This is a genomic window from Sphingomonas sp. IBVSS2 (assembly GCF_002127225.1).
Taxonomy (GTDB): Bacteria; Pseudomonadota; Alphaproteobacteria; order Sphingomonadales; family Sphingomonadaceae; genus Sphingomonas.
Window position 1 is genome coordinate 164,278 of the sequence record NZ_NFUR01000005.1, and the last position, 56,290, is coordinate 220,567.

General features: G+C 68.3%; 52 protein-coding genes (2 of these 52 running past the window's edge). 22 read left to right on the forward strand and 30 right to left on the reverse strand.

Annotated features, from left to right (window positions below; translation table 11 throughout):
• The 3 genes from CAP40_RS16305 to CAP40_RS20225 form a co-directional block, all read left to right on the forward strand.
• Positions 1-1,134, forward strand: partial view of a short-chain fatty acyl-CoA regulator family protein gene (locus tag CAP40_RS16305; protein ID WP_086130609.1) — the 3' portion only. The gene continues 240 nt to the left of window position 1, outside the view; only the last 1,134 of its 1,374 coding nucleotides appear in the window; its start codon lies beyond the left edge, outside the window; the stop codon is at positions 1,132-1,134.
• Between the two features lie 275 nt (positions 1,135-1,409).
• Positions 1,410-1,913 carry a hypothetical protein gene (locus CAP40_RS20220; RefSeq protein ID WP_179188292.1) on the forward strand — a complete coding sequence of 168 codons (504 nt, stop codon included), beginning with the start codon at positions 1,410-1,412 and terminating at the stop codon, positions 1,911-1,913.
• Positions 1,910-2,383 (forward strand): hypothetical protein, encoded by a 474-nt coding sequence (locus CAP40_RS20225; RefSeq protein ID WP_144034398.1) that lies wholly within the window; start codon positions 1,910-1,912, stop codon positions 2,381-2,383. The genes CAP40_RS20220 and CAP40_RS20225 overlap by 4 nt, the downstream gene beginning before the upstream one ends.
• 47 nt (positions 2,384-2,430) lie before the next feature.
• Here the strand turns inward: CAP40_RS20225 and CAP40_RS16310 are convergent, their stop codons facing one another.
• The 3 genes from CAP40_RS16310 to CAP40_RS16320 all read right to left on the reverse strand — a co-directional run bounded on the left by CAP40_RS16310 (position 2,431) and on the right by CAP40_RS16320 (position 5,327).
• The gene (locus CAP40_RS16310; protein WP_086130610.1) at positions 2,431-3,444 is read right to left on the reverse strand and encodes an inorganic phosphate transporter; all 1,014 of its coding nucleotides are present in this window, start codon (positions 3,442-3,444) and stop codon (positions 2,431-2,433) included.
• A 9-nt stretch (positions 3,445-3,453) separates the two neighbouring features.
• Positions 3,454-4,572 (reverse strand): DUF47 family protein, encoded by a 1,119-nt coding sequence (locus tag CAP40_RS16315; RefSeq protein WP_179188327.1) that lies wholly within the window; start codon positions 4,570-4,572, stop codon positions 3,454-3,456.
• Between the two features lie 68 nt (positions 4,573-4,640).
• Positions 4,641-5,327, reverse strand: coding sequence for a YafY family protein (locus CAP40_RS16320; protein ID WP_086130611.1), 687 nt, complete (start codon positions 5,325-5,327; stop codon positions 4,641-4,643).
• Positions 5,328-5,437: 110 nt separating this feature from the next.
• On the opposite strand from CAP40_RS16320, the gene CAP40_RS16325 reads away from it, so the two are divergent.
• The gene (locus CAP40_RS16325) at positions 5,438-5,845 is read left to right on the forward strand and encodes a GFA family protein (protein ID WP_086130612.1); all 408 of its coding nucleotides are present in this window, start codon (positions 5,438-5,440) and stop codon (positions 5,843-5,845) included.
• Positions 5,846-5,967: 122 nt separating this feature from the next.
• Here CAP40_RS16325 and CAP40_RS16330 read toward each other — a convergent pair whose 3' ends face one another.
• Positions 5,968-8,337, reverse strand: coding sequence for a TonB-dependent receptor (locus CAP40_RS16330; RefSeq protein WP_256924289.1), 2,370 nt, complete (start codon positions 8,335-8,337; stop codon positions 5,968-5,970).
• A 174-nt stretch (positions 8,338-8,511) separates the two neighbouring features.
• Between CAP40_RS16330 and CAP40_RS16335 the strand changes: the two genes are divergently transcribed.
• Positions 8,512-9,657, forward strand: a complete 1,146-nt coding sequence (locus CAP40_RS16335; protein WP_086130613.1) for a serine hydrolase — start codon at positions 8,512-8,514, stop codon at positions 9,655-9,657.
• A 6-nt stretch (positions 9,658-9,663) separates the two neighbouring features.
• Here CAP40_RS16335 and CAP40_RS16340 read toward each other — a convergent pair whose 3' ends face one another.
• Positions 9,664-10,434: a nuclear transport factor 2 family protein gene (locus tag CAP40_RS16340; RefSeq protein ID WP_179188294.1), complete on the reverse strand. Its 771-nt coding sequence runs from the start codon at positions 10,432-10,434 to the stop codon at positions 9,664-9,666.
• An 87-nt stretch (positions 10,435-10,521) separates the two neighbouring features.
• On the opposite strand from CAP40_RS16340, the gene CAP40_RS16345 reads away from it, so the two are divergent.
• Positions 10,522-11,364: a LysR family transcriptional regulator gene (locus CAP40_RS16345; protein WP_179188296.1), complete on the forward strand. Its 843-nt coding sequence runs from the start codon at positions 10,522-10,524 to the stop codon at positions 11,362-11,364.
• On the opposite strand, the gene CAP40_RS16350 is transcribed toward CAP40_RS16345, so the two are convergent.
• From CAP40_RS16350 to CAP40_RS16355, 3 genes are read right to left on the reverse strand one after another with little or no spacing between them, the layout of a single operon-like run.
• Positions 11,365-12,312 (reverse strand): aldo/keto reductase, encoded by a 948-nt coding sequence (locus CAP40_RS16350; protein WP_086130616.1) that lies wholly within the window; start codon positions 12,310-12,312, stop codon positions 11,365-11,367. It lies immediately after the preceding gene.
• Complete coding sequence (locus CAP40_RS20530) at positions 12,309-12,473, reverse strand: hypothetical protein (RefSeq protein ID WP_179188298.1); 165 nt, start codon at positions 12,471-12,473, stop codon at positions 12,309-12,311. Before CAP40_RS20530 ends, CAP40_RS16350 begins: the two co-directional genes overlap by 4 nt.
• Positions 12,474-12,476: 3 nt before the next feature.
• Positions 12,477-12,731, reverse strand: a complete 255-nt coding sequence (locus CAP40_RS16355) for a hypothetical protein (RefSeq protein WP_086130617.1) — start codon at positions 12,729-12,731, stop codon at positions 12,477-12,479.
• A 118-nt stretch (positions 12,732-12,849) separates the two neighbouring features.
• Here CAP40_RS16355 and CAP40_RS16360 point away from each other — a divergent pair, with 118 nt between their 5' ends.
• The 5 genes from CAP40_RS16360 (at position 12,850) to metH (ending at position 19,065) form a co-directional block, all read left to right on the forward strand.
• On the forward strand, positions 12,850-13,803 hold the full coding sequence (locus CAP40_RS16360) for a metalloregulator ArsR/SmtB family transcription factor (RefSeq protein WP_086130618.1): 954 nt from the start codon (positions 12,850-12,852) through the stop codon (positions 13,801-13,803).
• Positions 13,800-14,714 carry a methylenetetrahydrofolate reductase gene (metF, locus tag CAP40_RS16365; protein WP_256924292.1) on the forward strand — a complete coding sequence of 305 codons (915 nt, stop codon included), beginning with the start codon at positions 13,800-13,802 and terminating at the stop codon, positions 14,712-14,714. Before CAP40_RS16360 ends, metF begins: the two co-directional genes overlap by 4 nt.
• Before the next feature lie 152 nt (positions 14,715-14,866).
• Entirely contained in the window at positions 14,867-15,913 is a 1,047-nt protein-coding gene (locus CAP40_RS16370) for a homocysteine S-methyltransferase family protein (RefSeq protein WP_086130802.1), read from the forward strand.
• Positions 15,914-15,915: 2 nt separating this feature from the next.
• Positions 15,916-16,440 (forward strand): GNAT family N-acetyltransferase, encoded by a 525-nt coding sequence (locus CAP40_RS16375; RefSeq protein ID WP_086130619.1) that lies wholly within the window; start codon positions 15,916-15,918, stop codon positions 16,438-16,440.
• Between the two features lie 21 nt (positions 16,441-16,461).
• The gene (gene metH, locus CAP40_RS16380) at positions 16,462-19,065 is read left to right on the forward strand and encodes a methionine synthase (protein WP_086130620.1); all 2,604 of its coding nucleotides are present in this window, start codon (positions 16,462-16,464) and stop codon (positions 19,063-19,065) included.
• Positions 19,066-19,084: 19 nt separating this feature from the next.
• Here metH and CAP40_RS16385 read toward each other — a convergent pair whose 3' ends face one another.
• On the reverse strand, positions 19,085-19,387 hold the full coding sequence (locus CAP40_RS16385) for a fucose-binding lectin protein (RefSeq protein WP_144034399.1): 303 nt from the start codon (positions 19,385-19,387) through the stop codon (positions 19,085-19,087).
• A 183-nt stretch (positions 19,388-19,570) separates the two neighbouring features.
• On the opposite strand from CAP40_RS16385, the gene CAP40_RS16390 reads away from it, so the two are divergent.
• The 3 genes from CAP40_RS16390 (at position 19,571) to CAP40_RS16400 (ending at position 23,566) form a co-directional block, all read left to right on the forward strand.
• Positions 19,571-20,833, forward strand: a complete 1,263-nt coding sequence (locus CAP40_RS16390) for an NRAMP family divalent metal transporter (RefSeq protein ID WP_086130621.1) — start codon at positions 19,571-19,573, stop codon at positions 20,831-20,833.
• Positions 20,834-20,908: 75 nt separating this feature from the next.
• Positions 20,909-22,486 carry an MFS transporter gene (locus tag CAP40_RS16395; protein WP_086130622.1) on the forward strand — a complete coding sequence of 526 codons (1,578 nt, stop codon included), beginning with the start codon at positions 20,909-20,911 and terminating at the stop codon, positions 22,484-22,486.
• A 63-nt stretch (positions 22,487-22,549) separates the two neighbouring features.
• Positions 22,550-23,566 carry an alanine racemase gene (locus tag CAP40_RS16400; protein WP_086130623.1) on the forward strand — a complete coding sequence of 339 codons (1,017 nt, stop codon included), beginning with the start codon at positions 22,550-22,552 and terminating at the stop codon, positions 23,564-23,566.
• Between the two features lie 51 nt (positions 23,567-23,617).
• On the opposite strand, the gene CAP40_RS16405 is transcribed toward CAP40_RS16400, so the two are convergent.
• The 3 genes from CAP40_RS16405 to CAP40_RS16415 form a co-directional block, all read right to left on the reverse strand.
• Complete coding sequence (locus tag CAP40_RS16405) at positions 23,618-26,845, reverse strand: TonB-dependent receptor domain-containing protein (protein WP_086130624.1); 3,228 nt, start codon at positions 26,843-26,845, stop codon at positions 23,618-23,620.
• 242 nt (positions 26,846-27,087) lie between these two features.
• Positions 27,088-28,269: an acetyl-CoA C-acetyltransferase gene (locus CAP40_RS16410; protein ID WP_086130625.1), complete on the reverse strand. Its 1,182-nt coding sequence runs from the start codon at positions 28,267-28,269 to the stop codon at positions 27,088-27,090.
• Between the two features lie 35 nt (positions 28,270-28,304).
• The gene (locus CAP40_RS16415) at positions 28,305-29,300 is read right to left on the reverse strand and encodes an alpha/beta fold hydrolase (protein WP_256924319.1); all 996 of its coding nucleotides are present in this window, start codon (positions 29,298-29,300) and stop codon (positions 28,305-28,307) included.
• Positions 29,301-29,388: 88 nt separating this feature from the next.
• Here CAP40_RS16415 and phaR point away from each other — a divergent pair, with 88 nt between their 5' ends.
• Complete coding sequence (phaR, locus tag CAP40_RS16420) at positions 29,389-29,985, forward strand: polyhydroxyalkanoate synthesis repressor PhaR (RefSeq protein WP_086130627.1); 597 nt, start codon at positions 29,389-29,391, stop codon at positions 29,983-29,985.
• 40 nt (positions 29,986-30,025) lie between these two features.
• Here the strand turns inward: phaR and CAP40_RS16425 are convergent, their stop codons facing one another.
• The gene (locus CAP40_RS16425; RefSeq protein ID WP_086130628.1) at positions 30,026-31,081 is read right to left on the reverse strand and encodes a methyl-accepting chemotaxis protein; all 1,056 of its coding nucleotides are present in this window, start codon (positions 31,079-31,081) and stop codon (positions 30,026-30,028) included.
• A gap of 49 nt (positions 31,082-31,130) precedes the next feature.
• Complete coding sequence (locus CAP40_RS16430) at positions 31,131-31,952, reverse strand: class I SAM-dependent methyltransferase (RefSeq protein WP_086130629.1); 822 nt, start codon at positions 31,950-31,952, stop codon at positions 31,131-31,133.
• Between the two features lie 30 nt (positions 31,953-31,982).
• On the opposite strand from CAP40_RS16430, the gene CAP40_RS16435 reads away from it, so the two are divergent.
• Positions 31,983-32,192, forward strand: coding sequence for a hypothetical protein (locus CAP40_RS16435; protein WP_256924293.1), 210 nt, complete (start codon positions 31,983-31,985; stop codon positions 32,190-32,192).
• An 8-nt stretch (positions 32,193-32,200) separates the two neighbouring features.
• Here the strand turns inward: CAP40_RS16435 and CAP40_RS16440 are convergent, their stop codons facing one another.
• The 5 genes from CAP40_RS16440 to CAP40_RS16460 form a co-directional block, all read right to left on the reverse strand.
• Positions 32,201-33,106 (reverse strand): retropepsin-like aspartic protease, encoded by a 906-nt coding sequence (locus CAP40_RS16440; RefSeq protein WP_256924294.1) that lies wholly within the window; start codon positions 33,104-33,106, stop codon positions 32,201-32,203.
• Positions 33,107-33,189: 83 nt separating this feature from the next.
• Positions 33,190-34,344 carry an aspartyl protease family protein gene (locus tag CAP40_RS16445; protein WP_086130630.1) on the reverse strand — a complete coding sequence of 385 codons (1,155 nt, stop codon included), beginning with the start codon at positions 34,342-34,344 and terminating at the stop codon, positions 33,190-33,192.
• Positions 34,345-34,369: 25 nt separating this feature from the next.
• The gene (locus tag CAP40_RS16450; RefSeq protein WP_086130631.1) at positions 34,370-35,929 is read right to left on the reverse strand and encodes a CpaF family protein; all 1,560 of its coding nucleotides are present in this window, start codon (positions 35,927-35,929) and stop codon (positions 34,370-34,372) included.
• A 56-nt stretch (positions 35,930-35,985) separates the two neighbouring features.
• Positions 35,986-37,461, reverse strand: a complete 1,476-nt coding sequence (locus CAP40_RS16455; protein ID WP_086130632.1) for a hypothetical protein — start codon at positions 37,459-37,461, stop codon at positions 35,986-35,988.
• Positions 37,462-37,530: 69 nt separating this feature from the next.
• A complete protein-coding gene (locus CAP40_RS16460) occupies positions 37,531-38,238 on the reverse strand; it encodes a helix-turn-helix domain-containing protein (RefSeq protein WP_086130633.1) in 708 nt (235 codons plus the stop codon).
• 84 nt (positions 38,239-38,322) lie between these two features.
• On the opposite strand from CAP40_RS16460, the gene CAP40_RS16465 reads away from it, so the two are divergent.
• On the forward strand, positions 38,323-38,766 hold the full coding sequence (locus tag CAP40_RS16465) for a DUF6265 family protein (protein ID WP_086130634.1): 444 nt from the start codon (positions 38,323-38,325) through the stop codon (positions 38,764-38,766).
• 117 nt (positions 38,767-38,883) lie between these two features.
• Here CAP40_RS16465 and CAP40_RS16470 read toward each other — a convergent pair whose 3' ends face one another.
• From CAP40_RS16470 to CAP40_RS16495, 6 genes are all read right to left on the reverse strand, one after another.
• On the reverse strand, positions 38,884-39,141 hold the full coding sequence (locus CAP40_RS16470; RefSeq protein ID WP_086130635.1) for an ATP synthase F1 subunit epsilon: 258 nt from the start codon (positions 39,139-39,141) through the stop codon (positions 38,884-38,886).
• A gap of 126 nt (positions 39,142-39,267) precedes the next feature.
• Positions 39,268-40,794, reverse strand: coding sequence for a F0F1 ATP synthase subunit beta (atpD, locus tag CAP40_RS16475; RefSeq protein ID WP_256924295.1), 1,527 nt, complete (start codon positions 40,792-40,794; stop codon positions 39,268-39,270).
• 24 nt (positions 40,795-40,818) lie between these two features.
• The gene (locus tag CAP40_RS16480; protein ID WP_086130636.1) at positions 40,819-41,700 is read right to left on the reverse strand and encodes a F0F1 ATP synthase subunit gamma; all 882 of its coding nucleotides are present in this window, start codon (positions 41,698-41,700) and stop codon (positions 40,819-40,821) included.
• Positions 41,701-42,318, reverse strand: coding sequence for a LysE family translocator (locus CAP40_RS16485; RefSeq protein WP_086130637.1), 618 nt, complete (start codon positions 42,316-42,318; stop codon positions 41,701-41,703).
• Positions 42,319-42,328: 10 nt separating this feature from the next.
• The gene (gene atpA / locus CAP40_RS16490) at positions 42,329-43,858 is read right to left on the reverse strand and encodes a F0F1 ATP synthase subunit alpha (RefSeq protein WP_086130638.1); all 1,530 of its coding nucleotides are present in this window, start codon (positions 43,856-43,858) and stop codon (positions 42,329-42,331) included.
• A gap of 10 nt (positions 43,859-43,868) precedes the next feature.
• Positions 43,869-44,423, reverse strand: coding sequence for a F0F1 ATP synthase subunit delta (locus CAP40_RS16495; RefSeq protein ID WP_086130639.1), 555 nt, complete (start codon positions 44,421-44,423; stop codon positions 43,869-43,871).
• Positions 44,424-44,690: 267 nt separating this feature from the next.
• Here CAP40_RS16495 and CAP40_RS16500 point away from each other — a divergent pair, with 267 nt between their 5' ends.
• Positions 44,691-45,605 carry a tetratricopeptide repeat protein gene (locus tag CAP40_RS16500; protein ID WP_086130640.1) on the forward strand — a complete coding sequence of 305 codons (915 nt, stop codon included), beginning with the start codon at positions 44,691-44,693 and terminating at the stop codon, positions 45,603-45,605.
• 68 nt (positions 45,606-45,673) lie between these two features.
• On the forward strand, positions 45,674-46,618 hold the full coding sequence (locus CAP40_RS16505; RefSeq protein WP_086130641.1) for an alpha/beta hydrolase: 945 nt from the start codon (positions 45,674-45,676) through the stop codon (positions 46,616-46,618).
• On the opposite strand, the gene CAP40_RS16510 is transcribed toward CAP40_RS16505, so the two are convergent.
• Positions 46,615-48,117 carry a DEAD/DEAH box helicase gene (locus CAP40_RS16510; RefSeq protein WP_086130642.1) on the reverse strand — a complete coding sequence of 501 codons (1,503 nt, stop codon included), beginning with the start codon at positions 48,115-48,117 and terminating at the stop codon, positions 46,615-46,617. The two genes, CAP40_RS16505 and CAP40_RS16510, sit on opposite strands and share 4 nt — an antisense overlap.
• Positions 48,118-48,591: 474 nt before the next feature.
• Positions 48,592-50,010 carry a hypothetical protein gene (locus tag CAP40_RS16515; RefSeq protein WP_144034400.1) on the reverse strand — a complete coding sequence of 473 codons (1,419 nt, stop codon included), beginning with the start codon at positions 50,008-50,010 and terminating at the stop codon, positions 48,592-48,594.
• Positions 50,011-50,223: 213 nt separating this feature from the next.
• Here CAP40_RS16515 and CAP40_RS16520 point away from each other — a divergent pair, with 213 nt between their 5' ends.
• On the forward strand, positions 50,224-50,658 hold the full coding sequence (locus tag CAP40_RS16520; protein ID WP_179188309.1) for a PilZ domain-containing protein: 435 nt from the start codon (positions 50,224-50,226) through the stop codon (positions 50,656-50,658).
• Here CAP40_RS16520 and CAP40_RS16525 read toward each other — a convergent pair.
• Both CAP40_RS16525 and CAP40_RS16530 read right to left on the reverse strand, forming a co-directional pair.
• Positions 50,633-52,252: a glycoside hydrolase family 43 protein gene (locus CAP40_RS16525; RefSeq protein WP_086130645.1), complete on the reverse strand. Its 1,620-nt coding sequence runs from the start codon at positions 52,250-52,252 to the stop codon at positions 50,633-50,635. The two genes, CAP40_RS16520 and CAP40_RS16525, sit on opposite strands and share 26 nt — an antisense overlap.
• Entirely contained in the window at positions 52,249-53,499 is a 1,251-nt protein-coding gene (locus tag CAP40_RS16530; RefSeq protein ID WP_086130646.1) for an MFS transporter, read from the reverse strand. The genes CAP40_RS16525 and CAP40_RS16530 overlap by 4 nt, the downstream gene beginning before the upstream one ends.
• 289 nt (positions 53,500-53,788) lie before the next feature.
• Here CAP40_RS16530 and ada point away from each other — a divergent pair, with 289 nt between their 5' ends.
• Positions 53,789-54,829 (forward strand): bifunctional DNA-binding transcriptional regulator/O6-methylguanine-DNA methyltransferase Ada, encoded by a 1,041-nt coding sequence (gene ada, locus CAP40_RS16535; protein ID WP_086130807.1) that lies wholly within the window; start codon positions 53,789-53,791, stop codon positions 54,827-54,829.
• A complete protein-coding gene (locus CAP40_RS16540; protein WP_179188311.1) occupies positions 54,826-55,293 on the forward strand; it encodes a DUF1203 domain-containing protein in 468 nt (155 codons plus the stop codon). The genes ada and CAP40_RS16540 overlap by 4 nt, the downstream gene beginning before the upstream one ends.
• Before the next feature lie 151 nt (positions 55,294-55,444).
• Here the strand turns inward: CAP40_RS16540 and CAP40_RS16545 are convergent, their stop codons facing one another.
• Positions 55,445-56,290, reverse strand: the 3' portion of a protein-coding gene (locus CAP40_RS16545; RefSeq protein ID WP_086130809.1) for a S1C family serine protease. The gene runs 675 nt beyond the window's last position; only the last 846 of its 1,521 coding nucleotides appear in the window; its start codon lies off the right edge, out of view; the stop codon is at positions 55,445-55,447.

Below are 56,290 nucleotides of genomic sequence, written 5' to 3' on the forward strand. Positions count from 1 at the left end.
CGGCTCGCCGATCCGCTGTTCGCCGATCTCGAGATCGACCGGCAGCAGATGGAGGAATGGCTGGCCGGCGCGCCGGGCGGGGCCGAGGCGTTCGCGCGGGCCTATGATCGGATCGGGGCCGGTGCGGCGCCGGACCAGGGCGCGGGCGACCCGGGGCGGCAGGTGCGCCGCGAGATCGAGCGCTGGCGCGGCCATTTCGCCGATCTCGATGCCGCGGCCGAAGCGCTGGCCGACGAACTGCGCCAGGCGGCGGGCGATCCCTATGGCGCGATGGCCGAGCGGTTGCGGGTGAAGCATCAGCTGTCGGTCCGCATCCTGCCGGCGGACGTGATGCCGGGGCTGCTCAAGCGGCTCGACCTGCATGCGCGCCAGGTGCAGCTTTCCGAACTGCTCGACATGCCGGGCCGCACTTTCGCGCTGGCCGAGCGGTTGTCGCAGGAGGCGCGCGGCGAGATCGATGCGCTGGTGCGCGGCGCCGGGCTCGATCGCATCGGCGAGCGGCTCTATCAGCGCCACCTGGTCGGCTATTTCGCGGCGGCGGTGATGATGCCCTATGGCCGGTTCCTGCGGGCCTGCGAACAGACCGGCTATGACCTGGACGTGCTCCGGCGGCGCTTTGGCGCGAGCTTCGAGCAGGTGGCGCACCGGCTGACTACGTTGCAGCGCGTGGGCGCGCGGGGGCTCGCCTTCTTCCTGATGCGGGTGGACCGGGCGGGGCAGGTCTCGAAGCGCTTCGCGGGGGCGAGCGGGGCGCCGCTGGTCGAGGGGCCGGGGCTGTGCCCGTTATGGAACCTGACCGAAGCCTTTGGCCGGGCCGACGAGACGCTGGGCCAGCTGATCGAGACCGAGGATGGCGGACGCTGGTTCACGCTGTCGCGGGCGCGGACGCCGCAGGGCGCGCAGGGCGCGCGGGCGCGATTCGCCCTGGGGATAGGGCTTGCCGCGGCCGAGGCGCGGGCGCTGTCGGCGGCGCGCGGCGTCGACCTTGCGGGCGAAGCGGTGCCGGTGGGGCTGGGCTGCCGCGCCTGCACCCGGCCGGACTGCGCGCAGCGCTCCGCCCCGCCGGCCGGGCGCGCCGCACTGGCCAATGAGCGCGAGAGCGGCGTCACGCCGTTCGGGTTCGTGGGGGACTAGGTTGTGGTGGGATTGGCTGGAAAGCGACCGGCTTGACGGCATCGTGAGCTTGTTAGATTCTTATACGGACGAAGGGAAATTGTGTGGAGCATATACGGATAGAACCGGATCCGTTGCTTGCTGGGTTTTATAGCCCGGGCGATGCTGCGCGCCTTCTTGGTGTCACAAGTAGTGCTAAGCTTAGAGGTTGGCTTAATGGCTGGCCGAATAGCGACAGTGGGCCTATTGTAGATCGGGATTTCAAGGATTCTCGGACTATTAGTTTTTTGGACTTGATGGAGATGCGCTTCATTGAAGCCTTTCGCCGTCAAGGTGTTTCGATGCAGACGCTCCGAAAAGCGGCAATCAAAGCGCGCGCCGATTGGTCGACGGGCCATCCGTTTGCGCTATCGAAGGCCAAATATCTTACGGATCGCCGGAAAGTGTTTGCGCAAATCGCCGAACAGGAAAAAGATCGCGTCACCTGGGATATGGCTTCCGGCCAGCATGAGATGTGGGATGTTATCGAAGCTACGATAGCCAAAGGTGTTGAGTTTGATCCGGCATCTGACTTGGCGCTTCGTTGGGCGCCGCTTCCCGACGAGTTTCCGAACGTTTGGCTCAACCCCGCTATTGCATTTGGCAAGCCCGCTCTTGCGGATGAAGGAATTCCAACATCAGCAGTCTATCGGATGTGGCGAGCGGAACGCGGAAACGTAGCTAGAGTGGCAAACGCATTTGAGATCACGGAAGATGCTGTTCGATCTGCCGTGGATTACGAGATCAAGACCGCGTCTTGAAAATTCGAGCTGACGAGCATGTCGCGCAAGCGATAATTCGGGCGATAAACGACATCGCTCTGTCAGACGGATTTGAACTGAGTTCTGTGGTTGGTTCGGGACAGCGGGGATCCAGCGATGTTCACTGGATAACGGCATTTGTCCAAGATGGTGGTGAAGCCATCCTGACCGCGGATACCGATTTTATCAAGGAGCCGCCCCAGGTTCTCGCCATCCAGAAAACTGGAGTCCGGGTGATTCACCTCCCTTCGGGCTGGGCCAATGCAGCATTGGCTATGCAAGCGGCCCATCTGTTGATGTGGTGGCGGCGCATCGAGAACCAGCTCGCAGCGATGAAGCCCCGAGAGTGCTATTCGCCTTCATATTCGTTGAATGAAGATGCGGCGTTGAGGAAGGTCTCGTTGGATTTTCAGGCTGCAGCCAAAAAGCAGAAAAAAGCCGAGCGTCATAACCGAGGCGCTAGCCAGTAATGGGCTAGGAATATGCTCGCTGAACTCTCTCTTTCTCTGCTCCCGCCTCAGAACAATGTCGTCAGCAGGTAGAACAGCGCGCCCACCGCCGCGGAGGCGGGGATGGTGATCACCCAGGCGGCGATGACGTTGCCGGCGACGCCCCAGCGGACCGCCGAGGCGCGGCGCGCCGTGCCCGCGCCGATCACCGCGCCGGTGATCGTGTGGGTGGTCGAGACCGGGATGCCGAGCGCCGAGGCCGTGAACAGCACGATCGAGCCCGCCAGCGAGGCACTGAACCCCTGGTGCTGCGAGAGCTTGGTGATGCGCGAGCCCATCGTCTCGATGATCTTCCAGCCGCCGCTGAGCGTGCCGAGCGCGATCGCGATGTAGCAGGCGATCGCCACCCAGTGCGGCACCTCGAACTTCCCGTGCAGATAGCCGGTCGAATAGAGGAGCACGGTGATGATCCCCATCGTCTTCTGCGCATCGTTGAGGCCGTGGCTGAGCGAATAGGCGCCCGACGAGACGAGGTGCAGCATGCGGAAGCTGCGCTCGGCGGTGCGCGAGCTGGCGCGCATGAACATCCAGGAAGTGACCAGCATCACCAGCATGGCCAGGATCATGCCGATCGTCGGCGAGAGGACGATGGCGATCAGCGTCTTGTTGAGGCCGGTCCATTTCACGCCGGTGAGCCCGGCATGCGCCACGCCCGAGCCGATCATCCCGCCGACCAGCGCATGGCTGGACGAGGAGGGAATGCCCTTGAGCCAGGTTACCACGTTCCAGAACATCGCCCCGATCAGCGCGCCGAACACCACGGCGGGCGTGATCAGGTTCTTGTCGATCAGCCCCTGGCCGATCGTGTCCGCCACCTTGTGCAGGCTGGGGAAGGCGATCGTCAGGAAATAGGCCGCGAAGTTGAACGCCGCCGCAAAGGCCACGGCATGGACCGGCTTCAGCAGCCGGGTGGCGACGACGGTGGCGATCGAGTTCGCCGCGTCGTGCAGGCCGTTCAGGAAATCGAACGCCAGCGCGACGAGGATCAGGCCGACCAGCAGGGGAAAGGCAAGCTCGTACATCGGGCGGCGTCAGGAATGGTCGATCACGATGCCGTCGATCTCGTTCGCGACATCCTCGAACGCGTCGACGATTCGCTCGAGATGCTTGAACAGCTCGCGATGGACGGCGAAGCCCAGCGGGTCGCCGGGGCCGAGCTCCTTGAAGGCGCGCTTGAGGCCGGCGGCGTGGATCTCGTCGGCATGGCTTTCCATGCGCACCAGCCGCTCGGTCAGCTCGTGCAGGCGCGGGCCGTTGCGGCCGACGTCGCGCAGCAGCGGCATCGCTTCCATGGTGAGGCGGGCCGCATCGACGATGATCGCCGCCATATCCTTCATCTCCTGGTCGAAGCTGGTGACTTCGTAGAGGTCGATCGCCTGGACGGCGGCCTGCATCTCGTCGATCGCATCGTCCATCGCGCCGATCAGCGACGTGATCGCGCCGCGGTCGAAGGGGGTGAGGAACGTCTCGCGCACCGTGCGCAGCATCTCGCGGATGATCTCGTCGGCATCATGCTCGCGCTCGATCACTTCGCGGATGTGATCGCGGTTGCCGTCCGCGAGCAGCCGGGCGAGCGCGTCCGCACCGGCGACGATGGTGAGCGCGTGCTGCTCGAACATCTCGAAGAAATTGCCCGTCTTGGGGAGCAGGCGCTGGAACCAGGCGAACATGTGATGCACTTTCGATTTGCGGGCGACGGCGGTGAGCAGGCCGTTGCGCTGCGCCGCCGCCCTGAACTCGGCCGGGCCGAACGACCGGATGAGATCGCTGAGATCGGGCTCGTCGACGGCGGCCGCGGCTTCGGCGAGGCTGAACCAGCGGCGTTCGCGCTGGCCCTGTTCCTTCCAGGCGACCAGCTCCTGGCTGACCGACAGGGGGAAGACGTCGACGTCGATCATCAGCGAGGCGCCGTTGCCGCGCTTCTTGCGGTAGCGATAGGAGCCCAGCGGCAGCGGGCAGACGGGGCCGCGCACGCCGGCTTCCTCTTCCGCCTCGATCGCCGCGGCGGTGTGGGCGGGCATGCCGGCTTCGGGGTTGCCCTTGGGGATCACCCAGCGTCCGCTCTCGCGCGACGTGACCAGCAGCACGCGCACCGGCGCATCGACGGCATTGCCTTCGGTGCGATAGGGCAGGGCGGCGATCTGGCGGATGGCGCGGACTCCGGAGCGCCGGGATGGCGGGTGCCGCGTTTGTTACAATTTGGTGTCAGGTGCAAGCCTCAGCCGTGTTCCCGGACCTCCTTGAGCCAGCGGGCGCGGAGTTGCGACGGGCTGCCGGGGATCGCGGCGTCGAGGAATTCCGCGCCGACGATGCGATCGAGGCGGAAGGTGCGAAAGCCGGCGCGCAGCTCGCACCAGGCGACGAGGACGCGAGTCGCGTCGTTATAGCCGATCATCAGCGGCCAGACCGTGCGCCGGGTGGCACGGCCCTGCTCGTCGGCATAGTCGAGGTGAAGTTTGCGGCCGGCGCGGATCCAACTGCGCAGCTGGGGGACGTCGATGCCGTCCCGGGGCCGGTTCCAGGCGGGAACGGCGCGCGCGGCGGGGTTGCCCAGGAACGGACGCATCTCCTCGGGCAGGACCGCGGCGATCTTGGCGAGCAGATCCTCGGCGGCGCGGGCCAGGCCCTCGTCGGCATGGCCCGCGACCCAGGTGGCGCCGAGCGCGACGGCATCGATCTCGTCGGTGGTGAGCATCAGCGGCGGCAGGTCGAACCCGCTTTCGAGCACATAACCGACGCCCGCCTCGCCGCGGATCGGCACGCGCTGGCCGATCAGCGCCGCAATGTCGCGATAGACCGAGCGCTTGGACGTCTCGAGCTCGGCCGCGATCGCGTCGGCGGTAACCGGGCGCGGGGTGCGCCGGAGGATCTGGACGATCTGGAAGAGGCGATCTGCCTTGCGCATTTTGTTTTCCCTGGGCCGGTACTGCCATGCCTACTGCCATGCTGCTGACACCATGCTGGCAGCAGCATGGCAGTAGGTCGAGCCCCGTGAGTTCAAACGGGAGCCAGGAAATGACGACGAAGACCTATCATGGCAGCTGCCACTGCGGCGCGGTGACGTTCGAGGCCGACATCGATCTCGCGGCGGGCACGGGCAAGTGCAACTGCACCTATTGCCGCAAGCGCCGCAACTGGGGCGCGCTGCTCAAGCCCGACCAGTTCCGCCTGCTCTCGGGCGAGGAAGCGCTGGGCGAATATCAGTTCGGCACCAAGAGCGGGCACCATCGCTTCTGCAAGACCTGCGGCATCGCGCCGTTCGGCTCCGGCTATGTCGAGGAGATCGGCGGGGCCTTTGTCTCGGTGCAGGTGCTCTGCCTCGACGACGTGCCGCTCGAGGAGCTGGAGGCGGCGCCGGTCAACTATGCCGACGGGCTGCACAATGCCTGGTGGCAGGAGCCGGCGGAAAAGGCGATCCTTTAGGCTCGGGCCAGAGACGAGCCCAATTCCCGTCGTCCCCGCCTTCGCGGGGATGATGGGGGAGCGAGGAAGAAAGGCCGGGGCGCGCGCGAACCCCGGCCTTTCTTCCTGCGGCGCGCGCCGGCTCAGAAGCCGGCGCTGAGCGTGACGAACGCCTGGCGCGGGGCCGAGGAGTGGAACACCAGCACGGTGCCCGCCGCATCGTCCGGCGCGAAGACGCTGCTGTCGAAGTTCGACGCGTAGCGCTTGTTGGTCAGGTTGGTCACGTTCAGAGACAGCTTGAGGTCCTTCACATAGGCGAAGGAGCCATAGTCGTAGCTGACGCCCAGATCGAAGGTGGTGTAGCCGCCGAAGCTCTGGTCGTTGGTGTAGGTATAGTAGCGGCGGCCGGTATATTTGCCCTGCAGCGAGGCCGAGAGGCCGCCCTGTTTCACGGTCAGCACGCTGGCGAGCATCGTCTTCGGCGTATCGACCTGCTGCTTGCCGGCGGTGAGCTTGACCACGCAGGTGGTGGTGCACCAGTTGAGATTCTCGTCATAGGTCGACTTGTTGAACGAGGCCGAATTGTACCAGCTCAGCCACGGCGTCGGCTTCCATAGCACGCCGAGCTCGGCACCCTTGCTGGTGACGCTGCCGGCATTGTGGAAGCTGTTGCCGCAGCCCGGGTTCTGCTGCTGGTTGGTCGGGCACGGGTTGTACTGGAGCAGGCGGTTGTCGAACTTGACGTAATAGCCGCTCAGCGCGACCTGCAGCGGGCCGCTGACATAGCGGTAGCCGCCCTCGACGCTCTTCGACGTCTCGGGCTTCAGATACTTGCCCTGCGCGTCCCACACGGCCTGCGAGACCGACTGGGGCCCGAGCTTGAAGCCGCCCTGGAACATGGCCATGTTCTCGGCATAGCTGGCGAACAGCTCGTGGCCGGGCGCGACCTGCCAGTGCACGCCGACTTCCGGCAGGAAATTGTCCTTGGCCACCAGCGTGCCGCTGGCGAACTGGCTGGAGGCGGGCGGCGCCGCGACGGCGATGCCGCGGATCGCCCGGGCGTCCGACTTGGAATAGGTGCTCTTGAAGCCGAAATCGATGCTCAGCGCGTCGTCGAACAGGCGCACCGTGTCCTGCACGTAGAACTGGTGCGTCTTCCAGTGCGTCTCCTGCACCCATTGCGAGGTGTTGGGCTGGCCGACCAGATACTGGGCCAGGCTGAACGGGCCGGTGACGTTGGTCCAGATGTAGCGCGCGGCGCTGCTGGTGTTGTCCTCCACCCACAGGCCGGCCTGGAACTCGTTGAAGGCGACCTTCCAGTTGACGCTCGCCAGCACGCCGGTGCGGTCGATCGTGTAGCGCGTGTCGCGGATCTGGACCGGCACGTCGTCCGCGGTGGTCGTGGTGCCCTGGTTGGACAGGCCGGTGATGAAGTTGTTGCCGGCGCCCTTGTCGTTGTGATGATAGACCTGGGTGTGGACGCTCAGGTTCTTGGCCAGCTCGAAGTCGCCGGCCAGGTAGAAGAGATTGTCGTTGCGCAGGATCTGGCCGTTGGTGAAGGTGACGTCGGCATTCTTCTGCGGCGCCGGGGCCGCGGCGCACTTGTACGGCGTGGTGGTCACCGTGCAGGCGGCGACGCCGACATAGGCCTGCCAGTTCGGCGCATAGCCGCCCCAGTCCCAGCCGAGGCGGTTCAGCATGTCCTTCGACAGATAGGCGTCGTCGGCCTGGTTGGTGCGCGAGACGTCGGCAAAGGCAGTGATCCGGATGCCGTCGGCCCGGTATTGCAGCTTGGCGTTGAGCTGCTTGCCGGTGGACTTGTTGTAGGCCGGCTGGTTCACGAACAGGTCCTGCTCGACATATTGGCCGGAGACATAGGCGGAGAAGCCGCCATGCTCGCCGGTGTCGAGCCGCACGAAGGTGCGCACGCTGTTCTCGCTGCCCACGGTCTGGCTGACCGCCAGCGCTGCGTCCTTGCTCGGATCGCGGCTGACATAGGTGAGCGCGCCGCCCAGGTTGCTGGTCGAGGGAATGGCGAGGCCGGCGATGCCCGTCGCGAGGTCGGCCCGGCCGAGATTCTCCGAGATCAGCGCGCGGCTGATCGTGAGGCCGTTATAGTTGTTGTAGGCGCCGTCGCCGAGCGGCATGCCGTCCAGCGTGTAGCCGAGATGAGTGGTGTTGAAGCCGCGGACCTGGAGCGACAGCGACTGTTCGTTGACGCCCAGCGCGTCGATCGACTGCGCCATCACGCCCGGCAGGAAGTTCAGCGCCTTCTGCACGCTGGTGCCGGGCGGCAGCAGGTCGAGATTCTGCGGCACCAGGGTCGAGACCGAGCGGGTCTGGCCGCTGCCGATGACGACGATCTCGTCGCCGCCATCGCCGTCATTGGCGTCGACGACGGCGGTGGCGCTGTCCTGTGCATGCGCGGCCGGCGCGAGTGCGACAAGGGCGGCCGAGGCCATCAGAAATGCGTAGGCGTGGCCGTGGCGCAGCCGGCGCGAAAAATCGGTCATGATCATTCCCATCCCAGCGACCGGAGGGCCGCTCCCATGGGAGCCGCTAGGCAGGGTTCGCGTCGGTACCGTTACGACTGTGCGACGTTTCAGTGACGATCCGCGAAGCTCGGTTTGTGTTGCCGATCGGCAACGATCGTGCAGGATGCCGGCGTGGAACAGGGAGGAAGCGGGATGCGTCGTGCGGTACGATATGGGCTGGCCGGCCTGCTGGCGCTCGGTGGCGCGGCACCGGGGGCGGCGGATGCGCCGCCGGCGGATCTGGAGCCGGCGGTTCGCGCGGCGATGGCCGAGACCGGCGCCAAGGGGGTGGCGATCGCGCAGATCGCGGACGGCAAGGTGGTCCTGGTGCGGGCCTATGGCGCCCGCAACGCGAAGGGCGACCCGCTGACCGCCGACACCATAATGTACGGTGCGTCGCTGACCAAGGCGGTGTTCGGCTATCTGGTGACCGAACTCGCGGCGGAGGGGAGGCTCGACCTCGATGCGCCGATCGCGGCGATGCTGCCCAAGCCGCTGCCCGACTATGGCAATCTGGATGCCTATGGGCGCTGGGGCGATCTGGCCGGCGATGAACGCTGGCGGCGGGTGACGCCGCGCCACGCGCTCAACCACGCGACCGGCTTCGCCAATTTCGCGTTCCTCGAGCCGGACGGGAAGCTGCGCTTCCACTTCGATCCGGGCAGCAATTACGGCTATTCGGGCGAGGGCATCTCGCTGCTCCAATTCGGTATCGAGAAGGGGCTTGGGCTGAGCGTGGAGGCGGAGCTGCAGCGCCGTTTCTTCCGGCCGCTCGGCATGACGCGGACGAGCCTGATCTGGCAGGACGGCTTCGGGACCAATCTGGCGGATGGCTGGGACGCGCAGGGCAAGCCCGAGCCGCATGACGACCGCAGCCGGGTGCGCGCGGCCGGATCGATGGACACGACGATCCACGACCTCGCCGAGATGACGGCGGCGATGGTGCGCGGCCATGGCCTGCCGAAGCGGTGGCGGGTGGCATATGCGCGGGGCACCCAGGCGATTGCCAGCAGGACGCAGTTCCCGACCCTGAACAACCCGGCCGGGCCGGGCGAGGGGACCGATGCGAAGGCGGCGCTGGGTGTGGTCGCCTTCACCGGGCCGCAGGGGCCGGGCTGGTTCAAGGGCGGCCATAACGACGTGACCGCCAACACGATGGTCTGCCTCGAGCGCGGCCGGCGTTGCGTGCTGATCCTGGGCAACGACGTGCGGATCGAGAAGGCGTTTCCGAAGCTGGTCCGCGCCGCGCTGGGCGAGACCGGCGTGCCCTATCGCTGGGAATATGGGTTCGGGGAATAGGGCCCGCTAGTTCGCGCCCGGCGCTTCCCTGGCAAAGGCCAGCGCGGCCATGCGCCAGCCCCGCGGCGTCCGGATCATCAGCGCGCGATCGGTCCATTCGCTGCCGTCGGTGCCGCGGAACGACCATCGCGCCGTGCCGATGCCGCCGCGTGCATCGACGACCATCGATGTCGGCGTGGCGGGGCTGCCGGCGGAGGCGGCTCTTCGGGCGACGTAGCGCGCCTGCCATTCCCCAAGCGTCGCCGCGACGAATTCGCCGCCGTCGACCGTCATCACCAATGCCCTGGCGTCGATGCTCTCCGCGAGGCGCTTGTCGTCCCAGGCGCGATCCGCGGCGAGCTTGGTGTCGACGACCTGTCGCACGCCCGCATCGCCGGCCTTGTCCGGGCGGGCGCCCGCCTCGCAGACCTTGCCGACGATGCGCCAGCCCTCCGCAAGCCGGGCAAGCAGGAGATAGTCGACATATTCCCTGTCGCCACGCACCGAGATCGTGCGCGCCACCGACGTGGTGGCGCCGCTGTCGATCCAGGCGATCCTGGTGGAGATCGGGCCGGCGGGTGCCCCGGCGGTGCGCATGCGCTGCTTCCATTCCCCCTGGCTGGTCGCGCGGATCGCCGCGCCGTCGGTGCAATACATGATCGCGCTCGGCTGGAACGCGGCCGCCAGCTGCGCCGGGTCGTTCGCCGCGACCGCGGCGCCATAGGCTGCGACCGCGGCATCCGGCGTCGCGAAGCCCGGTGCCGGCATGGCCGCGAACGCCGCAATCATCGTCAACATCGCGCACTCTCCTTTGCCCGCTGGTGTAGCGATTCTTCGATTGTTCCGATATTCGTAAGTTAGGATATGATCATTCGGGAAAGCGGAATGAAGATCGACCTGCGCCGTGCCGCTGCCTTTCATGCCGTCGCCCGCGCGGGCGGGATCAACGCGGCGGCGCGGAGCGAGGGCAGGTCGCCGCCGTCGATCCATGCCGATTTCCGGCGCTTCGAGCGGGACGCGGGCGTGCCGCTCGCCGAACGCGTCGGTCGCCGGCTGCGCCTCACCCCCGAGGGGCGGGCCCTGTACGAAGCGATCGACCGGGCGCTCGCCGAGGTCGCGCATGCCGCCGAGCAGGTCCGCAGCGAGGCTCCGGCGGCCGTGCCGCTGCGCATCGGCTGCGTCACCGGCTTCGGCCGCTATCGCCTGGCCCCCAGGGTCTTTCGCGACGCCGAGCGGACGCGCCGCATCGTCTTCCGCACGGGCTCGCACGATCAGATCCTCGACTGGCTGGGCGCCGGCGTGATCGACCTGGGGGTCACCTATCGCGGCGTGGTGGCCGCCCCGATCGAAAGCGTCCCGGTGGCCGAGGAAACGCTCTGGCTGGTCGGGGCGCCGGACGGCCCGCCGACCTGCGAGGGCCTCTCCCGGGCGCCGTGCATCGCCTATGACGAATATGAATATGTGTTCGGGCACTGGTTCGACCAGGTGCTGGCGGCGCAGCCCCCCGGCCTGGCGGTCCGCGATCACTGCAACGAGCTGGAGGAGGCGCTGATCAGCGCGCGCGCGGGGCGGGGCTTCACCATCGCGCCCGAGGACGCCGCCCGCGCCTTCGGCTTCGCGCCCTGCGGGCCGGTGGCGCGCAATACCCTTATCCTATGCGGCATCGGCAACCGCCTGGCCTCGGAAGATGCCCGCTGGATCGCCGGGCTGGCCGGCGCCTCCGGCTGACTAGGCTCCCGCCGCCGTCAGCCGGTCGAGCTGCGCGCGGCTGAGCGCCACGTCCCAGCTCCCCGCCAGCTCCTCGACCTGGGCGAGCGAAGTCGCGCTGGCGATGGGCGCCGTCACCCCCGGTTGCGCCGCGACCCAGGCCAGGGCGATCCGGGCGAGCGTGGCGCCGGTCTCCGCCGCGATCTCGTCCATCGCGGCCAGGACGGCGGGGCCCTTGCCCTGCATGAACGCCGTCATCCGCCCGCCGCGCACGCTCTTCCCGAGATCCGCTTCGGAGCGATACTTGCCGGTGAGATAGCCCGAGGCGAGCCCGTAATAGGGCACGCAGCCGATATTATATTCGACGCACAGATCCTGCAGTTCGCCTTCGAACTTGTGGCGGCTGACCAGGTTGTACTCGTTCTGCAGCGCCCGATAGTGCGGCAGGCCGTCGCGCACGGCGATGTCGAGCGCGGATTTGAGGCGGGCGGCGTGGAAGTTGGACGCGCCGATCGCCCGGACCTTGCCGGCCCGGATCAGCCGGTCAAAGGCAGCGAGCACGTCTTCCTGCGGCACGGCGTCATCGTCCTGATGCGCGAAATACAGGTCGATCGTCTCGACGCCGAGGCGCTTGAGCGACGCGTCGCAGGCGGCGGCGATGCGCGCGGGCGCCAGCTTCGAACCGCCTTCGCCGTCAAGCATGCCGACCTTGGTCGCGACCTTCACCTTGCCATGCTTGCCCGAGGTGCGGAGCCATTCGCCGATGATCGCCTCGGATTCGCCGCCGCGATGCCCGGGGACCCAGGCCGAATAGACATCGGCGGTGTCGATCAGCGTACCGCCGGCTTCGGCGAAGCGATCGAGCACGGCGAAGCTTGTCGCCTTGTCGGCGGTCCAGCCGAAGACGTTGCCGCCCAGGATCAGCGCCGGCGTCTCGATGCCGCTCGTGCCCAGTTCCCGCCGGATCATTCCGCTGCTCCGTTCGATTGGCTCGCATTCACGTCGATCGCGGCCGCCGCCGCATCGAGCTGGCGGGACTCGCCGGCGCTCAGGCCGCCCTGCGCGTCATCGGATCCGCTGTGGCCGCAGGCGGCGAGGGCGAGCAAGAGGAGGAGAGGGGCGAGCTGCATGGATCAGTCGGTGATCTCGTCGCCCGAGCCCTCGCCGGCCGTATTGCCGACCGGCACGGCCTGGTCATAATTGCTCTCGGCGGCGCCGAACGCCGCATTCTCGGCGGCGTTCACGTCGCTCACCGCCTCGCCCATCGTGTTGCTGTCGCCCGTGACCGCTTCATTGGCCTCGGCCGCTTCGTTCTTCGCCTTGTTGCCGCAGGCCGAAAGCCCGAGCAGCGCGACGGCCGCGAGCGGGAGGATGAGCGCCTTGCGCATGGATGCGTCCCCTTTGCCGGAATGGTTCGGGCAAGGGCTAACCGAGGGAGTGACTCGCGCGCAAGGCGCATGCGATGCGTTGACCGCATATAAAGATATCTTTATATCTCTAATCGCCGTGCAGAACGCCCTCGCCATCTTCCGTGCCCTTGCCGATTCGACGCGGCTGCGCATCCTCGCGCTGGTCCGCTCGATGGAGCTGAGCGTCGGCGAGCTGGCCCAGGTGCTGGGGCAGAGCCAGCCGCGCGTCTCGCGCCACGTGAAGATATTGTGCGACGCCGGGCTGCTCGAGCGGCGCAAGGAGGGCAGCTGGGTGTTCGTCGGCCTGGGCGCCCCGGCCCGGGTGGAGCCGATGCTCGCCGCGCTCGATGCCTGGAACGAAGTCGATCACTGGATGGTCGCCGACGAGGCGCGGCTCGCCGCGGTGCGCGCGGACCGGGCGAGCGCGGCGGCGGACTGGTTCGAGAGCAATGCCGGCGAATGGGATGCGATCCGCTCGCTCCATGTCGCCGAGAGCGAAGTCGAGGCGGCGATGGCCGCGGCGCTGGGCGAGGCGTCGGTCGGCTATCTCATCGACATCGGTACCGGCACCGGGCGCATGCTCGAGCTGTTCGCGCCGCGCGCCGAGCGCGCGCTGGGGATCGACCGGTCGAGCGAGATGCTGCGCCTTGCGCGCGCCAAGCTTTCCGAGCAGGGGCTGGCCAATGCCGAGCTGCGGCAGGCGGACCTTTATGCGCTGCCGCTGCAGGACGGCGGGGCGGACCTCGCGATCCTGCACCATGTGCTCCACTTCGCGCAGCAGCCGGGCGCTGCGATCGGCGAGGCGGCGCGGGTGCTGGCGCCGGGCGGGCGGCTGCTCATCGCCGATTTCGCTCCGCACGAGCGCGAGGAGCTGCGGCAGAAGGACGCGCACACGCGGCTGGGCTTCTCCGACGAGCAGGTGCTCGGCTGGTTCGAGGCGCATGGGCTCGCGCCGGTGAAGGTGGAGACGCTGGAGGGCGGCGAGCTGACGGTGAAATTATGGCTCGGTCGCAAGACGGGCGAAGAGAAGCAAGGGGTGAAGGCCGCATGACTATTCTGGACCCGCTGGCGGCGCCGCTGTTCGCGGACGTGGCGGGCGATATCGATGTGAGCTTCGAATTCTTCCCGCCCAAGACGGAGAAGATGGAGGAGACTTTGTGGGAATCGATCGAGACGCTGCGCCCGCTGGGGCCGCGCTTCGTCTCGGTGACCTATGGTGCCGGCGGCTCGACTCGCGAGCGGACGCACAACACGGTGGCGCGGATCGCGCGCGAGACCGCGATCCCGGCGGCGGCCCATCTCACCTGCGTCGAGGCGACCCGGGAGGAGATCGACCAGGTCGCGCGCGAATATTGGGCGGCCGGTGTGCGCCACATCGTCGCGCTGCGCGGCGATCCCCCCCGGGCGGGCGAGAAGTACAGCACCCATCCCGGCGGCTATGCGAATGCCGCCGACCTGGTGGCGGGGCTGCGCCGGCTCCATCCCTTCGAGATCTCGGTCGCGGCCTATCCCGAATGCCATCCGGATTCGCCGAGCCAGACGGCGGACCTCGACAATCTGAAGCGCAAGATCGATGCGGGCGCTACCCGGGCGATCACCCAGTTCTTCTTCGAGCCCGAGACGTTTCTGCGCTTCCGCGACGATGCGGCCAAGGCGGGGATCGACGCGGAGATCGTGCCGGGAATCATGCCGGTGATGAGCTTCGCCAGCGTGGTGCGCATGTCGGGCATGTGCGGCACCCAGGTGCCGGGCTGGATGGAGCGGCTGTTCGAGGGGCTGGACGACCATCCCGCCGCCCGCCAGCTCGTGGCGGCGACGCTGGCGGCGGAGCTGTGCCGCAAGCTCTATGCCGGCGGCGTGCGCCAGTTCCACTTCTACACGCTCAACCGGGCCGAACTGAGCTACGCGATCTGCCATCTGCTGGGCGTGCGGCCGAAGGTGGCGGCGCTGGTCGGGGCGTAGATTTCGTTCCTCCCCGGCACGGGGAGGGGGATCGCGACGCGCAGCGGCGTGGTGGAGGGGGCCCTCCACCAGCGGAAAGCCAGGCGGAGGGCCCCCTCCACCAGCCTGCGGCTGGTCCCCCTCCCCGTGCCGGGGAGGAACTAGGAATGAATATGACTGCACGCGAGAAACTGCTGGCCGAAGCTGCCAAGCGCATCCTGATCACCGACGGGGCGTTCGGCACCGAGATCCAGAACTGGAAGCTCGACGAGGCCGCCTATGCCGGCGATCTGGGGCTGAGCCACGACCAGAAGGGCAATAACGACATTCTCGCGCTGACCATGCCCGAGGTGCCGGCATCGATCCACCGCGCCTATTTCGAGGCGGGGGCGGACATCGCCGAGACCAATACCTTCTCGGCCAACCGCATCAGCCAGGCCGATTACGGCGCCGAGCATCTGGTGCGCGAGATCAATGTGGAGAGTGCCCGGCTGGCCCGCTCGATCGCCGACGAGTTCGAGGCCAGGGACGGGCGGCCGCGCTTCGTGGCGGGCGCGCTGGGGCCGACCAACAAGACGCTGTCGCTGAGCCCCGACGTGAACGATCCCGGCTATCGCGAGATCGACTTCGACTATCTGAAGGACGTGTATCGCGAGCAGATCGACGCGCTGGTCGAAGGCGGGATCGACTTCGTGCTGATCGAGACGGTGTTCGACACGCTCAACGCCAAGGCCGGCATCATGGCCGCGATCGAGGCGGGCGAGGCGCTGGGCCGCGACTTGCCGATCATGCTGTCGATGACGTTGACCGATCTGAGCGGGCGCAACCTTTCCGGCCATACGGTGGAGGCCTTCTGGCATGCGGTGCGCCATGCGCGGCCGGTGACGATCGGGCTCAACTGCTCGTTCGGCGCCGAGCAGCTGCGCCCGCACGTGAAGACGCTGTCGGCGCTCTGCGACACGCTGATCATGGTCTATCCGAACGCCGGCCTGCCCAACGAGCTGGGCGCCTATGACGAGCTGCCCGAGACGACGGCGGGGCTGGTCAAGGAATGGGCCGATGCGGGGCAGGTGAACATCCTGGGCGGCTGCTGCGGATCGACGCCCGCGCATATCGGCGCAATCGCGAAGGCCGTGGAGGGGCTGCCGGCCCGGCCGCTCCCCACGCCGGAGGTGCGGACGCGGCTGGCCGGGCTCGAGCCCTTCACCATGGGGGCATGAGCATGGCCGAACCGCAGGCATGGCGGGTCCGCGAGGCGGGTGCGGGCGACATCGCCGCGCTCTCGCTCGTGGCGAGCGCCACGTTCCTCGAGACCTTTGCCGGCGTGCTGCCCGGCGATGCGATCGTCGCGCATTGCGCCAACGCCTATGCGCCCGAGCGCTTCGCCGACTATCTCGCCGGAGGCAGCCGGGCCTGGATCCTGGAGGCGGCCCCGGGCGGCGCGCCGGTCGGCTTCGCGCAGCTCACCGCGCCCGCGCTGCCCGGCGCCGGGCAGGACGATATCGAGCTCAAGCGCATCTATCTGCTTTCCCGCTTCCACGGCTCGGGCGCGGGCGCGGCGCTGATGGCGGCGGCGGTGGCCGGCGCGGCCGGGCATGCGCGGCTGCTGCTCGGCGTCTATGCGCACAATGCCCGCGCGCTCGGCTTCTACCGGAAACAGGGCTTCGTGCCGGTGGGCGAGCGCCGCTTCGACGTGGGCGGCCAGCTTTTCGACGACGTGGTGCTGGCGCGCCCGCTCGCAGCCTGAACCTTTGAACAGAAACGAGAAATGACCAACACCTCCTCCTCCACCAGCTTCGTCAATGTCGGCGAGCGCACCAACGTCACCGGCTCGGCGGCGTTCAAGAAGCTCATCATGGCCGGCGACTATGCCAGGGCCGTGGAGGTCGCGCGCCAGCAGGTCGAGAACGGCGCGCAGGTGATCGACGTCAACATGGACGAGGGCCTGCTCGACGCGCACGAGGCGATGACCACCTTCCTCAAGCTCATCGCCGCCGAGCCCGACATCGCGCGCGTGCCGGTGATGATCGACTCGTCGAAATGGGACGTGATCGAGGCGGGGCTGAAATGCGTCTCGGGCAAGCCGATCGTCAACTCGATCAGCATGAAGGAAGGCGTCGACCAGTTCCTCGAGCATGCGCGCAAGTGCATGGCATACGGCGCCGCCGTGGTCGTCATGGCGTTCGACGAGACCGGCCAGGCCGACACCCAGGCGCGCAAGATCGAGATCTGCGAGCGCGCCTACAAGCTGCTGGTCGGCATCGGCTTCCCGCCCGAGGACATCATCTTCGATCCCAATGTCTTCGCGGTGGCGACGGGCATCGAGGAGCACAACAACTACGGCGTCGACTTCATCGAGGCGACGCGCGAGATCAAGAAGCGCTGCCCGCATTGCCATATCTCGGGCGGCCTCTCGAACCTGAGCTTCTCGTTCCGCGGCAACGAGCCGGTGCGCAAGGCGATGCACTCGGTGTTCCTCTATTATGCCATCCCGGCGGGCATGGACATGGCGATCGTCAATGCCGGCCAGCTCGACGTCTATGACCAGATCGAGCCGGAGCTGCGCCAGGCCTGCGAGGACGTGATCCTCAACAAGGACCCCGAGGCCGGCGACCGGCTCGTCGCGCTCGCCGAGAAGTTCAAGGGCACCGACGCGGTGGCCGAGAAGCAGGCGGCGGAATGGCGCGGCTGGGACGTGAAGAAGCGGCTCGAGCATGCGCTGGTCAAGGGCATCGACATGTATGTCGTCGAGGATACCGAGGAGTGCCGCCTCGCCTTCGCCCGGCCGATCGAAGTGATCGAGGGGCCGTTGATGGACGGGATGAACGTGGTCGGCGACCTGTTCGGTTCCGGCAAGATGTTCCTGCCGCAGGTGGTGAAGTCCGCGCGCGTGATGAAGAAGGCGGTGGCGCATCTGCTGCCCTTCATCGAGGCGGCGAAGGAGCCCGGCGCCAAGGGCAAGGGCAAGGTGGTGATGGCCACCGTGAAGGGCGACGTCCACGATATCGGCAAGAACATCGTCGGCGTGGTGCTGCAGTGCAACGGCTTCGACGTGGTCGATCTGGGCGTGATGGTGCCCTGGTCGAAGATCCTCGAGGCGGCCAACGAGAATGACGCGGACATGATCGGCCTGTCCGGCCTGATCACGCCGTCGCTCGACGAGATGGTCACCGTCGCCGAGGAGATGCAGCGCGCGCAGATGACGATGCCGCTGCTGATCGGCGGCGCGACGACCAGCCGGGTCCACACCGCGCTGCGGATCGAGCCGGCCTATACCGGGCCGGTGGTGCACGTGCTGGATGCCAGCCGCGCGGTGGGCGTGGCGACCGCGCTCGTCTCCGATACCCAGCGCGACGACTATGTCGCCAAGGTCGCGGCGGAATATGAGCAGGTCCGCCAGGCGCGCGCCGGGCGCGGGCAGAGCGAGCTGCTGCCGCTCGACAAGGCCCGCGACAATGCGTTCGAGGCGGACATGCGCCTCAAGCCGGGCAAGCCGCGCATGCCGGGCGTGCACGAATTTCCCGACTGGGACCTGAAGGACCTCCGCGGCTATATCGACTGGACGCCCTTCTTCCGCGCCTGGGAGCTGGCGGGCAATTATCCGGCGATCCTGGAGGACAAGGTGGTCGGCGAGAGCGCGACCAGCCTGTTCGCCGATGCGCAGAAGATGCTCGACCGGATCGTCGAGGAGAAATGGCTGACCGCGCGCGGCGTCGCCGGGCTGTGGCCGTGCCGCCGCAAGGACGACGACATCATCGTCCATGTCGGCGACGAGGATCACGTCACGCTGCCGATGCTGCGCCAGCAGATCGCCAAGCGGGAAGGCCGGGCGAACATGTGCCTGGCCGATTTCATCGATACCCAGGGCGACTGGATCGGCGGCTTCGCGGTGGGCATCCACGGCATCGAGCCGCATCTTGCGCGCTTCAAGAACGCGATCGACGATTATAGCGACATCCTGCTCAAGGCCCTGGCCGATCGCCTGGCCGAGGCGTTTGCCGAGCGGCTCCACCAGTTCGTCCGCACGTCGATCTGGGGCTATGCCGAGGGCGAGCAGCTGACCAACGAAGCGCTGATCAAGGAAGATTATCGCGGCATCCGCCCGGCGCCGGGCTATCCGGCCTGCCCCGAGCACAGCCTGAAGCCGATCCTGTTCAAGATGCTCGACGCGCACAAGCGCACCGGCATCTCGCTGACCGAGAGCTTCGCGATGCTACCCACCGCCGCGGTCTCGGGCTTCTATTTCGGGCATCCCCAGGCCGAATATTTCGGCGTGGCCCGGATCGGGCAGGACCAGCTCGCGGATTATGCCGCCCGGCGCGGCGTCGACCTGGAACAGGCGACGCGCTGGCTGCGGCCGAACCTCGACTGAGGCCCGGCCGCGGCCCGGTTCAGGGCTGGGTATAGCCGCCCTTGGTCCAGCCCGGGGTGCCCGCATCGTTGCAATATTCGGTCGTGACGTCCGCATTGGTCACATAGAGGCGGATATGCTCGCCCTGCGAATCCTGCCAGACCGTCACCGAGGCCTGCGAGCCGGGAAAGCTGGCGCCGGCGGTCCAGCCATTGCCGTCGTTGCAGCGCTCGCTGATCGTATAGCCGTCGCTCGAATAGACGCGGATGTGCAGTGCGTGCGCGCTGTCGAACCAGCTCGCGGCGCAGGTGCCGATCGGAAAGCTCGGATTGTCTCCAGACATGGGATCTCCCCTTTTGCGGCTCGCGTCCCCTGAGGCGAACCGCGGGGAAGCTCCCGCGTAAGCGGCGCCCGCGCAATCGGCATTCGGTCCGGATCGGTGCGGCCCGGGCGCATCGATCTGGGTTGGTTCGGGATCGCGCGCTATCTGGTAGCATCGTGCATTCGTCACGATGCCGGAGCCTGCATGACCGCCAGCAGACAGGAAGAAACCTCGGTTGCGAAGAAGCTCGGCCCGGGCCTGATCACCGGCGCGGCGGACGACGATCCCAGCGGCATCGCCACCTATTCCCAGGCCGGCGCGCAGTTCGGCTATGGGCTGATGTGGACGATGGTGCTCACCTATCCGCTGATGACGGCGGTGCAGCTGGTGAGCGCGCATATCGGCCGGGTGACCGGGCGCGGACTGGCCCGCAACATGCGCGAGGTGCTGCCGGGCTGGCTGCTCACCCTGCTCGTCGCGATCCTGTTCGTCGCCAACACGATCAATATCGGCGCCGACATCGCCGCGATGGGCGACGCGGCGCAGCTGGTCCTGGGCTGGGGCGACCATGGATTCACGATCTTCTTCGCGCTGCTCTGCCTGATGCTCCAGGCCTTCATCTCCTATCACCGCTACGCCCATGTGCTGAAATGGCTGACGCTGTCGCTGTTCGCCTATGTCGCGGTGATGCTGGTGGTGCATGTCGACTGGGCCGCCGCCGCGAAGGGGCTGGTGGTGCCCCGGATCGACGGCCCCCAGGCGATCGCCACCGTGGTGGCGATCTTCGGCACCACGATCAGCCCCTATCTCTTCTTCTGGCAGGCCGCGCAGGAAGTGGAGGAAGTCGAGGATCATGACGGAGCCCGGCCGCTCACCGAGGCACCCGAGCAGGCGCCCGGCGAGATCCGGCGGATGCGGATCGACACTTTCATCGGCATGGCCTTCTCCAACCTGATCGCGCTGGCGATCATCGTGGCGACCGCCGCGACGCTGCACGTGCAGGGCGTGACCAGGATCGACACCGCCGCCGACGCCGCCGAGGCGCTGAAGCCGGTGGCGGGCAATTTCGCCTTCGCGCTGTTCGCGATCGGCATCATCGGCACCGGGCTGCTCGCGGTGCCCGTGCTGGCCGGATCCGCGGCCTTTGCGGTGGGCGACGCGCGCGGCTGGCGCAGCGGGCTGGAATATCGGGTGCGCGACGCGCCGGGCTTCTACGGCGTGATCGCGCTGGCGACGCTGCTCGGCATCGGGCTCGACTGGTCGGGTATCCCGCCGATCCAGGCGCTGTTCTGGAGCGCCGTGGTCAATGGCTTCGCGGCGGTGCCGATCATGGCGGTGATGATGGTGATCGCAACGCGCCGCCGCGTGATGGGCGCCTTTCGCATCCATGGGCCGCTGCTCTGGTTCGGCTGGGCGGCGACGGTGGTGATGGGCGCGGCGGCGGTGGCGATGCTGGTGTGGCGGTGAGGCGGGGCCCGGCCCCGTCTTGTCGCCCATCCCGAAGCCGCTAAGCTCGCGCGCGGATCACGGGAGGGGGACCCAATGGCGGAGCCGACGGGCAAGGACATCAAATTGGTGATCGGCGCATCGTCGCTGGGCACCATCTTCGAATGGTATGATTTCTTCATCTGGGGCACGCTGACCGCCACCGGCATCCTGCAGCACACTTTCTTCCCCGCGGGCAACGACGTGCTGGCGAGCCTGCTCGCCTGGGCGGCGTTCGCGGTCGGCTTCGGGTTCCGGCCGCTGGGCGCGGTGCTGTTCGGCTATCTGGGCGACAGGATGGGGCGGAAATACACTTTCCTCGTCACCATCACCGTGATGGGCCTGGCCACCGCCGGCATCGGCCTGGTGCCGAGCTATGCCGCGATCGGCATCGCGGCGCCGCTGCTGATCCTGCTGATGCGCGTGGCGCAGGGGCTGGCGCTGGGCGGCGAATATGGCGGCGCGGCGATCTATGTCGCCGAGCATTCGCCGGGCGGGCGCGCCGGCTTCCATACCAGCTTCATCCAGGCGAGCGTGGTCGGCGGCTTCATCCTGAGTCTCGCGGTCGTGCTCGCCTTCAAGGCGCCGATGCCGGTCGCGACCTGGGAGGCATGGGGCTGGCGCCTGCCCTTCCTCTTCTCGATCCTGCTGCTCGCCGTGTCGCTGTGGATGCGCCTGAAGCTTTCCGAAAGCCCGGTGTTCCAGGCGATCAAGGAGGCCGGCGAGACGGCGAGCAACCCGTTCGTCGAGAGCTTCACCTATCCGGGCAACCTGTCCCGGCTCTTCGTCGCGCTGTTCGGCATCGCGGCGGGGCTGACGGTGATCTGGTACACCTCGATGTTCTCGGTGCTTTCCTTCCTCACCGGGCCGATGCGGATGGACCCGACCACCGCGCAGCTGATCTGCGGCGGATCGGCGCTCGCCGGATGCGGCTTCTTCATCCTGTTCGGCCATTTGTCCGATCGGATCGGGCGCAAGAAGCCGATCGTGATCGGCTATGCGTTGACGCTGGTGCTGCTGTTCCCGCTGTTCTGGGCGATCGGCGGCGCGGCCAATCCAGGGCTGGCGGAAGCGGCGAAGCGTGCGCCGGTGGTCGTGCGGGGCCCCGACTGCACCTATGATCCCTTCGCCGCCAAGCAAGTGGACGCCTGTGGCCGGATCCTCGACCAGCTCTCGAAGAAGGGCATCGCCTACAAGACCGACCGGGCCGAAGCGGTGGTGGTGACGATCGGCGGCGTGCCGGTGGCGGATGCCGGCCCCGCCGGGCTCGACGCGGCGCTCGCCGCGGCCGGCTACGAGCTCGAACGCACCGTGCCCCCGGCGGGCAATATCGCGGTGATCGTGCTGGCGATGCTGGGGCTGATGGCGCTGGCCGGCGCGACCTATGGCCCGGTCGCGGCCCTGCTCAGCGAGATGTTCCCGAGCCGGATCCGCTATTCTTCGATGTCGATCCCCTATCATCTGGGCACCGGCTATTTCGGCGGCTTCCTGCCCTTCATCAGCCAGTATATCGTCGCGCGCACCGGCGATCCCTATGCGGGGCTGTGGTACACCATCGCCGTGGTGGCGATGGCGCTGGTGGTGACGCTGCTGGGCCTGCAGGAGACGGTGGCGCCGCGCCGGGCGAGGCACTGAGGGCATACCCATCCCCCGCAACGGCCATTGCGGGGACCGGGCGCACCCCCTAACCGCTGCGGGATGACTGCTCCCCTGCGCCTGCGGCTCGACGGTGCCGCGCTCGTTTCGAACTGGCGGCACCTGGCCAAGCTCAGCGGCACCGCTTCGTGCGGCGCGGCGATCAAGGCCAATGGCTATGGGCTCGGCGCGCGCGACGTGGCGGTCCGCCTGGCCGAGGCGGGATGCCGCGACTTCTTCGTGGCGACCTGGGCCGAGGCAGCGGCGCTCGCGGATCTGGGCGTCCCGGTATCGGTGCTGCACGGCGTGCGTGCCGAGGACCCGCTCGACGCACCCCATGCCCGGCCGGTGCTGAGCACGGCGGCGCAGGTGCTGCGCTGGAAACCGACGGGGCGGCCCTGCGACGTGATGGTCGATACCGGCATGAACCGGCTCGGCGTCTCGGCCGAGGAGATCGGCACGGGCCTGCTCGACGGGCTGGCGATCGAGACGCTGATGAGCCATCTCGTCTCGGCCGACGAGGACGTGCCGCTCAACGCCCGGCAGCTCGCCGCCTTTGGCGCGCTCAAAGGGCGGACGCGGGCGAAGCGCCTGAGCCTGGCCAATTCGGCGGGGATCGCGCTCGGGGCCGACTATGCCTTCGATCTCACCCGGCCGGGCATCGCGCTCTATGGCGGCCGGCAGCGGCCCGGGCACGACGCGATCCGCCAGGTCGCGACGCCGGAGGCGCAGATTCTCCAGCGCCGCCGGGTTCGTGCCGGCGAGAGCGTGGGGTACAATGCGACCTGGATCGCGCCGGCCGACACCGAAGTGGCGATCCTCAACCTCGGCTATGCGGACGGCTATCTGCGCTGCTTCTCCGGCAAGGGGTCGGCGATGGTGGCGGGCGTCGCGCTGCCGGTGATCGGTCGCGTCTCGATGGACCTTGCCGCGATCGACCTGACGGCGCTCCCCGACCTTTGCGAGGGCGACTGGGTCGCGATGTCCTATGGCCTGCCCGAAACGGCGGTGCTGAGCGGCCTCTCGCAATATGAGTTGCTGACCGGGCTCGGCGGGCGTTTCGACCGGATCTGGGCATAAGAAAAGGGCCGCCCTTTCGAGCGGCCCTTTCCGGTTTTCAGGAGCGAAGGATCAGAAGCGAACCTGGGCGCCCGCATAGAAGAAGCGGCCCGTGTTCGGGTAGATCGCATCATTGCCCGTGCCGGTCGCATCGTACGGCGGCAGTTCATTGGTGAGATTGTCCACGCCGGCGTACAGGCGATAGTCCTTGGTCACGTTCACGCCGACCCGCACGCTCTGGTAGATGATCGGATCATAATAGATGAACGGACGCGCATCCGGGTTGGTGGCCGAACGGCCCTGCGACGGGAAGAAGGTCTCGTAGGTGAGCCCGGAGACGATCTGCTTGCCGACATAGCGCGCATTGTAGTTCACATCGACGTTGCCCAGCTTGACGTTCGCCGTGAACTGGCCCTGCCACTTCGGATCGCCCAGCGTGCTGTCGATACGGTCGTAGCGGTTCGGCTCGGTGATGTAGCTGTAGGACAGGCGGTCCATCACATAGCTGACGATCGCACGCAGGTTGATCGCGAAATCGTCATTGAACTTGTGGTCATAGGCCACGTCGATGTCGATGCCGCGCGTCGCCAGCTTGGCGAAGTTGTAGGGCTGGTTGATGAAGCTGTTGCCGTTGCCGGCAAGCGCCAGGTTGAAGGTCGACTGGTCGATCTGACGATTCGACTGGCCGTTGAAGGTGTAGTTCTCCACGGCGTTGGAGCTGCTGCGACGGAAGACGGCGGCGCAGAAGATGTTGTTGATGCCGCTGGGATCGTCATAGCAGCGATTGATGATCGCCTGGCCGGTGAGGCCCGAGATGACGTTCTTCACGCGGACATTGTAGTAGTCGACCGAGATGCTGAAGCCCGGAACGAATTTGGGCGTGAACACCGTGCCGACCGTGAAGCTGTAGCCGCTTTCCGGCAGCAGGTTCGGGTTGCCCGAGTTGATGCCCGCCAGGCCGGCCGTCGTCTGGTTGGTCCAGGGACGGGTCACCACATTGCCCGAGACCGGATCGGTGAAGGTGATCGTGGTCGGGATACCGGCCGCGGCGCAGTTCTTCACGCGATTCGGGTTGGTCGTGATGTTGTTCGACGCGTTGGTGCCGCCGGCCTGATCGCACGGATCGGTGAAGCCGTTCTGGAAGGTGGTCGCCGCCGTCGCATAGAGGTTGCTCAGGTTGGGCGCGCGGACCGACTTCGAGAAGGTGCCGCGGAAGCGCAGGTCGCGATGCGGAGCCCAGATGACGCCGCCGTTCCACGCCCAGACCGAACCCGTGGTGCCGCCATAATCGGAGACGCGCGCGGCGCCTTCGAAGGTCAGCTCGCGGATGAGCGGCAGGTTGGCGAGCAGCGGGATGCGCAGTTCGCCATAGGCTTCCTTCACCTTCACCGCGGGCGGATCGAAGGTCGCCGCCGGGTTGAGGAAGGTCTGGCCCGACGCGGTGATCGGATCCTGGCCCGAGAAGGCGTCCTCACGGCGATACTCGCCGCCGATCGCGAAGCCGACCGGGCCGCCCGGCAGGCTGAACAATCCGCTCGAATCGCCCGACACGAAGGCCGTGAAATCGAGCTGCTCGGCCCATTGATTGCGAGTCGAGGTATGCAGGATGTAGTTCAGCGCGCGCTGATCGTAGCGCTTCTCGCCGAACAGGTTGATCGGGTAGCAGGCCGCATCGTCATTGGTCGTGCTGGCGTCGGCATTGACGCCGCAGACCACCTTCTGGCCCGCATCGTTGAGCACGAAGTTCGAGCCCGTATAGCCGGCGGGCGCAAGCACCGCGTTCGCCGCGCGGTTGAACTGGGTGACCAGCACGTTGCCGCCGGTGCGATAGGTGTTCTCGGTGCGGCCATAGTTGGCGGCGACTTCGTACCGCAGGTTGCCGGTGTCGCTGAGATCGCCGCCGACGCCGATGACGCCGCGATAGGTCTTGCGATTGTGGAACTCGGCGCGGGTGCCGAGGTCGTTGTTGAAGCGGTTGAGCGTGAAGCTCGTCGCCCCCGGCGCCAGGATCGTCGTCAGCGTGTTGCGCGCGGACGTCGTCAGGAACGGGTTGTTGACGCTGAAGGTCGAGCTCAGCGTGCCGCCGGTGAAGCTCGGCTGCACCGACTGCTGGTGCACCTTGACCTGCGAATAGGTCAGCTCGACGAACGGCCGGAAGGCGCGCGAGAAGTCGCCGTTGATCAGCAGGTTGCCGACGATGCGGTCCTGGCTCGGCATGAGCATGGCGCCTTCGACGCCCGAAGCCGACTTGCCGAACAGGATGCCGCCGCCGATCGCGCGATTGTCGGTCATGCCCGTGGTGGAGGGCGAGTCCTTGATCAGCGAGCCATCGGGCTCGAACATGTAGTTATAGGCGATCGGGCTGCCGGTCGGCGAATTCTGGCCGGTGCAGATCGCCGCGCGCTGTGCCGCATTGGCCGCGGTCGCGGTCGACGGGCAGGCGGTGATGACGGTGCCGCCGATCGAGCGGTTGCCGAACACGACGCCGCGCGGAACGAAGGCGGTGTTCGGGATGCCGTCGAAATTGCGGTTCGGCGCGGTGGTGATCTGCGAGGTGATGAAGCCCGGCGTGCCGCCATAGGCACCCAGATAGTCGCGATCGGCATAATAGAGCTCGTTCGCATGGGTGTATTCGGCCGAGGCGGTGATGTTCAGGCGGCCGTCCATCAGGTTCTTGCCGGCGAGCGCGCTGACCAGATAGGTGCCGCGGTCGCCATAGGTGCTGATGCCGCTCTGCGCGCGGACGCGCACGCCGTCATAGTCGCGGCGCAGGATGAAGTTGGCGACGCCCGCGATGGCGTCCGAACCGTAGATGGCCGACTGGCCGCCGGTCACGGTCTCGATGCGGTCGACGAGGTCGTAGGGAATGGTGCTGACGTCGGGCGTGTAGCTGCCCGGCACGGCCGAGACGACGCGGCGGCCGTTGATCAGGGTCAGCGTGCGCGAGGTGCCGAGGCCGCGCAGATCGAGCAGGCTGAGGCCGGCGGTGCCGATCGAGCCGGTCGAGTTCGCCTGGCTGAAGGTCGAGCGGAACTGCGGCAGCTGGTTGAGCGCGTCGCCGAGCGACACGTCGCCACGGGTGCCCAGCAGCTGCGTTGCCGTGATCGTCTGCACCGGCACGGCGGCGTCGATCGTGTTGCGGATGCGGATGCGCGAACCGGTGACGACGATTTCCTCGTCCTGGGCCTTTTCGGTCTGGTTCGTGGCCGGTGCCTGTTGCGAATCCTGGGCGAAGGCGGCCGGCGTTGCCAATAGCGACCCGGCGAGCGCCGTCGCGCTCAGCAAGTGAGATATTTTCATTGGTTCTTTTGCCCCTCGAGCGGAATGCCCGAAGGGGGGAATGAGCCGGACGTGTTTCTGCACCGCAAGGGCCGGACATATTGCCCGGCGCAATTGTGTCGGCGGTGTTGCAAAAAAGAGACTATGACGCGCGCCAAATTTCAAACTGGCGCGGGTTAATGTAACATTCAGAATGTGCCTTAGCGTTTCAACACGCTAAGGCCCCATTCGTCAGAAACATTTCGTAATGCGACGAAAGCCGCTCAGCGCTCGACGCACATGGCGATTCCCATGCCCCCGCCGATGCAGAGCGTGGCCAGGCCCTTCTTCGCATCGCGCTTCGCCATCTCGTAGATCAGGGTGGTGAGCACGCGGGCGCCCGAAGCGCCGATCGGATGGCCGATGGCGATCGCGCCGCCATTGACGTTCACCTTGCTCGCGTCCCAGCCCAGTTCCTTGCCCACCGACAGCGCCTGCGCGGCAAAGGCTTCGTTCGCTTCGATCAGGTCGAGGTCGGCGATGGTCCAGCCGGCCTTTTCCAGCGCCTTCCGCGACGCGGGAACCGGGCCGATGCCCATGATCGACGGGTCGACGCCGGCAGTGGCCCAGCTGCGGATCGTCGCGAGGATCGGCGCGCCGCGCTTCTCGGCCTCGGCGCGCGACATCACCACCAGCGCGGCGGCGCCGTCGTTGAGGCCCGATGCGTTGGCGGCAGTGACGGTGCCGTCCTTCTTGAAGGCCGGGCGCAGGCCCGCGACGCTCTCCACCGTGGCGCCGGCGCGGATATATTCGTCGTCGGCGACGATGGTGTCGCCCTTGCGGCCCTTGATCGTGACCGGGGCGATCTCGTCCTTGAAGCGGCCGGCGGCGCGGGCGGCTTCGGCCTTGTTCTGGCTGGCGACGGCGAATTCGTCCTGCTCGGCGCGGGTGACCTGATATTGCTCGGCCAGGTTCTCGGCGGTGATGCCCATGTGATAGCCGTTGAACACGTCGGTCAGGCCGTCCTTGATCATCGTGTCGACCAGGGCGACATCGCCCATCTTGGCGCCGGCACGCAGCGCCTGGGCGTGGTTGGCGAGCGACATGCTCTCCTGGCCGCCGGCGACGATGATGGTCGAATCGCCGGTCTGGATCGCCTGGGCGGCGAGCGCCACGGCGCGCAGGCCCGAGCCGCAGACCTGCTGCACGCTCCATGCGGGCACTTCCTTGGGCACGCCCGCGGCCATCGAGGCCTGGCGGGCGGGGTTCTGGCCCTGCGCGGCGGTGAGCACCTGGCCAAGGATGACTTCGCTGACTTCCTCGCCCTTCACGCCGGCCTGTTCCAGCGCCGCCTCGATCGCGATGCGGCCCAGCTCGTGCGCGGGGGTGCTGCCGAAAGCGCCGAGGAAGCTGCCCACGGGGGTGCGCTTGGCGGCGGTGATGACGACGTCGGTCGGGTTGGCCATGGGAAACGACTCCTGCGGTCTCTGATAGTCGCGGGCTATCTAGTGTGCGCTGCGGCAAGAAGCCAGTCGCGCAGCGGCTCCCACACCATTGCGCGCGCCCGGCCCCCGACGATCATGCCGACATGGCCGAGGGCGAGGCTCCGCCGCTCGGCCAGGCCGGCGGCGGTGGCGGCGGGGACGATGCGGTCGGTGGTGGAGAGCAGCTCCAGCGCCGGGCAGGCGAGCCGCGACGGGAGGATGCGCGTGCCCTTCACCCACCAGCGGCCGGCGCCCGGCCGGTCGGCGCGGAAGAGGCGCTCGAACATCTCCTGCCCCGCGGCATGGGTGAGCGGCGCGCCGGCATTGGCCCAGTCCTCGAGCGCGACAAAGGCGCGGGCCTGGTCGCTGTCCGGCGCCAGTCGGGCGAATCGCTCGAACTTGGCGATCGTCCGGGCGGGATCGAGCTGCCAGAAGCCGGCCTGGAGCACTTCCATCGGCACCAGGCCGAGCTGGGCGCAGGACGGTTGCGCGGCCTCCCATTGCGCCGCAATGGCTGCGCGCGCGAAATCGCCATAGCGCCGGAAGCGCCAGGGAGCGGCAATGGTGACGAGCCCGCGCGCCGGCCGCAGCATCGCCGCCGCCATGGCCAGCGTGCCGCCCAGGCAATAGCCGGCGAGCAGCGGCGGTTCGCGCAGCGCGTCGAGCAGGGGCAGCAGCAATTCGGCGATATGATGGTCGATGCCCTGGCCCCGATCCTCCGGCCTGGGCGAGCCCCAATCGACGAGCAGCGGCCGAAGCCCTTGAGTCGCCAGCCATTCGAGCAGCGAATTGCCCGGTGCGAGATCGAGGATGAAGGGCGGGTTGATCAACGACGGCACGAAGACGACCGGCGGGCCGCTGCCGCCATAGTCGCGCAGCGCGGCGCGCCCGGCGGTGGCGATTGCAGGCGGCAATATGCGTTCCGGCGGCCTTTCCGCCGCCTGATAGGCCTTCAGCCCGGCGAGCGCGGCGGCCCGGCGCTCGGGCGATGCTGCGGTCTCGCTGCGCAACAGCGAAAGGAACAGCGGCAGCGGGCGCGGTCCGTGTTGCGCCGCAGAATGAAACGATGATAGATATGTTTCACTCACCTGGGGGCCTTAGATGAAGAAGAGCGCTGCTGGCACCGGTCCGGTCATCATCAAGAAGTACGCGAACCGGCGACTCTACAACACCGAAACCTCGTCCTACATCACGCTGGACCATCTGGCCGCGATGACGCGCGAGGGGCGCGATTTCAAGGTCGTCGATGCCAAGACCGAGGAGGACATCACCCATAATGTCCTCACCCAGATCATCATGGAGGAAGAGCAGCGCGGCCAGACCATGCTGCCGGTGAACTTCCTGCGCCAGCTGATCGCGCTGTACGGCGATTCGATGCAGGCGATGGTGCCCGGCTATCTCGAGGCTTCGATGGAGAGCTTCCGCCGCAACCAGCAGCAGTTCAAGTCGGCGGTGGAAGGCGCCTTCGCCAATTCGCCCTTTGCCGAAATGGCCAAGCGCAACATGGAGATCTTCGAAGCCGCGACCCAGGCGTTCAAGCCCGGGACGGCGCCGGGCGCCCCGGGGGCACCCGCGGCTACCCCGGCTCCGGCTCCGGCTCCGGCTCCGGCTCCGGCGGCGAGCGGCGAAGACGATGTCGCGGCGCTCAAGGCGGAACTCGCCCGGCTGCAGGACAAGATCGAGAAGCTGGGGAAGTAATCCCGACTCCCCTCCCTGGAAGGGAGGGGCTTAGGAAGAGCTATGACCGCCCCCGCAGCACGCCCAGCGCCGCACGGATTTCCTCCAGCGTAGGCATCTTCTGCTCGATCACGCAGCGCAGGCCCAGCCCGCCGAATCCGTGATAATCGGTGGCGCTGGCAAAGGCGATCGTGTTGTCGCCGCGCACTTCGGCGCCGCGCACCGCATTGGGCGGCAGCATGACGTGCTCGCCGTGGCGCTTGCCCGCCGATGTGGCGACGATCCGATCCTGCTGGTCGACGATCGAGATGCTGGTCCGCCCCCAGTCGCGCTCGCTGAAGAGCGACCGGTCGGAGATGATCGCGGGGATGTGCCCCTCCCAGTCGAACTCGAGATAGAAGGCGCCGAGCGGCCGTCCGTCGCGGCCGCGCGGGCGCACGCCGGTGACGAAGACGAGCACCGCGCGATGGTCCGAATAGGGGTTGAGCCACACTTCGTCGGTGAACCATTCGTCGCGCCGGTGGCTGCGGATCGCGTTCAGATATTGCGGTGCGCTCGACAGGTCGACGCCGCGCACGCGCGCATGCGGATCGGACGCAGCGATCACCTTGCCCGCGTCGTCGGCAAGGAAGGCGTTGACGTAATAGGGAGAAATCCCGGTGAGCAGTGCCAGCCGGGCATCGGCCGCGGCGATCGTCTCGGGGCTCGGATCCTCGAGCGCGGCGATCACTTCGGCATCGGTCGCCATCACGCGCAGGTCGATGCTGCGGCCATAAAGGTGGCGGGAGACGTTCTGGATCAGCGCCTGGGCGAGCTCGACCAGGCGGGTGCCCTCGATCTCGCTCACCATCTCGTCGGCGATGCCCGCGCCCATGGCGAGGCGCTCGCGCACTTCGGAGCGGAACTCGATCGAGGCGCCGCGCGCCTGCTGCGCCAGCGCCTTCACTTCCTGCGCCACCACCGAGAAGCCGCGCCCGGCCTCGCCCGAGCGCGCGGCTTCGATCGCCGCGTTCAGCGCGAGCAGGTTGGTACGCGCGGCGATTTCCTCGCTGGTCGCGGCATAGCTGTCTACTTCCTCGCGGAGGACCGACAGAAGGGTTCGAATTCGGCGTGGCACATGTCAGTGATAAGACGAGACGGTTAATGCCTCGTTTAGCACGAAAAAATCAGGGTTTCCTGAACTTTAGCGTCATCCGGTCGCTCTCGCCGATCGCGGCGTACTTCGCGCGGTCGACGTCCTTGAGGGTATAGGTGGGGGGCAGCGTCCATACGCCCTTGGGCCAGTCGGCGGTGTCGCGCGGGTTGGCGTTGACCTCGGACGCGGCGACGAAGACGAAGCCGGCCTGCTCGGCCAGGCGGCGGACGGTGGACACCTTCAGATAGCCGCTGGTCTTCTCGCGCGCGTCGCTCGCGCCCTCGGGCAGGCGATGATCCTCGATGCCGAGCGTGCCGCCCTTTTTGAGCATCGCGAACATCTGCTTGAACGCCTCGGGCGCATAGTCCTGGTCGCCGCGCTTGTAGCCCATCCGCCAGTTATGGACGTTGCGGAAGGTGAGGACGATATCGGCGGTGCCGTCGGCCACCTTGGGCTGGCCGGCTTCGGCGGGGAAGGCGACGAGCTTGGCATGGCCGTAGAGCGCCGGGTCCTTGGCCTTCAGCGTCTCGACCGCCTTTCCGCCATTCGGGAAATCGGGGCCGACCGCGGCATAATATTGGCCCTTGGCGCGGGTGAGCGGCGCGAGGATCTCGGTATACCAGCCGCCGCCCGGCCAGATCTCGACCACGGTGTTGCCGGGCTTCACGCCGAAGAAGTTGAGCGTGTCGACCGGATGGCGATAGGGATCGCGCGCGACATTGGCCGGCGAGCGGCTGGGCGAGGCGACCGCCTCGGCAATGGCCGAGCGCTGGGTGCGCGGCGCCCCGGTGGCGACGCTGGCCACGGCGACGGCAGTGGTGAGCACGGCAAGAACGGTCAGGGTCTGGCGCACGCGAATTCCCTCCCTAGATGTCGTCCGCGCATGTGGGGGTTCTTCGGTTCGATGCAACAACAATTATGGTTCGGTGCGGCAGGCGCGGCGGCGATTGCGGTGGTCAGCGCGCTGGGCGAGCATCGCCGCCGCCGGCGCACGCGGATCGACGATGTCGGCTATGTGCCCTGGCAGTTCCTTCAGGTGATGGCGATGCTGGGCGCGGTGATCCTGGCCAGCGTGGCGCTGAACATGCGGTAAGGCGTGGCCTAGCGATCCTTTGCCGGGCAGAGCGCGACGCTGGAGGAACGCTGGTCGATGAGCAGCGCGAAATGCTGCAGGGCATGGGCCCCCACCAGGAGTTCGGGATAGCTGTCGGAGATCCGCACGGTCATATCGGAAAGCGTCGCCGCGCCGATGCGGAACGGGCCGTGGAGCTTCGCGCTGCCGGTCTTCACGGTCGTGTTGGTCAGCTTGCCATCGCCCGCCGCCTCGATCGCGCCGCCGCCGACCTGGTCGAAGAGCGGTCGGGGGAGGACGAAGGCGACATTGGCGCCGGTATCGAGATTGCCTTGGGCCACGACCCCGCCGATCGTCACCGGCACCCGGAAGGCGCGTTCATAGCCGAGCACCCCCGGCGCGCCCGGCGCCAGTCCAGCGCCGGGGGTGAAGCTGAGCCTTTGCTTCGGATAATCGATCACCAGCAACCCGTCGGCAAAGAAGGCGCGGCCCAGGATTCCGGCGAACGCCGCCTCGGGCGCCATCTTGCCGCTATAGTCGCGGGTCATCACTTCCAGATCGCGGCGAACCAGCCCGCCGAGCGCGACCGACGCCAGGCGGACGGTATCGACCCGCGCCGATGCCACGGCATCCGAGGTCTCGGCGGCACCGCTGATCGGCGGCTTCAGTTTCGCGACCAGGCTGGCATCGGCGCGGCCCATTCCGCTCGCGCCCGTATCTACGGCGAAGCGGTACGGTCCGTCGCCATTGACCCGCACATCAACATAGATGCGGCCGTCGATGATGCGGAACGGCACGTTCAGCAGGGCATCGGCAGACGCTTTCTCCACCAGCGCGCAAATCGCCGGCCGGTCCGGGTCGGCCATGGCGGGGCTGGACCCGATCCCGGCCAGCGCGATCGAAGCGGCGAGATTGCGCGCGATTTTCCAGCCCATGATCGTGTCCCCGGCCAAGTGTATTACTTGAATAATGCACTATATCCGCGATGCGTCAATGGCGGCGGCCCGCGGCGCCTGCCCTAATAGAATTTCCGCAGCGTCAGCCGGCGTTCGGTGCCGTCGCACATGCCGAGAGCCACCACACGCCCCGGCGCGCCCGCGCTCCATTCGATCGGCCGCCCGGCTACTGGCAAGCCGTCGGCGCTGCAGATCGCCTCGCCTTCGCGCCAGCCCGATTCGGCGGCGGGCGAGCCGCGCATGACGTGGAGGACGCGCAGATGCGTGCCCCCGGCGCCGAGCAGCAGCCCGCTGGTCGAGCGCAGTACCGGTGGCGCGGGGTTGGGGGCGGGCTGGAGCACCATGCGCCCGGCACGCGGATCGAGCAGCACGCGGTAGCGCAGCAGCAGCCCGGTGCCGATCCGGCCGGCGGCGCCGGCGGCGGTGGAATAGCCGCCTTCGCCTTCGATGCGGACCTCGGTCTCGGACAGGATGTTGCCGCCCAGGGTGAAGCCGGTGATCACCGCCGCCTCGCTGACCAGCGCGCCGCCGATGCCCCAGCCGAGCGTGGTGGTGAGGGTGGCGCCGCGATAGTTCGCGCTGGTCCAGGCGGCCTTGCTCAGCGTCACCGAAGCGCCGTCGCCGGTATCGACGATCATCGGGCGCAACCGCGTGCCGCCAAGGTGGATCTCGGTGACCGGCACGCCGGTGTTGCGCTGGAGCGCGAGCGGCGCGGTGGCGCCCGTGAAGGGCATGCGGCCGCTCGGCAGGATGCGGAAGCGGCGCACCGCATAATCGATGTCGAGCGCGCAGCAGCCCAGCACATCGCTGCCGATCAGCAGGTCGGCGCCGAACCGGTCCTGGCCGGGCGCGTCCGGGATGGCGATGCGGCCGCCGCGCCGGGTGAGGCCGCCGATGACGAGCGTGCCGCCCGGCGCCCAGGCGACTTCCACGCCGCCGCCGATCGCCAGGGCGGGTTGGCGGCGCCCGGTGGCGAGCCGGGCGCGGGCGGCGAAATCCTGGGTGGCGAGCGTGTTGGTGAGCCCGGTATCGAGCACGGCGCGCACGGGCCGGCCGTTCAGCACCGCCTCGAAGCGGATCTGGTTGGAAGGCGTCAGGTCGAACGCGATCCAGCGCGCCTCGCTGTCGGACGCCAGGGTGATGCCGTCCTTCGCTTCCTCGCCATTGGAAACCGGCGGCGCCGAAGCGAATGCGAGGGGCAGGAGGAAACCGAGCATCGGCACGGTCTAGCCGGTCAGGCGATCAGAGGCACGCCTCGAGCAATGCCTGGTCGAAGCCATATTGCTTGGCCTTGTCGAGCGTATAGGGGCGCAGGCCCATCGAGCGATATTCGCCGATGATCTTGCCGTCGGCGCTCTCGTCCAGATACTCGAACTTGAACAGCTCCTGGGTGACGATCACCGGGCCTTCCATGCCGATCACCTCGGTGACGTTGGTCACGCGGCGGCTGCCGTCGCGCAGGCGCTTCACCTGGATGATGAGGTCGACCGAATCGGCGATCTGGCGGCTGATCGCTTCCTTGGGCACCTTGATGTCCGACATCATCACCATGTTCTCCATGCGGGCGAGCGCCTCGCGCGGGGAATTGGAGTGGAGCGTGCACATCGAGCCGTCATGGCCCGTGTTCATGGCGGCGAGCATGTCGAAACACTCGGCGCCGCGGATTTCGCCCAGGATGATGCGGTCGGGGCGCATGCGCAGTGCGTTCTTGACGAGGTCGCGGATGGTGATTTCGCCCTGGCCCTCCAGATTGGGCGGGCGGGTCTCCAGCGGCAGCCAGTGCGGCTGCTGCAGGCGGAGTTCGGCCGCGTCCTCGATCGTCAGCACGCGCTCGCCCGGGTCGATCATCTTCGACAGGGCGTTGAGCATCGTCGTCTTGCCCGAGCCGGTGCCGCCGGAGATGACGATGTTGAAGCGGCTGGCGCCGGCGATCTTGAGGGCGGTCGCCATCTTCTGCGACATCGATCCGCCCTGGGCCATCATGTCCAGCGTGATCGGCTTGGCCGAGAATTTGCGAATCGAGATGGCGGTGCCGCGCAGCGACAGTGGCGGCACGATCACATTGACGCGGCTGCCGTCCTTCAGGCGGGCGTCGGCCAGCGGCGTGGTCTGGTCGACGCGGCGGCCGACCGAGTTGCAGATGCGCTGCGCGATCTGGAACAGATGCTCCTCGTCGCGGAACTGGATATTGGCCAGCTCGAGCTTGCCCTTGCGTTCGACAAAGGTCTGTTCGGGCCCGTTGACCATGATGTCCGAAATGGCCGTGTCGGCGAGCAGTTCCTCGAGCGGCCCCAGGCCGAGCAGCTCGTCGACCAGCACCTTTTCGAGCGCGAACTGTTCGCGGCGGTTGAGCGTGAGCTTCAGCTCGGCGAGCACTTCGCCGATGATCGGGCGGAATTCCTCGGCCAGCTCGTCCTTGCTGAGCGTCGCGGCCGCTTCGGGGTCGACGCGCTCGAGCAGGCGCGGCAGCACCTGTTCCTTGATCCGGTGAATCGAGGCCTCGAAGCCCTCGACGCGCGAATTGCCCTGCTCGCCGGCCGCGGCCTGGCGATCGGCAAGGCGCTGCATCGCCTCCGCGCTGGCGACGCTGGGGCCGCTAGGGTCACGCTGCTCGAATCCGTCCGCGCCGCCCTGGCCGGGCAGCGGCACCGAGTTGATCGGCGGGAATTGCTCGCCGCCCAGCGGCGCGGGATCCACGGGGCGCGGCAGCGGCCCGCCGCCCTGCATCGGCCGCGCGACACCGAACGCCGGCCGGCCTGCCGGTCCACCACCCAATCCGCTGCGTCGTCCGAAAGCGCTCATCAGAATCCAATGTCCCCTCGTTCGGCGAGCGTTAACCGCGAAGGCTTGAGATTTGCCTAATCTTCCGCGGCGTGGGCGCAGCCGCTATGGACGGCCATGCGCTTCTCCCCCTCATGATCGTAGATCGTCATGCGCCGCACGGCCTGGCAGCGGCGGACATAGCGAGCGATCTGGTCGACATTCGCCTGGTTCAGCGGCGCGGCCGGCAGCGGCTCCTGGACGACGACGGTTTCCGGCGCCGCGCGCAGCACGCGGCGCAGCTCGGCCACTTCGTCGATGCCGCTCGCGCCCGATTCCGCGCCTTCGTAGAAATGGGCGGGGAAGGCGAGGGCACTGGGCGGGGCGCTGCCGATCGCGGCATAGAGATAGCTCGGCATCCCGAACACCAGCAGCCTGCCATGCGGCGTTGCCTGGCGCACCTGCTCCACCAGCGCGGCAGCGGCAGGCCGGGCGCGCGCACGGACGCGCAGGTCGAACATGTCCGACGTCGCGAGATTGAGGACCAGCAGCGCGGCGAAACCGAGCGCGCCGATTCCCGGCCGGGCAAAGAAGGGCGCGCCCAGTATCGCCAGCGGGGCCAGCAGGGGCAGGGCGTAATGGAGATAGAGGCCGGGAAAGATCGCGACGGCCAGGGTCGCCGCCCCCGCCCAGCAGGCGAGGAAATCGAGTGGTGCCGGCCGGCCGGCACGACCGCGCAGATAGCCGAGGACCGCGAACAGGAGCGGAAGGCACAACAGCCCGGCCAGCGCCAGTGCGCGCGTCATCCGGCCGGCATCATAGGCGCGGGCGAGGTTCGACAGCACCAGCGCCTGCCACAGCTGCGGGAAATGCCCCATCCACCAATAGGCGAGGCCGATCGCGGCGAGGGGCAGCGCGCCGAGCGCGGCCATCGCCGCGGCGCGAACCGCCAGCGCGCGCCAGTCCATGCCGCTGCGCGCCAGGATCGCGAGGGTGGCGATGCCGAAGAACAGGGCTTCGAACGCCGCCGATTGCTTGAAGCCGATGGCCAGGCCGGCGGTGAGCATGCCGAGCAGTACGCGAGGCGGCAGCACGCCGCGCCGCAATTGCGCGATGCTGGCGGCGATCGACCAGGCGGTGGCGAGGATCAGCGGATTGTAGAACACCGCAGCTTCGCCATTCCCGCCGCCGAAGCGCGTGAGCAGCACGCAATAGGCGATGCCGGCCATCAGCGCCGCCGGAAGGGGCGCGATCATCCGGGCGATTCGCGCGGTGCCATAGCCGCCGAGTGCGGCGAAGACCGTGGCGACGAGCTGATAGGCCAGGGCCGACGGGTGGACCCCGGCGATCGCGGCATAGGTGAGATAGAGGAGCGGCGGCTTGCGGTCCCAGATGTCGACATAGAGAAGGTCGCCGGCGAGGAGTCTGCGCCCGACCAGCGCGAAATACTGGTCGTCCACGGCATAGTTCCACTCGCCATAGGACGGCCAGCGCACCGCCAGCGCGACGAGCAGGAACAGGGCGAACAGTGCCGGGCGCGAGCGTTCGAGGCTCTGCCAGCGCGCCATTGCCATGGTCTCGGGTCCCCCTTCTCGTGCGCTGGAGAATAGGCCCATGGGGTTAAGACCGGGTAGCGGCCATGCCTAGAGGAAAGGCCCGCGCGCGCGGGTGCGGGCGTCGCTGGGCGGCATCCCGGCAAGCGCCCGGAAATCGCGGGCCATATGCGCTTGGTCGGCATAGCCGCGCGCCGCGGCGGTGCCGGCGAGCGTGTCCGCACCCTGCTGGACGTCCTGCAGCGCCTCGCGGAAGCGGAGCAGCCGCAAATAGGTGCGCGGGGCCAGCCCCAGCTCGCGCGCGAAGATGCGCTGCAGGCGACGGTGCGGCAGGCCGGTGCGCGTGGAAATCGCGGCGACGCTGTCCGACGCCAGGATCGCAATGGCCAGCGGGGGCGGCGCGATGCCGGCCAGCGCGCGGGCGAGGTTGGCGACCGGATCGCCTTCCAGCAGCGCCGCCAGCGGCGAATCCGGGGCAATCGCGATCCAGTCGTCGGCGAAGCCGGGGCATGGCGCGCCGCCCAGCGCGTGCCACGCCCAGGGCCAGAGCTTGATCGCGGTGAAGCGCGCGTCGCCGCTGAAGCCGAACCGGATCGGACGATCGGAAAGGCCGGTGGCGAAATATTCCGGCTGGCCGCGCCGCCATTCGGAGCGGCCGGCATGGCGGCGGATCAGCTCGACACAGCCATCGGGCGTCGCCTCATGCTCCACCCATCCCGGCTGGCTGGCGGCGAGCGTCCACACCGCGGCGGCGAGGCCGGCGAGCGCGGGCGGCAAGGGCAGCTCGGCATAGTCCATGACGCCAGCCTCGCATGTCGCGTCGGTTCAAGCCAGCGCGGGCGGCGCGGCGTATCGCGCCACGCGGAACAGGGAGGATTCGAGATGATCGCCAACATCATTCTGCTCGCCGGACTGGGCCTGGCCGGTCCGCAGGAAATGCCGTTCGGCTGGCTGGTCGGCAAATGGTGCACCGAGCCGCGGGGCGGCCGCACGACCTGCGAGACCTGGGAGCCGATGGGATCGGATCAGGTCATGCGCGGCGTCACCGTCACGACGAGCGCCAAGGGTGCGCGGCGCGAGCCGATGCGGATCAGCGGCGATGCGGCCGGGTTCGTCTTCCATGCCGAGCCGGCCGGACAGGCCGCGACCGATTTCCGGGCGGCAGCGCACGACGCGGCGGGGCAGGGCATCACCTTCGTCAACGCGGCGCATGATTATCCGCAGCGCATCCGCTATTGGCGCGAGGGCGAGATGCTGATGGCGGAGATTTCGCTGGCCGATGGCGGCAAGCCGATGCGCTGGGCCTATCGGCGGGTGAGCCGGTAGCACAGCGAAAGCCGGGATCTCAGGCCGCGAGAGGCGGGACGAGAGCTTCCCCGGGGATCCCGGCTTTCACCGGGATGACGGAGCCGGCGGGTTCGATCCGCCGGCTTCTCTCGTGATTCAGCCCTCGGCCTTCTCGGCGAGGACGGTCAGGCCCTTCTCGTTCACTTCCGCGAAGCCGCCTTCGATGCGGATCGTCTCCGGCGTGGTGGCACCCGCCTTGTAGATCTCGAGATTGCCGTCGCGGATGGTCGACATCAGCGGGGCATGGCCTTCGAGCACGCCGAAATCGCCCTCGGTGCCGGGGACGACGACCATGTGCACTTCCTCCGAGCGGAGGAGCTTTTCGGGGGTGACGAGTTCGAAGTGCAGGCTCATTTTCTAATCCTCTCCCCTTCCGCTTGCGGGAGGGGCCGGGGGAGGGCCTGTCAATTTCCAACGGGAGGGCCGGCCCTTACAGGCCCTCCCCTAACCCCTCCCGCAAGCGGAAGGGGAATTTGCAGCTTACGCCTCTTCGGCCAGCTTCTTGCCCTTGGCGATGGCATCGTCGATGCCGCCGACCATGTAGAAGGCGGCTTCCGGCAGATGGTCATACTCGCCGTTCACCACCGCCTTGAACGACTTGATGGTGTCCTCGATCTGCACGAACGCACCCGGGATGCCGGTGAACACTTCGGCGACGTGGAAGGGCTGCGAGAGGAAGCGCTGGATCTTGCGGGCGCGCGAGACGGTCAGCTTGTCCTCTTCCGAGAGCTCGTCCATGCCGAGGATGGCGATGATGTCCTGCAGCGACTTGTACTTCTGCAGGATCGACTGGACCGCACGGGCCGTCTCGTAATGCTCCTGGCCGACGACGCGCGGCTCGAGCACGCGGCTGGTCGAATCCAGCGGATCCACCGCCGGATAGATGCCGAGCTCCGAGATCGCGCGGTTGAGCACGGTCGTCGCGTCGAGGTGGGCGAACGACGTCGCCGGCGCCGGGTCGGTAAGGTCGTCCGCGGGGACGTACACGGCCTGCACCGAAGTGATCGAGCCCTTGTTGGTCGAGGTGATGCGCTCCTGCAGCGCGCCCATGTCGGTCGACAGGGTCGGCTGATAGCCCACGGCCGAAGGAATGCGGCCGAGCAGCGCCGACACTTCCGAACCCGCCTGGGTGAAACGGAAGATGTTGTCGACGAAGAACAGCACGTCCTGGCCTTCGACGTCGCGGAAATATTCGGCGATCGTCAGGCCCGACAGCGCGACGCGGGCACGGGCGCCCGGCGGCTCGTTCATCTGGCCATAGACCAGCGCCACCTTCGAACCGTCGGAGATGGCGTTGCCATCGGCGTCCTTGGCGATGACGCCCGCGTCGAGGAACTCGTGATAGAGATCGTTGCCCTCGCGGGTACGCTCGCCGACGCCGGCGAACACCGAAGTGCCGCCATGGCCCTTGGCGATGTTGTTGATCAGCTCCTGGATGAGCACGGTCTTGCCCACGCCGGCGCCGCCGAACAGGCCGATCTTGCCGCCCTTCGCATAGGGCGCGAGCAGGTCGATCACCTTGATGCCGGTGACGAGGATCGCGCTCTCGGTCGACTGGTCGATGAAGAGCGGGGCCTCGGCGTGGATCGGCGCGCGCAGATCGGTGGCCACGGGGCCGCGCTCGTCGATCGGCTCGCCGACGACGTTGAGGATGCGGCCGAGCGTCGCCGGGCCGACCGGGACCTGGATCTGGCTGCCGGTGTCGGTGACGGTCTGGCCGCGGGTCAGGCCCTCGGTCGAGTCCATCGCGATCGTGCGGACGGTGTTCTCGCCGAGGTGCTGGGCGACCTCGAGGACGAGCTTGTTGCCGTTATTGTCGGTCTCGAGCGCCGAAAGGATCGCCGGCAGCGCGCCCTCGAAGGCGACGTCGACGACGGCGCCGATCACCTGGCTGATGCGGCCGACATTGTTGGTGGTGGTCGGCAGAGTGCCGGCGGCATCCGCCTTCGGCTTGGTCGCGCGCGGCTTGCGGGCGGGCTTCTCTGCGATCGGAGCTTCGGTTGCCATTGCTGTTTCCTCGTTCGAACGGTCTTAGAGCGCTTCGGCGCCCGAAATGATTTCCACCAGCTCGGTGGTGATCGCGGCCTGGCGCTGACGGTTGTACAGCGTGTTGAGGCGCTTGATCAGGTCGCCGGCGTTGCGCGTGGCGTTGTCCATCGCGGTCATCTTGCTGCCCTGCTCCGACGCGGCGTTCTCGCGCATCGCGCGGTAGAGCTGGACGGCGACGTTGCGCGGCAGCAGGTCGGCGAGGATCGATTCCTCGTCGGGCTCATAAGTGACGGCGGCGCCGCTGCCCGGCGTCTCCGCGACGGCTGCCGGCACGGCGACCGGAATGATCTGCTGCGCGGTCGGCTCCTGGGCGAGGACCGACTTGAAGGTGGAGTAGAAGAGCGTCGCCACGTCGAACTCGCCCGCCTCGAAGCGCGCGATCAGGTCGTCGGCATAGCCGCGCGCATCGGCGAAGCCCAGCTTGCCCAGGTCGCCCGGCTCGATCGAATGGACGATGTCCTTGGGGAACTGGCGGTTGAGCACGGCGCGGCCCTTGCGGCCGATCGTGTAGATCTTCACTGTCTTGCCCTGCGCCACCAGCTCCTGTGCATGGCGGCGGGCCAGGCGGGCGATGTTGGTGTTGAACGCGCCGGCCAGGCCCTTGTCGCTGGTGGCGACGACGAGCAGGTGCACCTGGTCCTTGCCGGTGCCGGCGAGCAGCTTGGGCGAGCTCTCGCTCACCGTCACCTTGCCGGCCAGGCTGGCGACGACGCCTTCGAGGCGCTGGGCATAGGGGCGCCCGGCCTCGGCCGCTTCCTGCGCGCGGCGCAGCTTGGCGGCGGCGACCATCTTCATCGCCTTGGTGATCTTCTGCGTCGACTTCACCGAGCCGATGCGGATCTTGAGGGCCTTCAAACTTGCCATTTACGAATTCCGAGCAAGGGCCAGACGGCCCGCGAGACCAACAAATGCGACGCCGAGCACGCCCTCGATCCAGCGCATCGCGCTGCTCTGCTTCGCGGCGCGGCCCGCACGGGCGGCGACGAAGACGATACCGGTGAGCCAGAAGCCGCCGAGCACATAGGGCACTGCGATCAGCAGCGCGCCCTTGAGCGGGGCGTCAGCGCCGGTGCCGACGAACTGCGGCAGGATGGCGAGGAAGAACAGCGCGACCTTGGGATTGAGCGCGGTGGTGAGCAGTCCCTGCCAGAAGGGCTTGCCCAGAGCAGGCGCCTCGGCGGTGGCGGGAGCCGGCTGGATCGCGCCGCGGATCAGCTTGAAGCCGAGCCACGCCAGGTAGATCGCGCCGGCGGCCTTCACCACCGTGAACAGCGCCGGGAAGACCGACAGGACGGCGAGGAAGCCGAAGCCGCACAGCGCCATGTACCACAGTCCCCCGAGCACCACGCCCGAGACCGCCGCCAGGCCGGCCCGCACGCCTCCCCGCGCCGCGTGACCCGCGACGAGCATGGTGTCCGGCCCGGGCGTCAGCACGAGGCCGACGCTGAGCAGCGTCCATGCGAGGAGGGAGTGGTCGGCCATCGGCTGGCGATCAGGCGAAGGTCTTGGCGAACGCCTCGAGGGCGGTCTTGAGCTTCGCCTTCACTTCGTCCGACAGGTCCTTCGAGTCGCGGATCGCGCTCAGGATGTCGGCGTGGTTCGCGCGCAGGTCGGCGAGCATCGCCGCCTCGTAGCGCACCACGTCCTGCACCGCGACGGCGTCCAGGAAGCCCTGGGTGCCGGCGAAGATCGACGCCGTCTGCTCCTCGAAGGGCAGCGGGTTGAACTGCGGCTGCTTGAGCAGCTCGGTCAGGCGCGCGCCGCGGTTGAGCAGGCGCTGGGTCGAGGCGTCGAGGTCCGAACCGAACTGGGCGAACGCCGCCATCTCGCGATACTGGGCGAGGTCGAGCTTGATCGAGCCCGAGACCTTCTTCATCGCCTTGGTCTGGGCCGAGGAGCCCACGCGCGACACCGAGAGGCCGACGTTGATCGCCGGGCGGATGCCGGCGTTGAACAGGTCGGTCTCGAGGAAGATCTGGCCGTCGGTGATCGAGATCACGTTGGTCGGGATATAGGCCGACACGTCGCCCGCCTGGGTCTCGATGATCGGCAGCGCGGTGAGCGAGCCGTTGCCATTGGCGTCATTGAGCTTGGCGGCGCGCTCGAGCAGGCGGCTGTGGAGATAGAACACGTCGCCCGGATAGGCTTCGCGGCCCGGCGGGCGGCGCAGCAGCAGCGACATCTGGCGATAGGCGACGGCCTGCTTCGACAGATCGTCAAACACGATCAGCGCGTGCATGCCGTTGTCGCGGAAATACTCGCCCATCGCGGTGCCGGTGTACGGCGCGAGGAACTGCAGCGGCGCGGGATCCGAAGCGGTTGCGGCGACGACGATGGAATATTCCATCGCGCCATTCTCCTCGAGCGTGCGCACCAGCTGGGCGACGGTCGAGCGCTTCTGGCCGACGGCGACATAGACGCAGTAGAGCTTCTTGCTCTCGTCATTGCCGGCGTTGACGGTCTTCTGGTTGATGAACGTGTCGATCGCGACGGCCGACTTGCCGGTCTGGCGGTCGCCGATGATCAGTTCGCGCTGGCCGCGGCCGACGGGCACGAGCGCGTCGATCGCCTTGAGGCCGGTCTGCACCGGCTCGTGCACCGACTTGCGCGGGATGATGCCCGGCGCCTTCACTTCGACGCGGCTGCGCTTCTCGGCGACGATCGGGCCCTTGCCGTCGATCGGGTTGCCGAGGCCGTCCACGACGCGGCCGAGCAGGCCCTTGCCGACGGGCACGTCCACGATGGTGCCGGTGCGCTTGACGGTGTCGCCCTCGCGGATCTCGGCGTCCGAGCCGAAGATCACGACGCCGACATTGTCGGCCTCGAGGTTGAGCGCCATGCCCTGCACGCCGTTCGCGAACTCGACCATCTCGCCCGCCTGGACGTTGTCGAGCCCGTGGATGCGCGCGATGCCGTCACCGACGCTGAGCACCTGGCCGGTCTCGGAGACCTGGGCCTCGGAGCCGAAATTGGCGATCTGGTCCTTGATGACCTTCGAGATTTCTGCGGCGCGGATATCCATGTCTTAGCCTTCAGCCTTTCATCGCGTGCGCGAGGGAATTGAGTCGGGTCTTGATCGAGCTGTCGATCATCTGGCTGCCGATCTTCACGACCAGCCCGCCAAGGAGCGAGGGATCGACCGAGAGGTCGACGGCCACTTCCCGGCCGATGCGGGCGCGCAGCTGCTGCTTGAGCGCGTCGACCTGAGCGGCGGAAAGCGGATGGGCGGAGACGACTTCCGCAGTGGTCTCGCCGCGATGGGCGGCAGCCAGCTGGCGGAAGGCGCGGATCACCGCGGGCAGCTGGTTCAGCCGGCGGTTCTGCGCCAGCACGCCCAGGAAGCTGGTGGTAGTGGCATCGAGCTTCAGGCTGGCGGCGACGGCGGCGACGGCCTTGGCGGCGTCGGCACGCGAAACCAGCGGGCTGGCGGTCAGCGCCTTGAAGTCGCTCGATTCGGCAAGCGCCTTGGCCACGGTGCCGAGGCTGCCCTCGACCTGGCCCAGGGCCTTCGAATCACGCGCGAGCTCGAACAGGGCGGTAGCGTAGCGTCCGCTTAGGCTTGCCTGGATACCGGCGGAATTCTCCACGCGATCGGGTTCCTCTCGGAGGTTCGGGTTTCAGCCCCATATGAATTGGGGGCCGATTTCCGGCTCCATCAAAGTATTACTCTGACGGCTGCCCCATACGGCCCCCTATGGGTCGCGGCGCGGTTAGCATCGGTGTCACGGGGATGCAACCCGAGTCCGATTCGCACGCCATGAACGACTCTCGAAACAAGGGCCGCCATGGGCATGTACCGAATCGTTTCGTGTGGTAAACGGCGCCCGCGACGACCTTTTGGGGGGAAGGGTGAAGTGAACAAGCGGATTCTTGGCGGCATCGCGATCGCGGGCCTGTTCGCCGGCATCGCCCATGCCGAAGTGCTGGAGATCCGCGGCGAACTCGCCGCGCCGAACCGCGAGGCCAGCCTGTTGCGCTCGATTTCGATCGACCGCATCGAGGGGCAGGACGGCGAGGCGCTGGCCCGGGCGATCGAGCAGGGGCTGTCCGACACGCATTTCGGCCTGATGGGCGGCCGCGCCGGGCGGAACAATGCCGAGGGCTCGCTCACCGGCGGCGTGACGACGGGTGTCGACGAATCGCCGTTCCGGCGGCGCGAGAAGCGCTGCGTCGAGAAGGACAGCGCCAATCAGAAGAAGTGCATCCGCGAGGAGGAAGTGGAGGTGCGCTGCCGCCGCCGGATCGTCAGCGTGAAGGCCGATCTGCGCATGGTGCGCAATCGCGACGGGCGGATCGTCTATTCGGTGACCAAGCCGTTCACCCAGGAAAGCAGCTGGTGCGAAGGGAACCAGGATCGCCCGGCGCCGGTGGAGGAAGTGATCGCCGATGCGATCCGCAGCCTGGGCCATTCGGTGCGGGGCGATATCGCGCCGACCCTCTCGACCTATACCATCCGCGTGCGCGAGAGCGACAAGGGCATGGGCAAGGACCAGGCGAAGCGCTTCAAGGACCTGGTGAAGCTGACCAAGCGCGACGTGCGCGGCGCCTGCGCCGGCTGGGCCGCCCTGGCGGCGGAAGTGCCCAACCATCCCTCGATCAGCTTCGACCTGGGCCTCTGCGCCGAGCAGGCCGGCCAGTATGAGAAGGCACTGGAGCTGTACCATGCGGCTGCGCGGGCGGGAGCGTCCGAGGGCCGGGAAGGCGCCGACCGCGCGATCCGGCTGACCGCCGGCCGCGAGGATGCGGCGATCCGCGCGCGGTGGCGGTGAAGTTTCGGTAAGGGCCGAAGCGTCGCTTCTCCGATCGGCCGCATCCGGCGGATCGATTGGAGGAACCGATGCTCGAACCGATTCTCGCCGCCCCTGATGGAACCGCGCCTGCCGGGGAAGGGATTCGCCTCGCCGGCGATGCCGCCATGCCGGCGTTGTGCGTTCGCCGCCTGGCCGGACCGGGAATGCCGGTGCTCTATGTGCACGGCGCCACTTTTCCATCGGCGCTGTCGGTCGGATGGCGGATCGACGGGCGGTCGTGGATGGACGATCTGCGGGCGCGGGGCTTCGATGTCTGGGCGTTCGACTTCGCCGGCTATGGCGGGTCGGGACGGCCGGCGGCGATGCGCGGGAGTGCACCCTATGGCCGGGCGGATGCCGCGGCAAAGCAGATCGCGCGGGTCGCGGCGCATATCCGGGCGCGGCGCGGCGGCGCGAAGCTCCTGGTGATCGCGCATAGCTGGGGGACGCTCCCCGCCGGCATCTTCGCCGGGGCACGGCCGGAAATGGTCGAGCGGCTGGTGCTGTTCGGTCCGCTCGCGCAGAGGGAGGCTGGTGGCGGCCCCATGCCGGCCAGGGGCGCGACTCTCGTCACGCGCGAGGATCAGTGGCGCAGTTTCCAGTCCGGCGTGCCCGAAGGCCGGGGCTCGCCGATCGCGCCCGAGCGTTTCGACGCCTGGGCGGCTGCCTATCTCGCCAGCGACCCGGGCAGCGCGGGCCGGGATCCGGCGGGCGTGAGGGTGCCGAGCGGGCCGGATGCCGATTTCGCCGATATGTGGTCGGGGCGCTTCCCCTATGATCCCGGCGTGGTGCGCGCGCCGACCCTGATCGTGCGCGGCGCCTGGGACCCGCTGGCGAGCGACGCGGACGTGGCGTGGCTGGCGGGCCGGCTGACGGGCGTGCCGGGCGGTGCGCGCTGCGTCACTCTCGCGGACGGCGCGCACCGGATGCACCTGGAGGATCGCCGACAGGCGCTGTTCGACGCTGTCGGCGACTATCTCCTTGCGCGTTAGCGCCCGCGATTGCCGCCCTGGCGGCCGCCGCCCTGGCCCTGGCCCTGACGCTGGCCGCCGCCGCTGCCGGTCGGCCGGGGCTGCCACTTGCGCTTGGGGCGCGCATAGTTGCGGGGCTGCTCGCCCTGCGGCGCGTCGAAGCGGCGCGGACGCGGCTCGCCGGCGGCCGCGCCGGCAGCCTCGGGGCGCGGGCCGCGCTCGTCATGGCGGCGCGGCTGGTCGCCCCGCGGACGCTCGTCCCGGCGCTGGCGCTGCGGCTGGCCCGGGCGGCGGCCGTCGCGCTGCATCTCGCGGCCACGGGCGCCGTTCTGCTGGTCGCGGCTCTGCGGCACGTTGACGCGGCTGGTCTTGATCTTCTCGGCAGCGGCGACAAAGCCTTCCGGCAGCGGCACCACCGCGAGCTTCTGGCGGATCAGCCGCTCGATGTCGCGCAGATAGGGCCGCTCGTCCTCAGCGCAGAAGCTGATCGCCACGCCGTCATTGCCGGCGCGCGCGGTGCGGCCGATGCGGTGGACATATTGGTCCGCCACGTTCGGCAGCTCGAAGTTGAAGACATGGCTCACGCCCGACACGTCGATGCCGCGCGCCGCGATGTCGGTGGCGACCAGGATCTTCACCTTGCCGGCGCGGAACTCGCCGAGCGCGCGCTCGCGCTGCGGCTGGCTCTTGTTGCCGTGGATCGCGTTGGCCGCGACGCCGTTGCCGGCGAGCAGGCGGACGACGCGGTCGGCGCCGTGCTTGGTGCGGGTGAACACCAGCGCGCGATCGATCTCGATCTCCTTGAGCATCATCGTCAGCAGCGCCTGCTTCTCGGCCTGCTGGACGAAGGTGACGCGCTGCTCGACCCGCTCGGCCGTGGTCGCCTCGGGCGTGACCTTCACTTCCACCGGCTCCTTGATGAACTGGCCGGCGAGCTCGCGGATCGTCTTCGGCATGGTCGCCGAGAAGAACAGCGACTGGCGCTTGGCCGGCAGCTCGCGGACGATGCGCTTGAGGGCGTGGATGAAGCCCAGGTCCATCATCTGGTCGGCTTCGTCGAGCACGAAGATCTCGAGGCCCATCAGGATCGCGTAGCACTGGTCCATCAGGTCGACGAGGCGGCCCGGCGTGGCGACGAGGATGTCGACGCCCTTGGCGAGGTCGGTCTTGTTCTTGTGGATCGAGGTGCCGCCGAAGATGGTGGCGACGGTGAGGCGCGTGCCCTTGGCATAGTGGCGCGCCTGGTCGGCGATCTGGCTGGCCAGTTCGCGGGTCGGGGCGAGCACGAGCATGCGGCAGCCGCGCGGCTGGGCGCGCTTGCCCGATGCGACCAGCCGGTCGATCGAGGGGAGCATGAAGGCGGCGGTCTTGCCGGTGCCGGTCTGGGCGATGCCGAGCAGGTCGCGCCCTTCGAGGAGCGACGGGATCGCCTTGGCCTGGATCGGCGTCGCCTCGCTATAGCCCTTGGCGGCAAGCGCGGCGAGAACGGTCTCCGAGAGACCGAGTTCGTTGAATTGCATTATCTGTCCTGTGCGTACGGCCGGCGCGCACGGACGGATTCCGAACGCGAAGGCGGGGTCAAAAATGACGACCCGCGTGACTAGGGAAGCCGTGAAATCAACCGAGCCGGGGCCGGGACGCCTTGCGTCCGATCACGCTGCCATGCCGGCTCGATGGCCGCGCATATGGCGATGAAATCGGTTTCCGTCAAGGAAGCCGGCTGGCGAGCCGCCCTTGCCCGCTGCGATGGGCGCCAAGCATAGGACGAATCGACATTCAGCTCTGTCCTTTCCGTTCCCGGTGGCGAGGGAAGGGAGTTGCCTGTCGAAACCTCTCCCTTCCGTCATGCTGAACTTGTTTCAGCATCCAATTCTCCACCAGCGATACCGCTGGCGGCACGTTGGACCCTGAAACAAGTTCAGGGTGACGAAGAAGGTTGGTTCGGAGTGTTCCGGCCTGCCAAACCACCCTCTCAGCCTGAATGTCGATTGACCCTAGGGGGCGGCAATCCCGGTATATTCCCGCGGCCGGAGGCCCAGCCGCACCGCTTCGGTCTGGCCATGGAGCATCGGGTCCTGGAAGGCGCAGCGATCGTCCCATTGGCCGGGGCAGAGCGCGGGCGTGGCGGCACCGAAGATGTCGGCGATCAGGGCGTCGTCGAACGGCCGGTTCGGGAATTGCGCGAAGCGCAGCTGGATCATGCGCGCGAGCGCCAAGGGCGCCACCCAGGAAGTGTGCGGGGCGGTGATCGGGAAGAGCGCGGTGCTGAAATCGTCCGACTGGAGCAGCGGCGTGCGGTTGAAGGCATTGGGGCGCTGGGGCAGCACGCCGGTGTTGACGAAGATGTCGGCATCGGCGCGGGCGGGCCAGCCCTGCAGCACGGCGATGTCGCCGCGCCCGCTATCGTCCAGCCCCGATGCAAGGGTGGTGAAATAGCCGGTGCGGATGCGGTTGCGATAGGCCGGGATGCGCTGGTCATAGGGCGCGTCGTGGAGCCCGTCACTCTCCGACGCCGCCTGCACCGCGAGCACGCCGGGCGTGCCGAACAGCGCGGCATAGATCGGCGCATAGGCGGCGAGCCGGTCGCGCAGCACGGCCTCGGCGGGCAGCGGCGTGCCGCAGCGCGCCTGCCAGCTGTCGCGTACCGTCTGGAAGGTGTGGCCGGCGCTGTAGTTGACGAAGCGGACATCGTTGGCGCGCATCAGCGCGACGATCGCGTCGGCTGCGCGCCGGGCGGCCTGCACCAGCCGCGCCTGCGCCGCGTCCCCGCCGGCGGCATCGCAATAGTCGGCGGCCGCGATGGCGGGGAGGTCGATCGCGTCCATCAGCACCAGCGGCTGGGCGGGGCTGTTGTCGGCGATCAGCGAGAAGACGGTGCTGCCATGGCCGATATTGTCGAAGGCGATGCCGTCATAGGCCTGGTTCGCCGCATCGCCGATCGGCGCGAGCCGCTGGCTGGGCACGAAGGCGGGGCCGGAGAAACGATCCAGCGCATTCCACAGCGCCGCCGGAATGCGCCAGCTGGTTGTCGCGGTGTCCATCCGGCCGCCGGCACCCAGGCGGAAATAGCCCTTGATGTGCTTGCGGAAGCGGATGGCGCGGACGGGCAGGCGGGGAAGGCTGTCGATGATCAGGATGGCTTCGCCGCTGTTCGGCGCCATCTCGAATTCGGCCGGGCTGTAGGCGCGGTCGGTCCAGGCGCAGTTCGCGCCGGCGGGCCGGCAAGTGTCGGCGCGGATGGCGGCCGCCGCGTCGCCGATCGCCTGGTCGAGCGGGTCGCCGGAGGCCGTGGGGCTCGGCGTCGGGCTGGGGCTGGGCGATGGCGTGGGGGCCGGCCCCGGCGCGGTGGTGTCGCCCCCTCCGCTGCAGGCGGCGAGCAACAGGGGCAGGATCAGGGATATGCGTCGCGCCATGTTTCATCCTCGTCCGGCCACTTCGACAGGGAGGACGGAGCCGGGCAGCGGCGCCAATCGGGATTGCGACCGGGATGCAGGTTCGTGCGACGAAAACGGCGCGGGCGGGCACCCGCCATTGCGCATGCGAAATTAACGCAGGCGAACGCTTCCGCAAAGCACTCGTTAACGCATCGCCCGCTAGGCTCGAGGCGCCAACCATGGAGCCCTAAATTGCTCGTCGCCAAGCTTGAGATCCTCGGAGATATCGACCGCCGCGGCGCGATCCGGTTCGACACGGATTCGCCCTCGACCCTGCGCACGCCGGATGGCGGGCCGATCGACGTGCAGGTCGAGGATTTCTCGCGCACGGGCTTTCGCTTCACTTCGGAGCTCGACCTTCCGGAAGGCACCCTCGTCTCGCTCGGCCTTTCGGGTGCCGGATCGCGCGCCGCCAAGGTGGTGCGCCGCTCGGGCAACACCTATGGCTGCGCCTTCATGAAGGCATTGACCGAGGAAGAAATCGCGCACGCCTTTCGCGGCCAGGAGCATGTGCTCGCCGACCTCTCGGCCGCGCTCGCCGCGCGTTTCGGCACGGGCAAGGTCCATGCGAAGCCGACGATCCCGCCGCTGCGCCGGCTGATCAGGCGCCCCACCCGCGAGGACTGAATTCCCGCTCGCGATAGGCGAACCAGTCGAAATCGGCGTGGAGGCCCGCGCCGGACAGGTCCTGACAGGCCATGCCGATGAATGCCCCGGTGAAATTGGGCAGGCCGGGCGCGCTCGCCTCGTCCGACAGGATCGACGCGTCGAACGGTTCGGGGAGCCAGCACCATGCTCCGCCGGGCACCCGCCAGGCGAAGCGCAGCCGCTCGTAATCGACTTCGGCGCGCAGCTCGACCGGCCCTTCCGGGAGCGGGATCGGCGCGGTGAAGGCATCGGCCTGCGGCGCATCGGGCAGCGCGGACATCACGCGCAGATGGCGGCCGGTTTCCTCGTCATGGCTGACGTGCAGATAGTGGAACTTGGACGCGTTGTAATAGGCGACCAGCCCTGCCGCCTGCTGGAAGTGGCGCGGGGCGAAATCGAGCGCGCAGGACGCCGAATAGCAGAAATCCTGTTGCCGCCGCGCGACCAGCGCCTGGGTAAAAAGGCTGCCGATCGTCTCGCGGCCATGCAGGCGCAGATGGCCGGGCCGGGCGGTGAGGCTGAAGATCGCCTCCGGCTCGGGCGTGCGCAGCCACTGGAAGTCGATGGGCAGGGCGGGACCGTCGAAATCGGCGCGGGTGTCGACGGGTTCGCGGCCTTCGGGGCCGGGCACGTCGCGCATCGGCATGCCCGGCTCGCCGGTGGTATGGAGCCAGCCGTCCGCGCCCCAGCGCATCGGCTGGATCGCGGTCTCCCGCCCCAGCACGCAGCGGCCGCGATTGGGGAGCGGGCGGCCGCAGAGATAGACCAGCCAGGGCTCGCCCGCCGGCGTCTCGACCAGATCGGCATGGCCTGCCCGCTGGAGCGGCGCGTCCGGGCGGCTGCGGCTGGAGAGGATATGGATGTCCGGGTGGAGTTCGTAGGGGCCGGTGAGGCTGCGCGAGCGTGCCATGGTCACCGCATGGTTCCAGCCGGTGCCGCCCTCGGCGGTGAGGAGATGATACCAGCCGTCGCGCCGGTAGAGGTGCGGCGCCTCGGTAAGGCCGAGCGGCGTGCCGGGGAAGATGTTGACTCGCTCGCCGATCAGCCGGCGCTGCTCGGGGCAATATTCCTGCAGCACGATCCCGGCGAAGCGGTTGCGGCCCGGCCGGTGGTCCCAGAGCATGTTGAGCAGCCACTTCCGCCCGTCCTCGTCATGGAAGAGCGAGGGATCGAAGCCGCTGCTGTTCAGGGGGATCGGATCGGACCATTCCCCCGCGATCGTCTCGCAGGTGACGAGATAATTGTGGAAGTCGCGCAGCGACGCACCCGATGCGCCGCCGACCGTGGTGCGGCCATAGCGCTTCACATCGGTGTAGATCAGGTGGAAGCGCGCACCGTCATGCGAGAGGCACGGCGCCCACACGCCGCAACCGTCCGGATCGCCGCGCATGTCCAGCTGGCTCCGGCGATCGAGCGGCCGGGCGACCAGTTCCCAGTTGGCAAGGTCGCGGCTGTGGTGGATCTGCACGCCGGGGAACCATTCGAAGGTGGAGGTGGCGATGTAATAATCCTCGCCGACGCGGACGATCGAGGGATCGGGGTTGAAGCCGGGGAGGATGGGATTGCGGATCATGCGGGTTTGCGCACCAGTGCCCAGAGCAGCGCGGCCGCCACGAGATCGAGCAGGCCGAGCGCGATGAAGAAGGGGTTGTAGCCGATCGAGGCGACGAGGCTCCCCATCAGCAGCGAGAAGATCAGGATCGAGGCATTGGCGCAGGTGCCGGCCATGCCGGCGACGGTGCCGAGCTCGTCGCGGCGGAACAGGTCGCTCGCCATGGTGATCACGGTGACCGACAGCGTCTGGTGCGCGAAGCCGCCGAGCGAGAGCAGCGCGACCGCCGCCCAGGCGCTTTCCACCGTGCCGACGAACAACATGCCCGTCATCAGCACCGCGCCCAGCGTGAAGGTCCAGCGGCGCGCATCGATCAGGTCCACGCCGCGGCGCTGGAGCCACAGCACCACCGCCGGCCCGAACAGGCAGCCCAGGTCCGCGGCGACGAAGGGCAGGAAGGCGCTGAGCGCGATCTCGGCCAGGTCGAAATGGCGGACCTTCACCAGATAGAGCGGCAGCCAGAAGGTGAGCGTGCCCCAGGTCGGATCGGCCAGGAAGCGCGGGATGGCGATGCCCCAGAAGTTGCGCCGGCGCAGGATCGACAGGATCGAGGGCCGCGCCCCCCCGGCCTGGAGGCGCTCTTCCTGTCCGGCCAGGATATGGGCGCGCTCTTCCTCGCCGATCTCGGGATGTTCGGCGGGCGGGCGATAGAAGCGCAGCCAGAGGAGCACCCAGAACAGGGCGAGCGCGCCGGCGATCACGAAGGCCGCCCGCCAGTTCCACATCCAGATCGACCAGGCGACCAGCGGCGCCGCCAGCGCCGATCCGGCCGAGGCGCCGAGATTGTAGATGCCGCCCGCCAGGCCGCGCTCCCGCGCCGGAAACCATTCGGAGACGACCTTGAGCCCGCCGGTGTGCGAAGTCCCTTCGGCAAAGCCCAGCGCGCCGCGCAGGCCGAACAGCATCTGCCAGTTGAAGGCGAGGCCGTGCGCCATGGTCAGCACGCCCCAGCAGCTCGCGAAAATGGCGAGGCCGGTACGCAGGCCGATCGTGTCGAGGACATAGCCCACCACCGGCTGCAGCATCACCCCGGCCTGGAAGGCGGCGGTGATCCACGAATATTGATGCTCGTCGATGCCGAGGTCGGGCATGAACACGGGCGCGGCGACTGCGAGGGTGGAGCGCGTGAGATAGTTCACGACCGTGCCCAGCATCACGATCCCGATGATCCACCAGCGCAGGGCGCGCGTGCGTCGCCAGAAGGACATGGCCTCTCCCGTGCGGACGTCGGAACACGCGCCCGTTAGCGCTAACGGTGGCGGGTTTGGGAGGGAAGGGCAAGGGTATTTTGTATGAGTTATTATACCCCCCTCGTCGAAGGGAGGGGTCGGGGGGTGCGTATTGGCCCGCGATACGATGAGGCTAGGCATGGGGCGGCAATATCGCCAAGCCTCCACCCACCCCCAGCCCCTCCCTTGCAGGGAGGGGAGCTTCGGAAGCAGGTTTGACCGCAATCGCCGGGATGTGGCCCGCCTGCCGCGCGCCTATATCCACCCCATGACCCACGCACTCTCCCTCTCCGAAGACGCGGCCTGGGCCGCCTTCGAAGCGCGCGATCGCGCCTTTGACGGGCGGTTGATCGTCGCGGTGACCACCACCCGCATCTATTGCAAGCCGACTTGCCCGGCCCGCCGGCCGAAGCGCGAGCATGTCGAATTCTTCGACGATGCCGATGCCGCCCGCGCCGCCGGCTATCGTGCCTGCCTGCGCTGCAAGCCCGACGAAGTCGGCCGCGACCGGATCGCAGTGGCGAGGGCCGTGGCGCTGATCGAGGCGGCCGAGGAGAATCTTTCCCTGGACGACGTCGCCGCGGCGGTCGGCTATGCGCCGCACCATTTCCACCGCCTGTTCAAGCGCGCCACCGGCGTGACGCCCGCCGCCTATGCCCGCGGGCTCAAGGCGAAGCGCGCCGCCGAGGCGCTGACCGGCGAAGAAAGCGTGACCGGCGCGATCTATGAGGCCGGTTATTCCGCGCCGAGCCGCTTCTACGAGACCGCCAATGCCCGGCTCGGCATGAGCCCCGGCGTGTGGAAGCGCGGCGGCGCGGGGGTGACGATCCGCTGGACCGTCGCCGAGACCAGCCTGGGCCCGCTGCTGATCGCGGCGACCGACAAGGGCCTGTGCCGCGTCGCGTTCGAGGAGAATGCCTTCGACCTGACCCGGCGCTTCCCGGCGGCGGAGATCGTCCAGGGCGGCGCGGCGCTGGCGGCGCTTGCCGCGCGCGTGGTCGCCGAAGTGGAGAGCCCGGGGCGCGACACCGACCTGCCGCTCGACGTGCAGGGCACCGCCTTTCAGGAAGCGGTGTGGCAGGCATTGCGCGCGATCCCGCCGGGCGAGACGCGCAGCTATGCCCAGCTCGCCGCCGCCGCCGGCAGCCCCGGCGCGGTGCGGGCCGCGGGCACGGCCTGCGGCACCAATCCCGTGCCGGTGATCATCCCCTGCCACCGCGCGCTGCGCTCGGACGGCAGCATGGGCGGCTATGCGTACGGCGTCGACCGCAAGAAGGCGCTGCTGAAGCGCGAGGGAGCCGGCCGGTGAACTATGTGATCCAGGGAATCGACCCCGCGCCGTTCCGCTCTCTCTATGGCTTGTCGGACGCGGAACTGGCGGCGCGGAACGCCGTCCGCATGCGCGTGGCGAAGAAGCCCGGCGCGCCGTGCCGGGTGACGCTGGCCGATGCCGAGCCGGGCGAGACGGTGCTGCTGGTCAATCACGAGCATCTGCCCGTCGCCTCGCCCTATCGCAGCGCCCATGCCATCTTCGTGCGCGAAGGGGCGGAGGTGCCGGCGCGCTTCGAGAATGCGGTACCCGAGCCGCTGGCGATCCGCCTGCTCTCGGTCCGCGCCTTTGACGGCGCCGGCATGATGGCCGACGCCGAAGTGGTGGAGGGCCGCGATCTCGAGCCGCTGATCGCGCGCTTCTTCGCGGATCCGGCGGTGGCGTATCTCCATGTGCACAATGCCAGGCCAGGCTGCTTCGCGGCCCGCGTGGACCGGGGCTGAGTTTCCCTCTCCCCTGCGGGGAGAGGGAGGGAGCCGCGAAGCGGCGGAAGGGAGAGGGGCGGTGCGGTCAACCGCATACCTGCCTCTCGCACTGCCCCTCTCCCGGCTTCGCCTTCGGCTCGCCACCCTCTCCCCGGAGGGGAGAGGGAGATCACTTCGCCGCCCCGTCCGGCGCCGCGCAGCGATACACCAGCTTCTCATTGTACACCGGCGGCAGCGCGGTGCGGATCGATTGCTGCTGGGTCGCCAGTTCGGCGCGCTTGGCCTGGTCGGAAGAGCATTCCTTGAGCGGCACGCCCTTCCGCAGCGCGCGCGCCTGCTTCATCTGCTCCGAGGAGAGCAGGTAGCGCGTATTGGTGTAGGTGGCCGTCGCCGGGTCGAAATCGAGTACCGAGACATTGGCTTCCTGGTCCGGCACCAGGATGCGCTGCCAGTGCGTTCCCGACTCGGCATATTGGGTGCGGCCGTTGATGCAGCCGTCCTCGCCGATGTCGAGGTCCACCTTGTCGGTCGGGGAGACGATCACGCGGCTGCGCTCGGGGACCAGCGTGCAGACCAGCTTGCCCTGCGCCGCCGTGCTCGTGGTGCCCGCCGCCACGGCCTTGGGCACCGGCACCACCGTGGCTTCGTCGAAGCCCGGCCGGCTGAGGAACAGGGCGGCCGCGCCCAGCATCAGCACGCCGCCGCCCGCCGCGACCCAGATCGCCTCGCGCTTGCGCTCGCGCGAGAGCAGCAGCCCGGCACCGCCCACCGCCAGCGCGCCCAGCACGAGCAGCACCGCGGCGCCGGCCATATAGTTCTCGCGCGCGGTCTCGGCGCGATTGCGCGCCTGGGTGATCGCGTCGTCGCGCTCGGCCTCGGCCCTGGCGGCGTTGGCGCGCGAGGCCTCGTCGGCCGCCAGGCGGGCCTTCTCGTCGGCGCTGCGCTCCTGCGCCATCTGCTCCTCGACCGAGGTGCAGGGGATGTCGACGGTGGCGAAGGGCTGCTTCGCCTCGCC

Coding starts and splice junctions, on each gene's coding strand:
- CAP40_RS16320 (WP_086130611.1), bottom strand. CDS start 5,327: ATGCGCAAGGCAGATCGCCTCTTCCAGATCGTCCAGATCCTCCGGCGC.
- CAP40_RS16330 (WP_256924289.1), bottom strand. CDS start 8,337: ATGACCGATTTTTCGCGCCGGCTGCGCCACGGCCACGCCTACGCATTT.
- CAP40_RS16465 (WP_086130634.1), top strand. CDS start 38,323: ATGATCGCCAACATCATTCTGCTCGCCGGACTGGGCCTGGCCGGTCCG.
- CAP40_RS16410 (WP_086130625.1), bottom strand. CDS start 28,269: ATGGCCAACCCGACCGACGTCGTCATCACCGCCGCCAAGCGCACCCCC.
- CAP40_RS16340 (WP_179188294.1), bottom strand. CDS start 10,434: ATGTTGACGATGATTGCGGCGTTCGCGGCCATGCCGGCACCGGGCTTC.
- CAP40_RS16395 (WP_086130622.1), top strand. CDS start 20,909: ATGGCGGAGCCGACGGGCAAGGACATCAAATTGGTGATCGGCGCATCG.
- atpD (WP_256924295.1), bottom strand. CDS start 40,794: ATGGCAACCGAAGCTCCGATCGCAGAGAAGCCCGCCCGCAAGCCGCGC.
- CAP40_RS20530 (WP_179188298.1), bottom strand. CDS start 12,473: ATGCAGCTCGCCCCTCTCCTCCTCTTGCTCGCCCTCGCCGCCTGCGGC.
- CAP40_RS16310 (WP_086130610.1), bottom strand. CDS start 3,444: ATGTACGAGCTTGCCTTTCCCCTGCTGGTCGGCCTGATCCTCGTCGCG.
- CAP40_RS16370 (WP_086130802.1), top strand. CDS start 14,867: ATGACTGCACGCGAGAAACTGCTGGCCGAAGCTGCCAAGCGCATCCTG.
- CAP40_RS16405 (WP_086130624.1), bottom strand. CDS start 26,845: ATGAAAATATCTCACTTGCTGAGCGCGACGGCGCTCGCCGGGTCGCTA.
- CAP40_RS16385 (WP_144034399.1), bottom strand. CDS start 19,387: ATGTCTGGAGACAATCCGAGCTTTCCGATCGGCACCTGCGCCGCGAGC.
- CAP40_RS16525 (WP_086130645.1), bottom strand. CDS start 52,252: ATGATCCGCAATCCCATCCTCCCCGGCTTCAACCCCGATCCCTCGATC.
- CAP40_RS16445 (WP_086130630.1), bottom strand. CDS start 34,344: ATGCTCGGTTTCCTCCTGCCCCTCGCATTCGCTTCGGCGCCGCCGGTT.
- CAP40_RS16460 (WP_086130633.1), bottom strand. CDS start 38,238: ATGGACTATGCCGAGCTGCCCTTGCCGCCCGCGCTCGCCGGCCTCGCC.
- CAP40_RS16450 (WP_086130631.1), bottom strand. CDS start 35,929: ATGAGCGCTTTCGGACGACGCAGCGGATTGGGTGGTGGACCGGCAGGC.
- CAP40_RS16345 (WP_179188296.1), top strand. CDS start 10,522: ATGAAGATCGACCTGCGCCGTGCCGCTGCCTTTCATGCCGTCGCCCGC.
- CAP40_RS16350 (WP_086130616.1), bottom strand. CDS start 12,312: ATGATCCGGCGGGAACTGGGCACGAGCGGCATCGAGACGCCGGCGCTG.
- CAP40_RS16375 (WP_086130619.1), top strand. CDS start 15,916: ATGGCCGAACCGCAGGCATGGCGGGTCCGCGAGGCGGGTGCGGGCGAC.
- CAP40_RS16390 (WP_086130621.1), top strand. CDS start 19,571: ATGACCGCCAGCAGACAGGAAGAAACCTCGGTTGCGAAGAAGCTCGGC.
- CAP40_RS16355 (WP_086130617.1), bottom strand. CDS start 12,731: ATGCGCAAGGCGCTCATCCTCCCGCTCGCGGCCGTCGCGCTGCTCGGG.
- CAP40_RS16400 (WP_086130623.1), top strand. CDS start 22,550: ATGACTGCTCCCCTGCGCCTGCGGCTCGACGGTGCCGCGCTCGTTTCG.
- CAP40_RS16335 (WP_086130613.1), top strand. CDS start 8,512: ATGCGTCGTGCGGTACGATATGGGCTGGCCGGCCTGCTGGCGCTCGGT.
- ada (WP_086130807.1), top strand. CDS start 53,789: ATGACCCACGCACTCTCCCTCTCCGAAGACGCGGCCTGGGCCGCCTTC.
- CAP40_RS16455 (WP_086130632.1), bottom strand. CDS start 37,461: ATGGCAATGGCGCGCTGGCAGAGCCTCGAACGCTCGCGCCCGGCACTG.
- CAP40_RS16530 (WP_086130646.1), bottom strand. CDS start 53,499: ATGTCCTTCTGGCGACGCACGCGCGCCCTGCGCTGGTGGATCATCGGG.
- metH (WP_086130620.1), top strand. CDS start 16,462: ATGACCAACACCTCCTCCTCCACCAGCTTCGTCAATGTCGGCGAGCGC.
- CAP40_RS16440 (WP_256924294.1), bottom strand. CDS start 33,106: ATGGGCTGGAAAATCGCGCGCAATCTCGCCGCTTCGATCGCGCTGGCC.
- CAP40_RS20220 (WP_179188292.1), top strand. CDS start 1,410: ATGGAGATGCGCTTCATTGAAGCCTTTCGCCGTCAAGGTGTTTCGATG.
- CAP40_RS16325 (WP_086130612.1), top strand. CDS start 5,438: ATGACGACGAAGACCTATCATGGCAGCTGCCACTGCGGCGCGGTGACG.
- phaR (WP_086130627.1), top strand. CDS start 29,389: ATGAAGAAGAGCGCTGCTGGCACCGGTCCGGTCATCATCAAGAAGTAC.
- CAP40_RS16485 (WP_086130637.1), bottom strand. CDS start 42,318: ATGGCCGACCACTCCCTCCTCGCATGGACGCTGCTCAGCGTCGGCCTC.
- CAP40_RS16505 (WP_086130641.1), top strand. CDS start 45,674: ATGCTCGAACCGATTCTCGCCGCCCCTGATGGAACCGCGCCTGCCGGG.
- CAP40_RS16435 (WP_256924293.1), top strand. CDS start 31,983: ATGTGGGGGTTCTTCGGTTCGATGCAACAACAATTATGGTTCGGTGCG.
- CAP40_RS16480 (WP_086130636.1), bottom strand. CDS start 41,700: ATGGCAAGTTTGAAGGCCCTCAAGATCCGCATCGGCTCGGTGAAGTCG.
- metF (WP_256924292.1), top strand. CDS start 13,800: ATGACTATTCTGGACCCGCTGGCGGCGCCGCTGTTCGCGGACGTGGCG.
- atpA (WP_086130638.1), bottom strand. CDS start 43,858: ATGGATATCCGCGCCGCAGAAATCTCGAAGGTCATCAAGGACCAGATC.
- CAP40_RS16515 (WP_144034400.1), bottom strand. CDS start 50,010: ATGGCGCGACGCATATCCCTGATCCTGCCCCTGTTGCTCGCCGCCTGC.
- CAP40_RS16470 (WP_086130635.1), bottom strand. CDS start 39,141: ATGAGCCTGCACTTCGAACTCGTCACCCCCGAAAAGCTCCTCCGCTCG.
- CAP40_RS16510 (WP_086130642.1), bottom strand. CDS start 48,117: ATGCAATTCAACGAACTCGGTCTCTCGGAGACCGTTCTCGCCGCGCTT.